This window comes from Brachybacterium sp. ACRRE, assembly GCF_022346485.1.
Taxonomy (GTDB): Bacteria; Actinomycetota; Actinomycetes; order Actinomycetales; family Dermabacteraceae; genus Brachybacterium; species Brachybacterium halotolerans.
In genome coordinates this window covers 1-42,944 of the sequence record NZ_JAKRMO010000038.1, presented here as the reverse complement: position 1 = coordinate 42,944, position 42,944 = coordinate 1, and the positions used below count along the sequence as shown (strand labels likewise).

The following is a 42,944-nucleotide window of genomic DNA, read 5'->3' as shown; positions in this document are numbered from 1 at the left end:
GCGGGGCGGGGCACGACAGGGCGGGGGCGGCGATCGCGCCCGCCCCATCGGCCCCTCAGTCGGGCTGCACGCTCGCGAGCGCCCCCTCGAGCACGGCGAGATCCTCGGGACGCATCGGCCGGGCGTGCTCGGGGCGGGGGCTCAGCAGCCGACGGGTGACGTGCACGGGCACCTGGGCGAGGCCGAGGCGCAGGGCGACGGCCACGCGATGGTTCCCGTCGAGCGTCGCGAACTGCTCGTTGAAGGCGAGGTCGAGCGGGGTGCGGATGCCCCGGACGCGCGCATCGGCCTCGATCGCATCGAGGTGCGTGGGGGTGTCCAGGTGTGGGGAGCCGACGACCTCCCGGTCCACGGCCCGATAGCGGGCGACGAGCGCGGTGGGCAGCAGCACGGCGGGGAGGGCGCGGCCCGAGCGTCGCTCCATGACGAGCTGCCCGGGGTCCTCGGGGTCCGCTCCGATCTCCCCGAAACCGCAACGCTCGTAGAGCCGTCGGGCGGCCGGGTTCTCCCGCATCACGTGCAGCCGGAGCCGGGCCCCGGGAAGGTGCTCCTCGGCCCAGTCGATGCAGGCGTCGATGAGGGCCCGGCCCGCACCGGTCCCGCGCGCCTCCGGGGCGACCCACACGGAGAAGATCATGGCCGGCTCCCCCGGCTCCGTGGCGGGGACGACCCGGGCGATGCCCCGTGGGGCCTCACTGCCCGCGGGGGTCGCCAGGATGCATGCGCCGAGCGCGAGGAAGCGGTCCCAGTAGGTCGGGTCCTCGCGCTCGCGCTCGAGGGTCCCCTCGTAGGTCGAGCCGAACGCCCCGGGATCCTCCTGCAGGGTGCGCAGGCGCAGGGTGCGGACCAGGTCGCGGTCGGCGGGCGTGGCGAGGCGGGTGAGCGGGGCCGTCATGTCGTCGCTCCTCACCGCTCCGGGTCGACGGGCCGCGTCTTCTCGTGGTCCGTCGGCGCCGCCGCGCGGTCTGCCGACGCCGCCTGGTCCGTCGGGGCCGCCGCTCCATCCGTCTGCGCCGCCGCCCGGTCCGTGCCGGTGAACCGTCCGATCCCGGCCATCAGGTGGTAGATGACGAGCGCGGCGAGGGTGCCCAGCGCGATGCCGGTGACCTGGATGCCGCCGAAGGTCCAGGTGACGTTCGCGATGCCGACCACGAGGGCGACGCCCGCCGTGATCTGGTTCTTGGGGCGGGAGAAGTCCACGTTCCCGTCGACCCACATGCGCACGCCCACTATGCCGATGAGCCCGTAGAGCACGAAGGTCACGCCGCCCAGCACGCCCGGCGGGATCGTGTTGATGAGGGCTCCCACCTTCGGGGAGAGCGAGAGCAGGATCGCGACGACGCCCGCGACCCAGTAGGCGGCGGTCGAGTACACGTGGGTCGCGGACATGACGCCGATGTTCTCGCCGTAGGTGGTGGTCGGCGAGCCGCCGAACACGGCCGAGAGCGCCGTGGCGATGCCGTCGGAGGCGAGCGTGCGCCCCACCATGTGGTCGAGGTTCCGCCCGGTCATCAGTCCCACGCTCGTCACGTGGCCGACGTTCTCCGCCAGCAGCACCACGATCACCGGCAGGAACATCGGCAGCAGCGAGAGGTCCAGGGTGGGGTGGTGGAACTGGGGCAGCCCGAGCCAATGGGCCTCGTGGACGGTCGTGAAGTCGACCTCACCGCGGGCGACGGCGACGAGGTACCCGACGATCACGCCCAGCAGCACCGAGACCCGGCCCAGCATGCCCTTGAACAGCGCCGTGCACAGCACCACCGCGAACAGCGTAATGGTCGCGGTCACCGCGGACTTCTGGAAGTTCCCGTAGGCCGTCGGCGCGAGGTTGAAGCCGATGAGGGCGACGATCGAGCCCATCACCACGGGCGGCATGAGCAGCCCGATCCAGCGCGTGCCCACGGCCTGCACGAGCAGCCCCAGCAGCGCCATCGCGATGCCGATGACGAGCACCCCGCCGAGGGCCGCGGACATCGACCCGGCCTGCGTGGAGGCGGTGATCGGGGCGATGAACGCGAAGGAGGACCCCAGGTAGCTGGGCACCCGGTTGCGGGTGATCACCAGGAACAGCAGGGTGCCGATGCCGCTGAACAGCAGCGTCGTCGAGGCCGGGAAGCCCGTCAGCAGCGGGACCAGGAAGGTCGCGCCGAACATGGCGACCACGTGCTGGGCGCCGATGCCGATGGTCAGCGGCCACGCCAGGCGCTCCTCGGGGCGCACGATCGCGTCGGGGGCGACGGAGCGGCCGTCGCCGTGCAGGGTCCAGACGGGCATGGATGCTCCAGGGGTGAGGAGGGCGGGTCGGGGCGTTCGGCCGGTCAGCGCGGTCGACGGATCAGCACGGTCAACGGATCAGCGCGACGACCGCCGGATCAGCGCCGCGCGGCCCCGGGGAAGACCTTGATCCGTGCGCGCTCCGCGGAGACGTCGGGGATCAGCTCCGGGGAGGCCGCGGTGGCGGGCTCGTTGCGGGTGCGGAAGTCGGCGAACATGCGGCTGAGGTCCGGCGCGCCGTACTCGTCGCGCACGGGCGCGGGCACGGTGAGCATGAGGGCCGCGACGACGCCGACGGCGAGCGCGACGCCGCCGGTCATCAGCCCCGCCCCGGCGCCGGTCGCCAGGGAGTTCACGATGACGTCGAGGAAGCCGACGACCAGCATGACCACGCCCGCGATGACGGCGCTCGAGCGGGCCACGTCGGCCGGGCGCTCGAGCAGCGAGCGGCGCGCGAACAGCGAGATCGCGACGAAGCACGCGGAGATCACGGCATCCATCACGTGGATGACCGGCCCGCCCATGCCCGCTCCCCCGATCGCGGCAACCGCTGCGATCAGGTTCCACACGATCGCGGCGGCGTGCATGATCGCGCCGAACTCGAAGGCGCGCACGGCGTAGACGATCCAGTCCACGCGCTGGAAGTTCAGCGGCATCGTGCGCACGAACGAGCGCGAGATCATGACGCCCCAGGCGGCGAACACGAAGGGCAGGTAGACGAAGTCCGTCGCGAACGAGGTCGGTGCGGCGAACTCGAGGCGCAGGGAGTTGTCGGCGATCGCGAGGATCACCAGGCCCGACGCGGCGCCCGCGCAGAACACGAACCAGGAGCGGTCGCGGCGCAGCGCCGCCCCGATCAGCAGCGTCAGCAGGAGCGCGGAGACGAGCGCGCTCGCGAAGGTGATGAGCGAGTACGCCCAGCCGGTGACGAAGACGCGGCCCACGAGCATGACCACGGCGAACACGAAGGATGCCGCGGCGGCCAGGGCGATGCCGGCGATCACCGTGCGCGAGCGGCGCCGCGCGAGCGCCGAGGGCAGATAGCCCTCGTGGGCGCGCGGCTCGATGCCGACCACGGCGCCCGCGAGCAGCAGGGAGACCCCGGCCCCGAGGCCGAGGGGCGGCCCCTCGGGCAGCGGGGAGAACATGACGGGGATCGAGGTCACCAGGTCGGCGACGATCGTGCCGACGGCCACCAGCAGCACGGGTGCGAGGCCGATCACGCGGACGGTCCGCACGAGCCGCAGCGGCGAGGTCTTCGGCACCCAGCGCAGCACGAGGACCACCACGAGCACGAGCAGCCCGAAGCCGACCGCGATGCGTCCGATGAGGTCCACCGGGGTGTACCCGGCGTGGGTGAAGGAGGTCGACAGGGCGGCGACCAGGCACACGAAGGCGGTGACGTCGCGCAGGGCGTCGAAGGCGCCGAGGTCGGCGAAGCGCGCGGGGATCGCCGGGGAGCGCCCCGGGGCGTCGGCGGCATTCGGCGTGGTGCCGGATCGGGCGTAGGTCGCGGCGGAGCCGTTCTCCGCGCCCGAGGAGCCGCCGACGGGCGCGGGGGCGTCCTCGCCGTGCGGGGCGAGGGTGCGGGCGTCCTCCTCGGTGCTCTCGCGGGTCCAGTCCGCGTCGTTCCCGTCGTCGGTCCCGGCATCTGTCCCGTCGTCGGTCCCCGCGCGGTTCCCAGCGGCCGCGCCGTCCTCGGGCACCTGGCCGTCCTCGTCGAGCGCGGGGAGCGCGCCGGTGCGGGTGTCGCGGAGGTCGTCGCCCGCCTGCCCGTCGTCCTGCCCGCCCGTCTGCACGGTCGGGCGCACGGGCCTGCGGTGCCGCGGGTGGCCGGCACGCTCGGCGGCGAGCAGCTCGACCTCCTCGCGGCCGGGAAGCTTCTCGGTGGGGACCGTCCCGGGATCCGCGGAGAAGATCCAGTCCTCGTCCCCGCCCCGTGAGCCACGGCGGTCGCGCGCCATCCGGTCCCTCCCTGCTCCTCGACCCTGCGGCCCCGATCCTGCCCGATCCGTCGTCGTCGGACGACGCCGGGCTCCAGGGCCTTCTGCGGGCCGATTCTAGGCGGGGAGGCGGTGCGTCCGTCCGGGGCGCGCCGTCGGCCGACGGGCCGGGAGCGTGGCCGCGGTCGCATGCCTGCTCGCGGGCGTGCTCGTGCGGGCCGTGCCTGGGTACGCTGGGAGGCATGCCAGCACCCGAGCTCGCGCTCACCGAGCGCTTCCAGTCCGCCTTCGCCCAGGCCTTCGGGGAGGAGTTCCGCGACGCGGATCCGATCATCCGCCCCTCGCAGTTCGCCGACTTCCAGTGCAACGCGGCGATGGGCCTCGCGAAGCGCGTGGGCGCGAAGCCCCGGGACGTGGCCCAGCAGATCCTGGACGCCGTCGACCTCACCGGGCTCGCCGAGACCCCCGAGATCGCCGGGCCCGGCTTCCTCAACATCCGCCTGCGCACGGACTGGATCGGCAACCAGGCGGCCGAGCTCGCCGCCCCCGAGGCGCACCTGGGCATCCCCGCGCCCGACCACGCCGACACCGTGGTCATCGACTACTCGGCGCCGAACGTCGCCAAGGAGATGCACGTCGGCCACCTGCGCACCACGGTCGTGGGCGACGCCCTCGCGCGCACCCTCGAGAAGCTCGGCCACACCGTCGTGCGCCAGAACCACATCGGCGACTGGGGCACGCCCTTCGGCATGCTCATCGAGCACCTCCTGGACGTGGGCGAGGACGGCGACGAGGCGAAGCTCCTGGAGAGCGACCCCAACGCCTTCTATCAGCACGCCCGCGCGAAGTTCGACGGGGACTCCGCCTTCGCGGACCGCGCGCGCTCCCGCGTGGTCACCCTGCAGGCCGGGGACCAGCAGACCCTGGAGATCTGGACCCGCCTGGTGGAGCTGTCCAAGCAGTACTTCCACCGCATCTACGACATGCTGGACGTGACCCTCACGGACGACGACCTCGCCGGGGAGTCCAGCTACAACGACCAGCTCGAGATCGTCGCGAAGCAGCTCGAGGCCGACGGCCTCGCCCGGATCTCCGACGGCGCGCTGTGCGTGTTCCCCGAGGGCTTCATCGGCCGCGACGAGAAGCCGCTGCCGCTGATCATCCGCAAGTCCGACGGCGGCTACGGGTACGGCACGACCGACCTCGCCGCCATCCGCCATCGCATCCAGGATCTGCGCGCCGACCGCATCGCCTACGTGATCGGCACCGCGCAGGAGCTGCACATGAACATGGTCTTCGAGACCGCGCGCGAGGCGGGCTGGCTCACGGACGCCGTCGAGGCGACGCACGTGAAGATCGGCTCGGTGCTGGGCGAGGACGGGAAGATCCTGCGCACCCGCTCGGGCACCTCGCTGCGCCTGATGTCCCTGCTCGAGGAGGCCGTGCAGACCGCCCGCGGCGTCATCGACGACCTGCGCCCCGACCTGCCCGAGGACGAGCGCGCCGAGATCGCGCACGCCGTGGGCATCGGCGGCGTGAAGTACGCGGACCTCTCCACCGCGCACGACTCCGACTACGTCTTCGACCTCGAGCGGATGCTCGCCCTCACGGGCAACACCGCCCCCTACCTGCAGTACGCGGTCGCGCGCATCCGCTCGATCTCGCGGCGCGCCGCCGAGCAGGGCGTCACCGCCGGCCCCGCCCCGCGCGTCGAGAACGACGCCGAGCGGGCGCTCGCCCTCGAGCTGCTGCAGTTCGGGCCGACGCTCGAGCAGGTCGGCGCCGCGTACGAGCCGCATCGCCTGTGCGCCTACCTGTTCTCCCTCGCACAGGCCTTCACGGCCTTCTACGACGCCTCCCCGATCCTCAAGGAGTCCGACGGCGAGGTGCGCGCGGGCCGTCTCGCGCTCGCCGAGCTCACCGAGCGGGTCCTCGTCGAGGGGCTCGACGCGCTGGGGGTGCGCGCGCCGCAGCGCATGTGACGACCGCCCCGGAATCCGGCATGTCCGGTCATGGGTGCATGTTCGTCACCACCGTGACGGAACCGTGTCCGTTCGTGACCGAACCGTGTCCTGCTGCGGTACAGAAGTCGCTGGTCATCACGCGCCGGCGCTTCGTAACCTGTGACGGTGGTGAGAAGCCGGAGGACGCATGCGGCCGCGTGGGCGGTCTACATCGTCGCGGCCGTCCTGCACATGATCGCCCTCGTGACGAACACCGGTGCCCTCGCGCTGGCCACCAAGGCCCTGCTGGCGCCCGCGCTCATCGTCGCGGTCCTCAGCGCGCTCTCGCTCACCCAGCGCATGGCCAAGCGCCTCACCTTCGCGCTCGCCCTGGCGTTCCTCGCCGACATCGCCCCGGGCTTCACCCCGTGGGCGCACGGCGCGACCTCCGTGCTGTTCCTGCTCGCGCTCATCGTCTACGCGGCCACGCTCGCCCCGTACTGGCTGCGCGAGCTCGACGGGCTGCACCTGCTGCTCGCGATCCCCTACGGCGGCGTGGTCATCGGGCTGTTCCTCGCGTGCGCGGGGGGCGCCGGGAGCCTGCTGCCGCTTCTGGTCGTCTACGCGCTGGTGCTCGCCGCCGTCGCCTTCCTCTCGGCCGGCGTGAACCCGCTGACCTGGATCGGCGGCACCCTGCTGCTGCTCTCGAGCTCCGTGCTGGGGATGTCCTGGTTCCTGCCGGGCGCCTGGATCCCCGAGTCCGACCTGTGGGTGATGGGCTCCTACATCGCGGGCAACGCCCTGCTGGTGCTGGGGCTGCTGCGCACCGTGCCGGCGCGCCGCTGGGCCCCTCAGCCCAGCAGCGGCGCCTCACTCGTCATCATCGAGGGCTGATCTGCCCGTCGGCCGCTCAGTCCGTGCCGAGCGCCTTCGAGATCGCCGCGCGCTGCTCGGTGAGCAGGCGCCCCATCTCCTCGCCCGGCCGCAGACCCGAGAGGAAGGCAAGGCGCCCGTGGATCTCCCGGTAGGAGACCTCGGGGCCGGCCTCCTCGAGCTGCAGGCGCAGCACGCGGGCGTCGGTGAGGAAGATGTCGTCCGTGCCCACGCTGAGGTGGATCGGCGGCAGGTCGTGGAGGTGGGCGTTGACCGGGGAGAGGTCCTGGTCGTCCAGGGGCGTGCGGCCCGCGTAGGACTGCGCGGCGAGGGTGAGCAGACGCCGCTCCTGCGGGAAGTCCCGCCGCCCGGTCTCGGTCATGCCTGTGTTGGCGAGCTCGAGGTCCGCCCAGGGGGACATGAGCACGACCAGCGCGGGCTCGGGGATGTCGGCCAGCGGCCCGACGCCGTCGCGGATGCGTCGTACGACGGCGAGCGCGAGCGCGGCTCCCGCGTTGTGGCACGAGAGCACCCAGGGCGCCTCGCCGAGCGCACCGGAGCCGGCGAGGCGTGCGAGGACGGCCTCGACGTCCTCGAGGGCGACGGGGTGCTGGTGGTCCGGCGCGGTGCGGTAGTCCACGAGGAGGCCCGCGCACTGCTGGGCGTCGGCCTGGCGGGAGAGCCATGCCCAGTCGCCCGGGAACGGGCCGGAGAGGAAGGCGCCGCCGTGCAGGTGGACGATCACGCCGTTCGACGCGTGGTGGCGGTCGAGCCAGACGCAGCGGGTGCGGTCGATCATCTCCACGTCCACCGCATGGCGCTTGAGGACACCGCCGCCGGGCATCGGGCGGCGCGCCTCGCGCAGCGTATGGGTGTAGAAGGCCTTCGGCAGAGGCAGCCGGCGCACGGTGCGTCCTGCCATGATCGCGGCGTCGCGGATACGACTCATCACGTCTCCTGTGCGGTGGGCTCGGTCCCCACCAGCCTAGCGACTCCGAGCCGCAGGTAGCCTGCACGTCATGACGTCCTCCACCACGCCCTCGGGCGCGCACTCCCCCGCCGCGGGCCCCGACGCCGAGCGCCATGTCCTGCCAGGGAACGGCCCCGTCCTGATCCTCGCCGCGATGGACGAGGAGGCCTCGCCGCTGGTCGAGCGCATGCTCTCGCCGCGCCGCGTCGATCTTCCGCTGTCGGCCCCGGCCCACGCCTGGGCGGGCACCCTGGGCGGGCTCGACGCCGTGGTCGCGACCAGCGGGATCGGCATCAGCGCGGCGACGGCCGCGGCGACCTGGGGCGTCCTCGCCCAGCGGCCGCGCCTGGTGATCAGCGCGGGCTCGGCGGGCGGCCTCGCCTCCGGGATCGGCGTGGGCACGCTCGTGATCGGGGAGTCCTTCACCTACTCGATCGCCGATGCGACCGCCTTCGGCTATGCGCCCGGCCAGGTGCCCGGCGGCCCCGAGCGCTTCCGCACCGATCCGCGCCTGGTCGATCTCGCGGCGCGCGCGGCCGAGGAGGCGGCGAGCGCGCACGGGGTGCGCCGCGGCCTCATGCTCTCCGGGGACGCCTTCGTGACCGCCGAGATCGCCGCTCCGATGCGCGAGCGCTTCCCCGGCGCCCTCAGCGCCGATATGGAGTCCACGGCGATCGCCCAGACCTGCTCCTCGCTGGGGGTGCCGTTCCTCGCGATGCGCGCGATCTCTGACCTCTGCGGGCCGGAGGCCGACGAGCAGTTCCATCTCGAGCTCGACGTGGTCGCCGAGACGTCGGCCCGCGCCGTCTGCCGGCTGCTCGAGGACGTGGCGGCAGGCTGAGCGGCCGGGCCCGTTCCTCCCCGCCCCGCACATGCAGGAGCCCCCGACCCGCTGCGGCGGATCGGGGGCTCCCGTGCGTCCGAGGGGATCCCTCGGGTCGAGCTCGGGCCACGGCTCAGGCGCTCAGCGCTCGTCCGTGCCCTTGTCCTTCTCGTCGGCGTCCGCCGAGGCGTCGCTCGGGGCGTCGCTCGGGGCATCGGCCGTGTCACCCGCCGGGGCGTCGGCCCGATGGGTGTTCTCCCTGTCGGCGACGGCGTCCCGCGCCGGGGTCCCGTCGGCCCGACGGCCGGTGGGCACGAGCGCGGGCTCGCTGTCGGAGTCCGAGGGCGCGGGGTGGGTGCGCAGCTGGAACACCTCGCCGTCGTGCATGTCGATGCCGGCCGAGACCGAGTCGACGAGCACGGCGCGCGCGAGGCGGTTCTGCAGCACCAGCGGGTCCTTGGACATGTCCTTCCAGATCGAGATGCACAGCAGCAGCATCACGATCACGAAGGGCAGGGCCGAGACGATGGTGATGTTCTTCAGGCCGTTCAGGGCCTCGGCAGGATCGTCGCCGCCCGCGAGCAGCATCACCGCCGCGACGGCACCGGTGGCGACGCCCCAGAAGATGACCTGGAACTTGCGGGGCTCCTCGGCGCCGTTCTCGGCGAGACCGCCCATGACGATCGAGGCGGAGTCCGCACCGGTGACGAAGAAGATCGCCACCAGGACCACCGAGAGCACGACCAGCACGATGTAGATCCAGTGCGGGACCGGCATGTGGTTCAGCAGGTCGAACAGCACGGTGTCGAAGTTGATGTCGTCACCGGTCTGGGCGAGCTTCTTCGCGGCGTCGCCCGCCTGCTCGGCGCGCTCCTGCACACCGATGGCCCCGCCGCCGAAGATCGCGAACCACAGGATCGAGATGCCCGAGGGCACCAGCAGCACGCCGGTGACGAACTGGCGCACGGTGCGGCCGCGGGAGATGCGGGCGATGAACAGGCCCACGAAGGGCGACCAGGAGATCCACCACGCCCAGTAGAAGACGGTCCAGGTGGACAGCCAGGTCTGCACGTCGCCGCCGCCGTTCGCGGAGGTGCGCGAGGCCATCTGCGGCAGGTCCTTGATGAACTCGCCGATGGTGGACGGGATGATGTTCAGGATGAACAGGGTGGGCCCGCCGATGAACACGATGATCGCCAGCAGCACCGCGAGCACCATGTTGATGTTCGAGAGCATCTGGATGCCCTTCTCGATGCCCGAGACCGCGGAGGCCACGAAGCACGCGGTGAGCACCGCGATGATGATCACGAGGATCGGGCTGGTGACCTTGTCCATGAGGCCGGAGGCGGTGATGCCGCCACCGATCTGCAGGGCGCCCAGGCCCAGGGAGCAGGCGGAGCCGAACAGGGTCGCGAGGATCGCCAGGATGTTGATGATCTTCCCGCCGACGCCGTTCACGGCGCGCTCGCCGAACAGGCCGGTGAACATCGAGGAGAACAGCTGGGAGCGGCCCAGGCGGAACGACCCGTACGCGACGCCGAGGCCGACGATCGCGTACATCGCCCACGGGTACAGGGTCCAGTGGAAGGCCGTCTGGCCCATGGCGGTGGCGGCGGCCTGCGCGGCCTCCGGCTCGACCGTGTTGGGCGGCGGGGAGAGGTAGAAGAAGAGCGGCTCGCCCACGCCGTAGAAGATGAGGCCGATGCCCATGCCGGTCGCGAACATCATCGCGATCCAGGAGCTGGTCTTGAACTCGGGCTCCTCGTCGTCCTTGCCCAGCGGGATCGAGCCGAAGCGGCTGAAGGCGACCACGATGACAAAGACGGTGAACACGGAGCCTGCGATGACGAACAGCCAGCCGAAGTTCGACATGGTGCCGTTGAGCATCGAGGTGGCGACGCCGCCGAGGCCCGTGGGGCTGATGACGCCCCAGAGGACGAAGGCGACCGCGAGGATCGCAGCGGGGAAGAAGACGAACTTGTCGAGCCCCTTGCGGCGGGGCGGTGGGTTCTCGGCAGAGGCCTTCGCGGCATCGAGCTGCTCGAGGAGCTGATGGGTATCGGTGTCGCTGCTCATACAGGGGTCTGCGGCCAGGAGGCAGGGCCGCATGTCCTTTCGTACGGTGGGGGCGAGGGACAAAAGCCCTTCACTTTAACCTGCAGAGCGTGCCGAGCGACGGGGGCGGATGCTCCGGCGGGCGACGGCGCGAGCGGCCTCGCAGCGGCGCGCCGCAGCGCCCGACTGCCCCGGCACGTCGGCTCATACGCGCAGGTGGGACGGCCGGCTCGCGGCTCGGGCAGCACGGGCGGACGGCGGGGCCCGGGTGACCAGGACCGGGACCGGGTGCGCGGAGGGGCGGCCGGGCTCAGCGCGCGGTGGTGTGCAGGATCTCCTCGCCGAGGGTGAGCGAGCGGACATTCCGCGCGATCCGCTCGTCGGCGCCGACGGGACGTCCGCCCGCGCCGTGGGGCGTGATCAGCAGTCGCGGCGCTCCCCACAGCGGGTCGTCGGCCGGGAGCGGCTCGGGATCGGTGACGTCGATGCCGGCGGCGCCCAGGCGCCCGTCCTCGAGGGCCTCGAGCAGGGCGCTCTGGTCGACGGTCGCCCCGCGTCCCACGTTCACGAGGATCGCGTGGTCCGGCAGGGCGTCCAGGACCTCTCGGCCGACGGCTCCTTCGGTCTCCGGCGCGGCCGGGAGGATGTCGATGAGGACGTCGGTCGACGGCAGGGCGGACATGACGTCGTCCGCCGCGATGACCTCGAAGCCGGAGCGCTCCCCCGCACTGCGGGCGACCCCGCGCACGTGCGCGCCGAGCGCGGCGAGGATCGGGGCGAGGGTCTGCCCGATCTCCCCGAAGCCCCAGATCAGCACGCGGGCGTCGAGCAGGGTGGTGAGGCGGCCTTCGGGGTGGAGGGGCTGCAGGCCGCCGAGCTCGCCGGACCACTCGTGGTGCTCCTGGGCGATGCGCGCCTCGGGCAGGCGGCGCACGAGCGTGAGCAGCAGGGCGAGGGCGTGCTCGCTCACGGTGCGCGAGTGCAGGCCGGCGCCGGTCGCGATCACCACGTCGTCGGCGAAGCCCGCGGCGAGGATCCCGTCGACCCCGGCGGCGAGGGACTGCACGAGGCGCAGGGAGCCCAGGCCGCGCGCGGCCGACTCGAGGTGGCGGCGCGAGGAGCCCCAGACCACGAGGACCTCGGCGTCATGGTGCTCGGCGGGGATCGGCTCGCGGGCGTCGACGACGACGGCCTCCCACCCCTCGGGCAGGTCGGGGGCGAGGTCCATCGTGTCCGGCAGCAGGATCTTCATGGCACAAGGCTAGGACGTCGGGCGCGCGGGCGCGTGCCCGACGTCGGATCCGGACACCGCACCGCGCAGCAAAGCACAGCACAGCACAGCACAGACGCAGCCGGCCGGTCGGGAGCACTAGCCTGGGTGCATGCGCATCGGTTCGGCACTCCGCCCCACGCGCGCCCCCTCCCCCTCGTCCTCGCGGCGCCTGCTGAGCGCTCTCGGCCGCCTCGCGCGCACCGTCCATGCCGATGTGGCGCCGCGGGCGACGCGCCGCATGATCCGCCGCGCCGCGGGCCGCGTGGCGACCACGACCCCGCTGAGCGCCTCGGGCTTCCTGGGCGCGAGCATGGCCGGCTGGATCGCGACCTCCCCGAGCCTGCTGCCGCGCACCTGGTGGATGTGGGCGGCGAACTACGCGCTGTCCACCACCTACGGCTACACCTCGGGCGTGGTGCTGGGCCGCGGCGGCCGGATGCTCGTGCGTCGCCTCCCCCATCCCGCGGCGCGCGAGCCCCTCAGCCCGCGGCGCCGGGAGATCCTGCGCTGGGGCGGCGCGGCGGCGCTGGTCGGGATCACCGCCTACTCGTGGACGCGGGGTGCGCTGCGGCAGCGGGAGATCAGCGTGCTCGTGGACCGCGAGCCGAAGAACCTCGCCACGCATGCCGTCGGCACCGCCGCGGGACTCGGGATCTTCGCCGGCGTGCTCATGGCGTCCCGTGCCGTGGGCGCGACGGCCCGCCTGTACCGGCTGCTGCTGCGCGCCTACCTGCCGCCGCTCGCCGTCGGCATCGGCTCCGCCCTGCTCACCTCGGCCACGCTCGCCGTCGCGATCGACCGCCTGGTGCGCGGTCAGGTGCTCGAGCGGATGATCGAGCGCGCCGAGCAGGCCAACCGGCTGCTCTCCCCCGATCTTCGGCGTCCCGCCTCCGAGCTGGTGTCCGGGTCGATGGCCTCGAACGAGAGCTGGGAGTCCCTGGGCGCCGCGGGACGGCGCATCGTCTCCTCCGCGGCGAGCGCGGAGGAGATCGCGCGGGCCACGGGCGCGACCGCGCGCACGCCGATCCGCGTCTACGCGGGCAAGCGCTCGGACCGCACTCTCGAGCAGACCGTCGCGGCCGTGGTCGCCGAGCTCGACCGCACCCGCGCCTGGGAGCGCGAGGTGCTCGTGCTGTTCACGGGGACGGGCACGGGGTGGCTGCAGGAGTGGGCGCTGTCCTCGGTCGAGTTCCTCACCGGCGGGGACTGCGCGACCGCCTCGCTGCAGTACTCGGTGTACTCGAGCGCCCTGAACTACGTGCTGGACCGGCGCACCCCGCAGCGCGCGGGGCGCCTGCTGTTCGAGGCGGTGCGCGGAAGGCTCGACGCGATGCCGCAGAGCGAGCGCCCGCGACTGTTCGTGGCCGGGGAGTCGCTCGGCTCCTTCGCCGGGCAGGCGGCCTTCGGCGACGTGACGGAGATGCTCGCGCGCATCGACGGCGCGGTGTGGACGGGCACCCCGGGCTTCACGCCGATCTGGCGCGAGCTCACCGAGGCACGGCGACCGGGGACGCCCGAGATCGCGCCGGTGGTGGGCGACGGCGAGCACGTCCGCTTCATCACGGAGCCGGCCGATCTGCAGCGCCCCTTCCACGGCCAGGGCCCCGCCTTCGGCCCCTGGCTGTCCCCTCGCGTGGCCTACGTGCAGCACGCCTCGGATCCCGTGGTCTGGTGGCAGCCGTCCCTGCTGGTGAAGAAACCCGACTGGCTGCGCGAGCGCGTGGGCAGGGACGTCACCGGCGCCGTGGGCTGGGCGCCGTGGATCACGTTCTGGCAGATCGCGGCCGACATGCCGCTCTCGGCCGAGGTCGACGGCGGCCACGGCCACAGCTACCACGAGGAGGTCGTGCTGGTCTGGGCCGCGGTCCTCGGGCTCGACCCGTCGGAGGATCGAGGGCGTGTGGTGAGGGCGATCCAGCAGCGGCTGGGCGCGGCGTGAGCTCAGGCGTCCGCGACGCCGCCCCGGTCCCTCATTCGCCGGTCCCTCATTCCCCGGTCGCGACCTCGCGGCCCTCGTCCGCGCTCCACTGCGACCACGAGCCGGGGAACAGCCGGGCGCCCGTGAAGCCGGCGCGCTCGAGGGCGAGCAGGTCGTGGGTCGCCGTGACGCCCGAGCCGCAGTAGACGATGATCTCGTCCGTCTCGCCGACGCCCGCGGAGGCGAAGCGCTCACGCAGCGCGCGCGGGTCGAGGAAGCGCCCGTCGGCCCCGACGTTGCCCGCGAACGGGACGTTGATCGCGCCGGGGACGTGGCCCGCGCGCGGATCCACGGGCTCGGTCTCGCCGCGGTACCGCTCGGGTGCGCGGGCGTCGACGACGACCGAGCCCTCGGTCCCGGCGGCCGCCTCGACCTCGTCGGCCGTCGCGGTCACGGCCGTCCCCCACGGCCTCGGGGTGAACACGGCGGCGTCCGGCGCGGGGTCCTCGGTCGAGAGCTCGCCGCCTGCTGCGGTCCAGGCACCGAGCCCGCCGTCCAGCAGGGCGGCCTCGACGCCGAGTGCGCGCAGCATCCACACCAGGCGGGAGGCCTGGGAGCCGTCGGTGTCGTCGAGGGCGAGCACGGCGGCGCCGTCCCCGATGCCCACCGCGCCGAGAGCGGCGGCGAAGTCGGCGGGGTCCGGCAGCGGGTGGCGCCCGGCCTCGGGGCGCGCGGGGGCGGCGAGATCGGCGCCGAGGTCGACATAGACGGAGCCGGGCACGTGCCCGGCGAGGAACGTCGAGCGGTCCTTGGACCCGTCGAGCGCCCAGCGCACCTCGGCGACGTGCACCCCGGGCTCCCCGCGCAGCGCGCGGAAGCGATCGACGTCGATGACCGGGGGCAGGGCGGGCGCGGAATCCATGCATGCCACTCTAGGAGCAGTGCCAGACTGTCCGGTATGAGAATCGCATTCCTGGGCACCGGACGGATGGGCACCGAGCTCGCACTGCAGCTGCTGGGCGCGGGTCACGAGCTCGTGGCATGGAACCGCACCCGCGAGCGCACACGGGTCGTGGAGAAGGGCGGGGCGCGCGTCGTCGACGCCCCCGAGGAGGCCGTCGAGGGCGCGGACGTCGTGGTCACGAGCCTCTTCGGCCCGGGCGCCGTGCGCGAGGTCGTCACCGGTCCGGGTCTGATCCCCGAGGGCGTGACCTGGGTCGACACGACGACCGTCTCCCCCGCCGACGCCGACGAGTTCGCCGGCGCGGTCGCCTCCTACGTCGCCGTGCCGGTCGTGGGCACGCTGGGCCCGGCCCGCAAGGGCATGCTCGGGGTCTACGTAGGCTCAGCCGACGCGGACCGCCGCGCGCAGGTCGCGGACCTCGTCGCCCCGTGGGCCGACCCCGATCGCCTCGTCCAGGTCGGCTCGGGCCGCGAGGCCGCGACCGGGAAGCTGCTCGCGAACCTCGCGCTCGCGGTGAGCGCGCAGGGGCTGAAGGAGGCCCTCGCCCTCGGCGCGGCGTGCGGGGTCTCCGACGCGGCGACGCTCGACATGCTGGGCTCCACGGGCCTCGCGTTCATCGCCGGCATGAAGGGGCCGTTCGTGCGCGGCGAGCGCTCGACCGAGGGCGGCGACTTCACGGTCGACGCGATCGCGAAGGACGCCCGCCTCATGCTCGACACAGCGGCGAGCGCAGGGGAGGACGAGGACCTGCCTGCGCTGCACGCGGCCCTGGACTCCCTCGAGGGCCAGCAGAAGGCGGACCGCGGCGAGCACGACTTCTCGGCGATGTTCGTGCACGACGCCTCCGGGGATCAGCCCAGTTCCTGAGCGATCCCCCGTCCGGCCTGTCGGCCCGAGAACAGGCAGCCGCCCAGGAAGGTGCCCTCGAGCGCCGAGTTCCCGTGGTAGCCGCCGCCCCCGAAGCCCGAGGCCTCACCGGCCGCGAACAGGCCGTCGAACGCCCCGCCGCCCGCTGCGGGCGCGCGCTGCACGCGGCCGTCGAGGTCGGTCTCCAGGCCCCCGAGGGTCTTGCGCAGCAGCACGTGCAGGCGCACCGCGATCAGCGGACCGGCCGCGGGATCCAGCAGGCGGTGCGGGGCCGCGGTGCGGATGAGCCGGTCGCCGACGTACCGGCGAGCGCCGCGGATCGCGGTGATCTGGGTGTCCTTCGCGAAGGGGTTCACGACCTCGGCGTCGCGGGCGCGGATCTGCGTCTCGAGGCGCTCGGCGTCCACGAGATCCTCGCCCACCAGGGCGTTCATCTTCTGCACGAGGCCGGGCACGTCGCTCGCCGTCACGAAGTCCTCGCCGCGGTCCAGGAAGGCCTGCACGGGCGGCGGCGCCCCCGGCCGCACCCTCCCCAGCACCGCGCGCAGGTCCTTGCCGGTGAGGTCGGGGTTCTGCTCGCTCCCGGAGAGCACGAACTCCTTCTCGATGATCCGGCGGGTGAGCACGAACCACGAGTGCTCGCCGCCGCGCTCGCGCAGGATCCGCAGCGTGCCCGTGGTGTCGAAGCCGGGATAGGCGGGAGCGGGCAGCCGCTCCCCGCGCGCGTCGACCCACAGCGACGAGGGGCCGGGGAGGATGCGGATCCCGTGCCCCTCCCACACGGGGTCCCAGTTCCGCAGCCCCTCGGTGTAGTGCCACATGCGGTCGGCGTTGATCCAGTGCGCGCCCGCGTCGCGCGCCATCACCATGCCGGCGCCGTCGACACTCGCGGGCACGCCGCGCACGACGTCCCGGGGCATCGTGCCCAGGCGCTGCGGCCACAGCTCCCTCACCAGGTCGGGGTTGCCGCCGATGCCTCCGCTGGCGAGCAGCACGGCGTCGGCCCGGGCCTCGAACCCGCCCGTCGGCCGACGGGTCGAGGCGACTCCGCGAGGCGTCGCGTCGGCCTCGAGGACGTGCCCGTGCACCCCGACCGCGCGCCCGTCCTCGACGATCAGCGCCTCGACGTCGTGGCGGGTGCGCAGGCGGATCCGCCCGCTCTCGCGGTGCGCGGCGAGGCGTCGCAGGAACGGCTCGAGCACGCCGGGGCCGGTGCCCCAGGTGACGTGGAAGCGGGGCACGGAGTTGCCGTGGCCCTCGGCGGTGCCGTCGCCGCGCTCGGCCCAGCCGACGACGGGGAAGAACCGCACGCCCATCCCGTGCAGCCAGGCGCGCTTCTCCCCCGCGGCGAAGCGCAGGTAGGCCTCGGCCCATGCGCGGGGCCAGTGGTCCTCGGGCCGCTCGAAGCGCGCGGAGCCCATCCAGTCCTGGTGCGCCAGCGCGAGGGAGTCGCGGATCCCCAGTCGGCGCTGCTCGGGGCTGTCGACGAGGAACAGTCCGCCGAAGCTCCAGTGCGCCTGCCCGCCGAGGTCCGCCATGCCCTCGCGCTCGAGGAGGAGCACGTCGTGCCCGGCGTCGGCGATCTCGCAGGCGGCGACGAGGCCGGCCAGGCCCGCGCCCACGACGATCGCGTCGGCCTCGAGGGGGTGCTGCGCCGCGGGGCGAGCGGCGGGAGGGGTGCTCACCGCACCTCCAGCCGTCCCACGCGCTGCAGCGGATCGTCCTGGTTCGCGCCCGACATCGTGGCGCTGCGCTGTCGGTTCTTGTCGCCGACGCGGTGGTCGAACGCCTGGAGGTTGCCGACCTGGATGTCGGTCTCGCGCTCGAAACCGAAGCGCTTGTCCTTGTTGCGGTAGTAGCGGTAGATGCCGCCGTAGATCGCGCCGAACACGGCCGGCCCCACGACGAACGGGAGCGCGAGGGCGAACAGCCCGCCCTCGGAGCTGCCGCCGTCGGCCAGCAGCACCTGCGCCGCGAGGATGGTGTCCATGGCCTGCTCCTCTCAGAATCCCTGGGTGAGGAAGACTCCCCAGCCCACGACCGCCGCGGCGGCGGTCGCGACCGCGCCGCCCGCGCAGGCCAGGCTGAAGATCCGCGGATGGGACACGGGGACGGACCCCATGGTCTTGCCGGTGCGGCCGTTGACCGCGATGTAGTGGACGTAGCTGCCCTTCGACGTCTGCTGGTAGTAGCTGTAGAGCCACACCGGGACGTACATCGTGATCCAGCGGGTGCCGCGGATCGCGACGCCCTCCCGCTCCCAGCGCACGCCGCGGTCGTACTGGGCGATCGTGGGACGTGCCTTCTCGCGCGCGATGGTGAGGAACTTGTCCTCGACCCGCTCATCGAGGTCGTCGATGTCCAGGTCGCGGCGCTCGGAGGTGAAGCGCGAGAGGTAGTTCGGGTTGAACACGAGCGCCTCGCGGGTGTCGTACGGCTGGACCGCGTCGAGGATGTAGTTGGTCGCGGCCGAGGAGTCGGTGCGGTCGTACTGCCGCGAGGAGCCCGCGGTGAGGTCGTTGACCAGCACGTCGAAGCTGCGGCCCAGCTCGTGGACGCTCGCGTCCCAGTAGCGCTCGGAGACCGTCTGGTCCTTCCCGACGCGGCGCTGGACCGTGTAGGTGCGGGTGGTGATCTCGCCGGTGCCGCGCAGGTCGGTGTGCAGATTGCCGTCCACGACCATGTAGGGCATGTAGACGCCCTTGACGTTGTCCGGCACGAACTCCTTGACGAAGGTGCGGTTGGCGAAGGTGCGTCGGGAGTCGACGAACGTCTTGATCTGCTCGACCGCCTGCTCGCGGGTGAGCGTGAAGGGCAGCACCGCGTCGGGGACGGCGCCGTTGGGGATCTGATGGTTGATCGAGAGCACCTGGCGGCACCAGTGGCAGCGGGCCTGCAGGGTCTCGTCGGACTTCACGACGATCTCTGCGCCGCAGCCCTGGCACTTGATGGTGACCATCGAGTCCCCGGCCTGGACGTCCTGGGCGCCGGAGGCGATGTGGTCGCCGCGCAGCTCCTGGATCGGGGTGTCCAGGTGGAAGGCCTTCTCGGCGTTGTCCTCGTTCCACTCGTTGCGGCAGTAGTCGCACACGAGTGCACGGGACTCGATCCGGTAGTGCACGTCGGAGGACCCGCATCGCGGGCATTTGTCCAGCCCGTGGCTCTTTCCGCGATCGGTGTCGATGATCCGATCGCCCGACGTCGCCTCGTCGATCGCGTCCTGGATCTGCTCGGCAGGGGTGGGTGGCTGAGGCTGAGCGCCGGGGGCCGACGGCGGCTGCTGCGTCGGAGTCGGAGGCTGCTGCGCCGAGGGCGGCTGCACCCCCGGCTGCTGCATCGGCGGCTGCGCTCCCGGCGCAGCGGGCGGAGGCCCCGCGGGTCCGGTCGGACGCGCGGGGTCACCGGGCTGCTGGCTCATCGCGGGTCTTCCGTGGTCTGGTTTCGAGCTGCCAGGGGGCCGACGGCCGGGTCAGAGACCCAGCGCCTTCTTCTTGGCCGCGTCGTAGTCCTCCTGCGAGATCAGCCCCTGGTCGAGCATCTGCTTGTACTGGCCGAGCTTGGCGACCGGGTCGTCCGCGGCCGGCGCGGAGCCGGAGGCGCCGTCCGCCGGAGCCCCGTCGGACGGACCTGCGGACTGGTTGTCAGCGGGCTGGGCCTGGGCGGGCTGTCCCTGCTGGCCCTGCTGGCCCTGCTGAGTCTGCTGGGTCTGCTGCTGTCCCTGCTGGTTCCCGAAGTTCAGCCCGGGAGGGGTCTGGGCCTGCGAGGGCTGCACGATCCCGCCGGTGGCGTTCATGCCCATGCCCATCATCGCGAGCCCCTGCCCGCCGCCGTTCTCGCCGGCGCCCTGGACGCCGCGGGCGACGGCCTGGTTCATGAAGGACTGCGAGCGGTTGCCGGAGAGGGCGTCGGCCTTCTGGACGTCGTTGAGCAGGGCGCGGGTGTTCTGGTCGTACTCGATCGAGGCGATCGCGACCTTGACGATCGCGAGCCCGCGATCGCTCGACCAGCGGTAGTCCTCCTCGACGACGGCCGCGAGGGACTGCGCGAAGCCGACGGCGTCGGACTGGATGCGGGTGATCCGGTTCCCCTTGTCGGGGTCGTTCGTGTAGCGGGAGAACGCGGCGGCGAGCGAGGACACCACCTCGCGGAACAGCTGGTTGCCGGCGGGATTGTCCGGGTCGGAGAAGTCGAAGACCCCTGCGTTCTCGGTGATGAACGAGGCGGGCACGTAGTTGTGCACGAACAGCAGCGGGTCGAGGATCCGCATCGTGTACGAGCCGCGGGCCAGCGCCCCGACCTGCGCGTTGAGGTAGGCGTCGTCCCAGTAGATCTCGGACTGCGTGCCGAAGCGGTTGTCGGGGATCTCCTTGAGGTTCACGAAGAACGCGAGCTGCTGGGAGGTGGGGCGGCCGCCGAACTTGAAGCGCTCCCAGCTCATGCCCACGGTCGAGGACATGACGTCGTCCCCGGCGAAGACGGACTTCGAGTCCGGCGCATCGCCCTGGAACTCGTAGCCGCCGGCCTCGGTGATGAAGCCGGTCGCCTTGCCATCGAGCACAGTCACCAGGCCGTAGCCCTCGGGCACGAGGATCCGCGAGCCGTTGGTGATGATCGACTGCGAGCCGCGCACGTTCGAGCCGCGGCCGGCGTTGGTGCCGCGCGGTACCGCGGGGAACAGGGCTGCCGTCGCCGGGAGCCCGTCGGGCACCGTGAGGAAGTCCTTCCACTGGTCGGCGAACATGCCGCCGATCGCGCCCTTGAATGCCTGGATGAAGCCCATGCTGATCTCCTTCGTCCCCCGGAGGCCGGTCGTCATGTGATGCGGACCATGCTATCGACCGCCCTGAGGAGGAGCTGTGGAGTTCCCGAACAGGAGGCTGTGCGGGGCGGCGCTGCCGGGCATCCGGCGCCCGGTGCCCGGCAGCACGCGCCCCGCATCCGGAATCCGGCCTCCGGCCCCCGTCATCCGCGGGGATCAGACCGAGAAGATCTGCCCCGTCTCCACGCCATCGACCGAGCGGACGACCGCGCGGGCAGCCTCGGCGACGGGGGTCTGCGGGAAGCCGGGGAAGCTCGAGTGGTAGCCGGTGGCCTCGGCGATGACGCTCGGGCTCACGGTGTTGATGCGGATGCCGCGGGGCAGGCCGACGGCGGCTGCGATCGCGAACGAGTCGAGGGCGCCGTTGGCGACCGACGCGGCGGCACCGGTCTCGATGGGCTCTGCGGAGAGGACTCCGCTGGTGAGGGTGAACGAGCCGCCATCGCGCACGTGCGGCGTGCCGAGCGTGACGAGGGCGATCTGACCGAGGGCCTTGTCTGCCACGCCGTCGCGGAAGTCGTCGAGCGTGAGTTCGGTGAAGGGCTTGAAGGCGACGACGCCGGTGGCCGAGACGACCGCGTCGACATCGCCGATGCGCTCGAAGAGGGCCTCGATCGAGGCGGGGTCGGTGAGGTCGACGTGCTCGCCGCTGCTGCGCGAGGCGCGGATGACCTCATGGCCCGCAGCTTCGAGGGCGGAGGCAGCCTCCGATCCGATGAGTCCATGGGCTCCGACGACGAGGATGCGCTTGGTCATGTGCTGGGGTCCTTTTCTTCCGGTCTGCTGTCTCGTCCATTCTCGCGCGCGAGCGACCGGAGCGGGTCGGGGCGCCTGGGCGGCGGGCGGAGGCGCGGTGACGACTCCCCACTGGTGACGACTCCCCCCTGGAGCCCCGTCACGAACGCAGGTCCCCCGGTTCGACGCTCCGCCTCTCGCCGACCGCTCCTCGTCACTCCGCCGGAAGGATCTGCTTCGCGGCATCCTTGATGGCGTACCCGGCGAGGCCCCAGTCGTCCGCGGCCACCACGACGACGTCGTCCCCGTCGGGCACCAGCGTCTTCGAGGGGAATCGTCCTTCGAAGGCAGGGATCGGCGTCGCGTCCCAGTGCGCACCGCCGTCGGCGGATGCCCAGACGACGCCGCTCACCATGCGACCCGGATCGTTCACCCAGCCGGTCGCGAGCATCGCCCCGCCGCCGAGATCCAGGCCCGCGTAGCGCGCACTCGTGTCGTCGAAACGGGAGGTCTCGACGGGCGTCCCGTCCTCGCCCAGCGTCCAGATGACCTCGTTCCCGTCGACCTCACCGTGGATCAGCACGTTCGAACCGGTGCGATCGACCCAGTCGACGCTGCTGCTGGTGCCGCCCCCGAAGGGCGTCGGCTTCCAGATGTCTCCCTCGAGCCGGAAGATCGCGGCGCGCGACGAGGACCCCTCATCGGCACCGCCGTCGTCACCGGCCGCATCCTCCGGCGCGGACTGCTCCCCGCCGCTCGGCGCGTCGGTCGTCCCGGTCGACCCGGTCGACTCCGCTCTCGTGCCGATCCCGATGACCTCATCGTCCACCTGCGCGACGCCCACGATCCTGTCGTCGTCGGAAGCCGCTCCCCTCTGCTCCCATGCGATGCCGTCGTCACTCGCCCAGACCTGCGCGGACCGTGGCGTGTCGTCGTCGTAGCGGAACGCGGCCCGATGCACGCCGCACAGGTACTGCGCGTCCCCGATCCCGGTGAGCGAGGCGGGTTCGAAGTCTCCGTCGTCCGGGAGTCCCGTCGGCGTCCTCCACGCATCGTCGCCCGCAGGACGCGCGAACAGGAGCGAACCCTTGACCTTGACGTCGCCCTCGGAGACCTCGATGCCGCTCAGGATCACCCCGCCGTCCGGATCCACGGCCATCGCCATGACGGGGACGTCGACGTGCTCGAGCGCCTTCTCCGTCCCTGCTCCGCCCTTCGCGATCAGGCCGTCGGCGACATGGAAGGGGACGGAGGTGGGAGCGCTGGCCCAACCGGACCACAGGAGCGCATTCCCGTCCTCCGACTCCTTGGAGTCCTTCGAGAGCCAGGTGGTGTCCTTGGTCATGAGGAGCAGTCCGTCGGGTCCGGGCAGCATGTCGGAGACCCCCAGGGTCGGGTCGGTCACCGCCAGCGCGCCCGCGTCGAAATCGACGTCCATGAGCCCCTGGGCGCCCCACACCGCCGTGGTCGTGACGATGAGCGTCTGATCCTCGCGCCCGTTGCTCAGCATCGCGAAGTCCAGGAGGTCCGTCGCGCCGTAGGTCTGGGTCTGCGTCGACCACTTCCCCGCCGTGGACCTGCTGGCGGCGGCGAAACGATTCGCCCAGCCCACGCTCATGAGCACGGGCCCGTCGGCCCCGCCGCGCAGCCCGCTGACCCAGGCGTCGATGTCCTCGAGCGGCGAATCCGGATCGATCGCCTTCCCCGTGCTCGTCTCCTCGAACCCTTCGAGAGCGAAGGTGGGCAGCGGGACCTTCTCCTCGGTGATCTTCCCGTCGGCTCCTCGCACCCAGGCGGCGGGATAGCTGTACTCGTACGTGCCCTTCACGGACTTCGGGTCCGCGTCACGGACGCCCACGATCACGATCTCCTTCCCCTGCGCGATGCACGCATCGGCGCCGGACGAGACCGCACCCCTGCTCGCGGGGATCTCCTGGGGCTCGCCCCAGGTGGCGCCGCCATCGGTCGAGACCACCGCATGGCCCGGCGCGCTGGAGACTCCCGAGTCCAGCAGGACGAGGATCGTGTCCCCGGTCCGCGCCACATCGCTGACGGTCCAGTCGCCGCTGCCGGGGAGCGCGATCGCGGTCCGCTCGGTGACGGTCGCCTCGCCGTCGATCGTCAGCACGCGCACCGTCCCCGCGCGCACCTGGAGCACGGCCACCCCGTCACGCAGCGCCTCGACCACGGCAGGGATCGAACCGCCGAGACCGCGGCTGTCCCACGCATCGCCGTCGGCGCTCGTCCAGAGCTCGGAGACGTAGGCGCCGTCGACGACGTGCTGGGTGAGCACGCGGACGCGCCCCTCGAACGTCTCGGACGCACGGTTGGACGTGCTCGGTTCGATGTCGAGCGTCGCGCCGACGCGTCCGCCCACGAACGTCCTGATCGACGCCTCCCCGGTGGAGGAGAGGGTGGACATGAGCCCGATGCCCGGGAGGTCGCCGACGGCCCCCTCCCCCCAGAAGCCCGTGCGGACGGGCGACGACGTCACGAGCCCGGGCGAGACGTCGACCTCGCTCATCTCGAGCGCGACCTTCCGTCGCGGCTCCTCCTTCTCGAGGAGATCGCACCCGGTCAGCAGCCCCGCGGAGGCCGCGGCGGTGGTCGCGAGCGCGCCGGCCAGGAGCGTCCGACGACCCAGGAGCGGTCGCCCTCCCCGACGACCGGGGTCCCGGTCCGAGCCCCGGCCCACGCTCGGGTCCCAGCCCACGCTCGGGTCCGGGCCCGACCCGGGACGACGGTTCGAGGTGGCGGATGCGCGCGACGGGCGGACAGGGATCTGAGCGGGGCCTGGCGTCATGCCGGAAGTCCAGCATCACTCCGGCGCACTGTCAGCCGCCGGTCAGCGAGTGTGGATAACTCTCGCTGCGCCGCGCCGCTGTGCACCCGGTGTCAGGCGCGGAAACCGAACCTCGCCAGGTCCTTCTTCCGTCCCGAGTCCTGCAGGGAGAGGAGCTCGGCGTAGATGCCGCCGGATGCCGCGAGGGCCTCCGGGGTGCCGATCTCGTCCACGTTGCCGTCGCGCAGGGTGACGATGCGGTCCACGCTCGCGATCGTCGAGAGGCGGTGGGCGATGATCAGCGAGGTACGCCCGGCCATGAGCTCCTCGAGCCCGGCCTGGACCTGCCGCTCGGCCTTGGTGTCCAGGGCCGACGTCGCCTCGTCGAGCACGAGGATCGGGGCGTCCTTGAGCATCGCGCGCGCCACCGCGATCCGCTGGCGCTGCCCGCCGGAGAGCCGCAGCCCGCGCTCGCCGATCACCGTGTCGTAGCCGCCGGTGAAGCGCTCGATGAAGCGATCGGCGTTCGCACGGCGGGCGGCCTCGCGGATCTCCTCGTCGGACGCATCGGGCCTGCCGTAGGCAATGTTCTCGCGGATCGTGCCGGAGAACAGGGCGGCGTCCTGGAAGACCACGCCGATCTCGCGGCGCAGCTGGCCCAGCGGCAGGTCCGTGAGGGAATGCCCGGCGATGTCGACGCTCCCCGTGCGGGTCTCGTAGAGGCCGAGCAGCAGGTTCACGATCGTGGACTTGCCGCCGCCGGACTCGCCGACCAGGGCGACCTTCTCCCCGCGCGCGACGTCGAAGGAGACCCCGTGCAGGACGTCCTCGCCGTTCTCGTAGGCGAAGCGGACGTCGTCGAAGGCGATCATCGGCGCGCCGATGACGGGGACGGGAAGAGCCTCCGCCTCGAGGCCGTCGGCGTCGGGTGCGGCCGCCACGTGCGGGGTGCGCGGATCCACGGGCGTCTCCATGACGCGGAAGTAGTCGCGGGAGCCCGCGATCGCGCGCTGGGACGAGTCGATCACCCAGCTCATGGACTGCACGGGGTCGCGGGCCATGTTCATCAGCTGGATCAGCAGCACCATCTGGCCCAGCGAGAACTGGCCACGCGCGGTGAGCACGAAGATGATCGCGTAGATCGCGAAGAAGATGAGGTTCAGGACGCCGCGGCGCAGCACGTCCATGCGGTGCCAGTGGGCGGACTGCTCGGAGGTGAGATCGTCGGTCGCCTCGAAGCGCCCCCGGAAGCCGTCGAGCTCCGAGCGCTCGCGCACGAAGGACTTCACGACCCGGATCTGGCCGATGACCTCGGCGAAGCGCCCGCCCGCGTGGTCCACCTGCTCGTTCTTCGCGCCCTCGAGCTTCTGCCACTTCTTCGAGGTCAGCGCGGTCAGCCACACGTAGACCGGGAAGATGATGAGCAGCAGCACCGCGAGCGGCCAGAAGTAGAAGGCGGAGATGCCCAGCACCGCGAAGGTCGTGATGAGCATCGTCGCGAAGGAGTTCGAGAAGGTCTTCGCGAAGTTCGAGACCTCGGCGATCGAACGGTTCAGGCGCGAGACGATCGTGCCGGTCAGCTCGGTGTCGAACCAGCGCTGAGGCAGGGCGAGCAGCTTGTCGAAGTACCGCACCGAGAGGATCGTGCGCAGGCGGTTGCTCATGCGGTCGCCGTAGTAGCCGCCGAGGTTCGACAGCAGCGTGTTCGCGAGCTCCGCGAGCAGCAGCGCGAAGGCGAGCCAGAGCACGGTGCGGGTGGCGGAGGCGGCGCCGATGCTGCCGCCCACGGCGTCGGTGACCACGTCGGTCGCGTGCCCGATGATGAAGGGGACGGCGAGGGATGTCAGCGCGGTGACGACGGAGCAGAGGACGATGAGGAGGTAGAGCGGGGACAGCTCACGGGTGAAGCGCACGATGCGCACGAGGGACGACACCGTGTCAGCCTAGGTGCCGGGCTTCCCCGGGAGCCCGTCGCTCCGCTACCAGCGAAGCCCCGGACCGGCCGACGTGTCCTCGTCCGCGCGCCTGCTCGACCGCTCTTCCGGCTAGCCCTCTCCTCCGGCTCCTAGGCTGAACGCATGAGCCGCGACCCGAAGACGCCCTCCCCCGACCCCTGGCACGTCGCCGACATCGACGTCGATCTCCACCTCGAGCTCCTCGGGCTCGAGCGCTCGGAGCCGGACCTCGCCCTGCTCTCCGAGCTCCATCGCAGGCACGTGCGCACGTTCCCCTTCGCGAACGTGGACGTGCTCCTGGGCGACCACCCCGGGGTGGCTCCCGCGACCGTGTCCCGGAGGCTGCTGGTCGAGCGCACCGGCGGGTACTGCTTCGAGCACGCCCAGCTGTTCGCCGCGACGTGCGAGTCGCTCGGGTTCAGGGTCGCCCGGCGCCTGGGGCGCGTGCACGGCCCGGACAACACCCGCACCCACATGGCCCTCGAGGTGCGGCTCGACGGCGAGAGGCTGCTCTGCGACCCCGGTTTCGGGCTCTCGATCACCGGGCCCATACCGATGTCCGACGGCGCCGTGCGGCACGAGGCGCACGGCGAGTACTCGCTGCACCGCGGAACGGCGGGAGGCGCGGAGACCTGGGAGCTGCGCCGCAGGGACAGCACCGCCCACGTGATCGACACCCTGCCCGTGGTGCCGGCCGACGTGCGCGGCGGCCACGTGATCACCTCGAGGGACCCGGAGTCGGGCCCCTTCACCCATCACCTGATCGTCTCGAGGTTCACGGAGGAGGGCCACTTCAGCCTCGCGGACACGGCGCTGACCATCCGCCGGGAGGGGGAGCCCACCGAGCGCCGCGACCTCACGCCCGCACAGTCCGTGGACACCGCACGGGACCTCGGGGCCGCCATCACGCCGGATCGGGCCGCCGCGCTGCGCCGACTCCTCGAGCAGAACGACGGCGAGGACGGCTCCGCGGACTGACGCGGGGCCGGGTTCGCAGCGTCAGGGGCGCAGCGTCAAGGCCGCAGCTTCGCAGGGTCAGGGTCGCAGCAGGGTGCGGAAGGCGCTCAGCGTGCCCTCGAGCTCGATGTCGGGCTCGAGCAGCCACTGGATCTGCAGGCCGTCCGACGCCGCGACGAGCAGGGCCGCGATCTGCGCGGGGTCGACGTCGGAGCGCAGCTCCCCCGCCTCCTGCTCGGCGCGCACCCGCGCCTCGAGCGCGACGCGCAGATGCGCGAAGCGCGAGGTGAAGAAGTCCTTGGCCTCGGTCGAGCGCGCCTCGAGCGAGGCCGCGACGAGCGTCGAGTAGAGCTGGACCAGACCGGGGACCTCGAGGTTCTGCACGGCCGCCTGCACCATGACATCGACCGCCGACGAGGGCTCGGGCAGGTCGGGGTCGTCGTCGCGCGCGGCCTCGGCGTGGGCGTAGACCGCCACCAGCAGCTGCTCGAGGGAGTCGAAGTAGTGGCGCAGCGCCGCGTGCGAGACGCCGATGGCCTCGGCGATCCGGCGCAGGGACGTGCCGTCGGCCCCGCGCTCGCGGAAGACCTCGATGGCGCGGTCAAGGATCTGGCGGCGCCGTGCCATGCCCTTGGCATAGGCGCCCGGCCGGCCGATGGTCGCCTGCTCCTCGGCCTGCTCCTCGACGTGCGCGCCGGCGTGCGCGTCGTGCGCCGCGTCGCCCTGTCGGGGAGCCGCGTCGGCCCGACCGGAGGCCGCGTCGTCCCGACCGGAGGCCGCGCCGTCCCGTCCGGGAGCTCCGTCGCTCCCCTCGCCCTGCTCGCTGCTCGTCATGGCCCGCACGATACCCCGAGAAAACCTCCACACGGTACTTTTCCGTGCTAGCGTGACGCCGTACGCACCCATCACCACTCCTGAAGGAAAGAAGGGCACCGTGGCTCTCCCCCTCGGCTCCGTGCAGCTGTACACCCTGGCCCAGCAGTTCTCCGACGACATGGGCGGCTCCCTCGACAAGCTCGCCGCGATCGGCCTGAAGAACGTCGAGGCGTTCGACTTCGTGCGCCGTCCCCGCGAGATCCGCTCCGCGCTCGATGCGAGCGGCCTCGCCTCCCCGACCGGCCACGCGCCGCTGCTCTCCGACGAGCTGTGGACCCCGGACGGCTCCATCCCGACCCCCGCCAACGAGGTCGTCTTCGAGGCCGCCGCGGAGATCGGGATGACGACCGTCATCGATCCGTTCGTGCCGGTCGAGCGCTGGCTCACGCAGGACGGCGTCAAGGACATCGCCGAGCGCCTGAACTCCGCCGCCGAGACCGCGAAGACCTTCGGGCTGAGCGTCGGCTACCACAACCACGCGCAGGAGTTCCTCGCGAGCTTCGACGGGAAGACCGCGTACGAGTACATGGTCTCCCTGCTCGATCCGAGCGTCGTCATCGAGCTCGACCTGTTCTGGGCGATCGTGGGCGGGCAGAACCCGACCGAGCTCGTGCGCTCGCTCGGCGACCGCCTCGTCGCGGTCCATGTGAAGGACGGCGTCCCGCCGCAGGGCAACCCCTTCGCGCCCGACGCCCCCGACTTCGACTCGGCGAGCCTCGACCAGCGCCACCCCGGCGAGGGCGACGTGCCCACCGAGGACGCCCTGCACGCCGCCGGCGACTCCCTGAAGTACGCCGTCATCGAGTACGACCACACCCCCGGTGACGTCTTCGAGGACGTCGCCGCCAGCTACGCCTTCCTGCGCGACGGAGGATTCATCGCATGAGCACCACCCGCAGCACCGGCGGCCCGATCGGCGTCGGCTTCATCGGCGTCGGCGTCATCTCCGACACCTACCTGGAGAACCTGAACTCGTTCCCCGACGTCGAAGTCCTCATCCTCGGCGACCTCGACGTGGAGCGCGCGAAGTCCCAGGCCGCCAAGCACGGCGTCCCGGCCGCCGGCACCGCCGAGGACGTGCTCGCCCACCCGGACGTCCAGGTCGTCGTCAACCTGACCATCCCCGCCGTGCACGCCGAGGTCTCCGCGAGCGCGATCGCCGCCGGCAAGCACGTGTGGACCGAGAAGCCGCTGGGCCTGGACCGCACGTCCACCGCACGGCTGCTCGAGGACGCGAAGGCCAAGGGCCTGCGCGTGGGCTGCGCGCCCGACACCGTGCTGGGCCCGGGCTTCCAGACCGCCAAGCGCGAGATCCTCAAGGGCACGATCGGCACGCCGCTGTTCGCCCAGACCTCCATGCAGTGGCAGGGCCCCGAGGTCTTCCACCCGAACCCCGGCTTCCTCTTCGCCAAGGGCGCGGGCCCGCTGCTGGACATCGGCCCGTACTACATCACGGCACTCGTGAGCCTCTTCGGCACCGTGGACAAGGTCGCCGCCATGGGCCTGCGCGCGCAGCTCGAGCGCACCATCCAGGTGGGCGACCGCGCCGGGGAGACCTTCCCCGTCGAGGTGCCCTCCACGCTCTCGCTGCTCACCAGCTTCGAGGCCGGCCAGCAGGCGAACTCGCTGGTCAGCTTCGACTCGCCGCTCGCCCGCCAGGGCATCGTCGAGATCCACGGCACCGAGGGCTCGATCTTCCTGCCGGACCCGAACATGTTCGAGGGCGCGATCTCCTACGTGAAGCCCTTCGAGTCCTTCGGCGAGGCCCCGCCCGCCCAGGAGCGCATCGAGATCCCGCAGGAGGGCACGGTCACCGGCCGCGGCCTGGGCCTGCTGGACATGGTCCGCGCGATCGCCGAGGACCGTCCGCATGTCGCGAGCGGCGAGCTGGGCTACCACGTCCTGGACATCATGCTCTCGGCCGAGGAGTCCGCGGCCAGCGAGGAGTTCGTGGCCGTGAAGAGCTCGGTCTCGGAGGTGCCGACGGTCCCCGTCGACTTCGACCCGTTCGCGTCCACGATCTGAGGTCGCGAAGCGGGGTCTCCGTGACCGCCGCGCACTACGCGTAGCAGGGGGTCGGGTGACGTGCACATGTGCACGTCACCCGACCCCCTGCTACGTCAACTGCACGGGGCGGCGGGAGCCCTTCGGCCCGAGGGCCGATCCCGACGTCGTTCCGGGTGTCGGAGGCTGCCACGGCCCGCGAATCGCTCCCCCAGCGTTCGCGGACCGCGGGGATCGCGCGGATCGCGCCGACCAGGCCCACCGCGCCGAGCAGACCGACCACCGAGCGCTACAGCCACCCGTTGTCGGTGGCGCGGCGCACGGCCTCGGCGCGATTGGCGACGCCCAGCTTCCCGATCGCGCTCGAGACGTGGTTGCGCACCGTGCCCTCGGAGAGGAACACCCGCGCGGCGACGTCGGCCGTCGAGCCGCCGTGCGCGCAGGCGCGCAGCACCTCGGTCTCCTTCGCCGAGAGCGGGTTCGGCCCGGCGGCCAGCGACTGCGCGGCGAGCTCGGGATCGACCACGCGCAGGCCCTGGTGGACGCGGCGGATCGCGTCGACGAGACGCTCCACGGGGGCGTCCTTGATCATGAAGCCGTCGGCCCCCGCCTCGAGGGTGCGGCGCAGGTAGCCGGCGCGCCCGAAGGTCGTCAGCACGATGATGCGGGTGCCCGATCCCCGCAGGCGCTCGGCGACCTCGAGTCCGTCGGCCGGTCCCGCCCCGCCGTCCGCGTCGGTCCCGGCGGGCATCTGCACGTCCAGCAGCAGCACGTCTGGATGCTGCGCGGAGACGGCGGCGAGGGTCCCGGCGCAGTCCGCTGCCTCCGCCACCACCTCGATGTCGGCCTCGAGGCGCAGCAGGGCCGCGAGACCGGAGCGCAGCAGGGCCTGGTCGTCGGCCAGGGCGATGCGGATCGGCGCGGTCGGCGTGCCGGGGGCGGCAGGGCCGCCGGGGGTGGCGGGCGCATCAGGCATGGTGGACTCCTTCGTCGAGCGGTCTCCCGGAGTGCGCGAGGTGCGCGGTGAGCACGGTCCCCGCGCCGTCGTCGCCCGGGGCGACCACGAGCTCTCCCCCGCCCTCCTCGACGCGGCGCGCGAGGCCGTCCAGTCCCGAGCGGGTGCGATCGCGCGGGATGCCCACGCCGTCGTCGGCGACGCTCGCGCCGCCCTCGTCCACGCGGATCGTGCAGTGCGTCGCGCGGGAGTGGCGCACCACGTTGGTGACGCCCTCGCGGATCACGTACCCGAAGAGCTCGGCGCGGGCGTCATCGAGCTCGGGCAGGGCGGCGGGGACGTCGGCCTCGATCCCGGCGGCGGTGAGGACGCTGCGGGCCGAGGCGATCTCGGTGGCCGCGCGCACCTCCTGCATGCCGCTCACGGTCGCGCGGACATCGGCCAGGGACTGCCGGGAGATCCGCTCGACCTCGGAGATCTGGGCGCGCGCCGCCTCGGGGTCCGACTCCAGCAGCCGCTGGGCGAGCTGGGCGGAGACGGTGATGGTGGTGAGCGAATGACCCAGGGTGTCGTGGAGGTCCCGGCCGATGCGCTCGCGCTCGGCGGCGACGGCGAGGACCGCGTTGCGCTCTTCGGCGCGGGCGAGGCGCTCGGTGAGGATCTCCCGCTCGATCCCGTACCCCACGCCCAGGGAGATCATGAGGCCGACGAGCGCGAGGATGATCGCGATGTACTGGCCGGTGAGCACCGCGAGCAGGCAGTCCACGAGAGTGAGCGGGAGGATCACCACCCGAGCGGTGCGCCAGGGCAGCGCGATCGTGTGCGCGATCTGCACGAACATCACCATGTAGAGGACGTTCGAGCCGATCGCAGGGACGAACAGGGCGATCAGCAGCCACACCACGGCGATGAAGCCGTACCCGAAGCTCGGGCTGAAGGCCTTGACCCCGGGCAGGAGGAGGAAGGCCGCGCTTAAGGCGAGGGACAGCACGATGATCGCCGTGGTGCGCACCGGGGTCGGGTGGTCGAACGCCGGGATGATCACGAACAGCATGAACAGCAGCGAGGGCGCCGTGTAGAACATCGCGCCCGACGCGACCGCCGCCCGGTACAGCCCGCGCAGGGTGCGCGGATGCTGCTCGTCGCAGCGTGCGAGGGGCGGCGCGGTCGCGGCGAGATCGGGCCCGCGGCGCGCGAATCCGGTCAGTCGTGCTGGCGCCATGGGGTCTCCTCCTCGCGGGCTGGCATCGATTCTTCCAGCATTCCCACGCCGCGGGGCTCAGCGGCGCGAGGCGGAGCGCGCGGCCCGCCCCAGCAGCAGGGCCGCGATCAGCGCGAGCCCGAGGGTCCAGACGGCGAGGGTCACGAGGCCGCGCACCGGGAAGTCCTCGCCGATGATGCCCCAGGTGCCCAGCTCCCCCACCCAGTACGTCGGGGTGAAGCGGGAGATGGACTGCAGCCAGCTCGGGAACATCTCGTAGGGGAACCAGAGCCCGCCCGCGACGGCGAGCAGCATCATGCCGATGGTGGTCGCGGCGCCGACGGCGCTGGGCTTCAGGGCGAGGCCGACGACGAGGCCCAGCAGCACGAGCGGCAGCATGCCGATCCACAGGGCCAGCAGCGAGCGCACGGCCTCGAGGGCGTCGAGGTGGATGCCGGCCACGAGCGCCCCGGCGAGATAGACGCCGATGAGCGCGGGCAGCACCACGGCCATGGCGGCGACCATCTTCCCCACGACGAAGCTGCGCGGGGTGAGGCCCGCGACCATGAGCTGGCGCAGCCAGCCGTTGGTGCGCTCGAGCTGGATGATCGCGCCCGCGTTGACCGCGGCGCCCAGTCCGCCGTAGGCGGCCATGCGCACCATGATGAAGGTGCCCACGGTCTCGCCGCCCTCGCCCATGGCCTCCTTCCCGAAGATCTCGTTGAACATGAGGAACATGAGGATCGGCAGGGCGACCGTGAAGAACAGGAACATGCCCTTGCGCAGGGTGGTCGTGGTGGAGGCGAGAGCGAAGCGCGCGGTGCGCCGCAGCTGGCTCGCCGGGGCGCCGCGACTCGCGGTGGCGGCGGACGACGGAGCGTGGATGGTCACGGGTGCGGTGGTCATGGCGTCTCCTGGGAGATGGGTCGGGCGGGGAGGTCAGTGGGGTGCGTTCGGTGGCGTGCGCTCAGTGGGTGGTGAGCGCGAGGAAGGCGTCCTCGAGGCTCGGGGTGGTGACCTCGACGTCGCTGACGGCGGGCAGGCCGGCACCGGTGAAGAGCCCGCGCAGGGTGGCGTCGGAGTCCGCGGTGGCGAGTCGGAGTCGGCCGTCCTCGAGCACGTCGACGCTGGTCACGCCGTCGAGGTGGGCGAGGGGGCCGGCGGCGGCGCGGTCCGGCACACGCAGGGTGATCGCGCGTCCACCGATCCGGGCCTTGATCTGCGCGCCGGTGCCGTCGGCGACGATGCGTCCCTGGTCCATGACGACCACCCGGCCGGCCTGCTGGTCGGCCTCCTCGAGGTAGTGGGTCGCGAAGACGATGGTGCGGCCGTCGGCGGCGACGTGGCGCATGCGCTCCCAGAAGCGCCGGCGGGTCTCGACGTCCATCGCGACGGTGGGCTCGTCCAGCAGGATGACCTCGGGATCGGGCAGGAGCGCGAGGGCGAAGCGGACGCGCTGCGCCTCCCCGCCCGAGAGCTTCGAGGTGCTGCGGCGCAGCAGGGAGGAGATGTCGGCGCGCTCGATGACCTCGTCGAGCGGGAGCGGGTGCGCGCAGACCCCGGCGACGAGGTTCAGCATCACCCGCACCGGGGTGTCCTCGAGGAGCGCGCCGTTCTGGAGCATCGCGCCGACGAGGCCGCGGCGCGCGGCGTCGGTGGGGGTGGTGCCGCAGATGCGCACCTCTCCGGCGTCCGGGGTCGCGAGCCCGAGCATCATCTCGGTGGTCGTGGACTTGCCGGCGCCGTTGGGGCCGAGCAGCGCGAGGATCTGGCCGCGCGGGACGGCGAGGTCGAGGTCGTCGACGGCGGTGAGGGAGCCGAAGGTCTTGGTCAGCGCCCGGCAGTCGATCGCGGGGCGGGGATCCTGGGACGGGGCCGGGGTCGTCTCGTTCATGGCTCCAGCCTCCGCCGCGCGGGGGCCGCGGGCCCATCGGGCGCCGTCACGTCCCTCCCATGACAGCTGTCATGGGAGAGGCGCGGGCGTCATGGGAGGGGCGCGGGCGTCATGGCGCGGGCGCTCAGTCCGCGGCGGGCAGGCTCCGCACGGCCGCGGAGACGGTGCGCACGAAGAGGATGAGCCAGGCCATGACGGTCGCGGCCGCGCCCATCTCGAAGGCCGTGAGGTTCAGGTACCCCACGCCCTTCCACAGCATCAGCAGGGCCAGCAGCGCGATGATCACGCCCACCGTGACGGCGAGGAAGCTGCCGGGCAGGCGTCGGAAGAGCATCGGGAATCCCACGAGCGCCGCGGCGAAGACGAGCACGATGCTCTGCGCGGCGGCATCGTGCCAGACCCGCTCCGCGTCGACCGGGATCAGCGCCACGGCGATCACGAGCAGCCCGAGGACGATCAGCGCGAGGCGCACGAGCGTGGCCCGGGAGCGGGTCTGGCCGGTCGCGCGGCACCAGAGGGCGACGTCGTGGCCCACGAAGTCGCCGATCGCGGCGAGCGCGAGTCCCGCCAGCAGCAGGGTGAGGTTGAAGGTGAGCCCGCCACTTCCCGATCCGAGCGCGGAGAAGTGGTGGTGCCACCACTGCGGATCGCTCGCGCTCAGCGCGGCGGCGAGCGCACCGGTGACCAGGAACGCGGCCAGCAGCACGGACAGCGACTCGCTGGTGAGCGCGAGAGCGCTCTCCACACAGGCGTACGCGCAGGCCGCGGCGGTGATGGCGACCCACACGGCACCGGTCCAGCGGTCCAGGGCGAGCCCCAGGAACGCCGAGGCGAACACCCCGTACAGCGCGCTGCACAGCAGGAAGGCGAACACCGCGTGGAGCGCACCCAGGGCGAGGATGTTGGCCGCGCTGCGGACCCGGGAGATCTCCCGCAGCCAGGGCTGGCGGCGCGGGGTCATCGTGAGACCGGCCAGGACGAAGCCGAGCAGGCCGGCGACCATCCCCGCGTACGCCGCGACCTCGCCGATCGAGCCGCGGCCGAACAGCGGGAGCGTCGTGCGCAGCGAGACCAGCCCCAGGCCGAGCCCGAGCACGGCGGCGCCCGCGGCGCACCACAGGGCCGCGGTCTCGTCGCGGGAGGCGTGCGGGGAGTGCGCGGTGGTGGGGTCGACGGCCAGGCCGGTGGTGGGGTCGGCAGTGGGATCGGTGGTCGGGTCGACGGTCGGGCCTGTGGTGGGGTCGATGGTCGGGTCGGCGGACAGCTCGGGGGACGGCTCGCGCATGCCTCGATTCTCCCCCGTGCAGGGGCGGATAGGCTCGCCGGGTGCTCGTCCGTGATCTGCGCCTGCTCGCATCCTCGCCCGCATCGCCCGTGTCGGTCCGTCTGCGCGACGGGGTGATCGCGGAGATCGGCGCGGATCTCGCGCCGTCCCCGGGCGAGGACGTGCTCGATGCAGGCGGGGCCCTCGCGATCCCCGGTCTCTGGGACCACCACGTGCACGTGGGCCAGACAGCCCAGGGATACGCGCGGCTGGACACCGCCGGGCTCGCCTCGGTCGACGAGGTGCTGCGGGAGGTCGCCTCAGCCATCGCCGCCCGCCCCGCGGTGTCAGGACTCAGCGGGGGATCTGCAGGCGCCGAGGCGCTGATCGGCTTCGGCCACCGCCTCGTGGACATGGCGGGCGATCCCACGGTGGCCGGGCTCGATGCCGTCGCCGGGGAGCTGCCCGTGGTGCTGATCGGCGGCGACGCGCATCATGCCTGGATGAGCTCGGCCGCTCTGCGCGCGCTGGGCCTGCCGCCGCGGCGCGGGATCGTGGCCGAGGACGAGTGGTTCGACGCCGTCGCCCATCTCGACGACCTGCCGGGCGTCGCGGCGCACCTCGAGGCCGGGGTCAGGCGCCTCCAGGAGGACGCGCTCGCGCGCGGGGTCGTCGGCCTGACGGACATGGAGTGGGCCGACAACGCGTCGCTGTGGGCCCGGCGCGAGGCCCGGATCCGCGTGCGGACGGCCACCTACGCCTCCGGGCTCGATGGAGTGCCGGGGCCCACCGGCACACCGATCGGCAGCTCGGGGCTCGTGACCATGGGCCCGCTCAAGGTGATCGCCGACGGCTCGCTGGGCTCGCGCTCGGCGTACTGCCGCCACCCCTACGCATTCTCCGGGGAGGCGGGGGCGCACCCGCTCGGCGGCGGCTTCGGGGTGCTCAGCCACATGGCCGACGACCTCGCGGCGCTGCTCGCGCGGGCCGAGGCGCGCGGGCTCGCGGTCGCCGTGCACGCGATCGGCGACGCTGCCGCAGGGGTGGTCCTGGATGCGCTCGCGGAGGCCGGCGCGGGTCGCGGACGCGGCGGCGCGGGCGGGCGCGGGGGCGGACCTCGGATCGAGCACGCCCAGCTGCTGGCCGACGAGGACGTGGCGCGGATGGCGGCGCTCGGGGTCCGTGCCTCGGTGCAGCCCGCCCATCTGCTCGACGACCGCGACCCCACCGAGGAGGTCTGGCCGGACGACGCGCAGCGCTCCTACCGCTTCCGCGACCTGCTCGACGCGGGCGTCGATCTGCTGATGGGCTCGGACTCCCCCGTCGCGCCCGTGGATCCCTGGCTCGCCATGTCGGCGGCCGTCCACCGCAGCGCCGACGGACGCGAGGCCTGGTTCCCCGCCCAGCAGCTGCAGCCCCTCGAGGCGCTCGCCGCCTCGACCGACGGGGCCGGGGTCCGGCCCGCGGTGGGAGCGCGCGCGGACCTGGTGCTGCTCGAGGAGCCGGCCGATGCGGCGGGCGCCGGACTCTTCGCCGACGTGCCGCGCGGCGCCGACGAGGCCTTCGTGGAGTCCGCGGCACGGGAGTCCGCCGCGCGTCTGCGGGAGGCGCGGCCGCTCGCGACGCTCGTGGACGGGCGGCTCGGCTTCTCGCGCTGAGCGCGGGATGATCAGCGCCGGACGATCAGCGCGCGGCCCCTCCGTCGCCCCGTTCGAGCAGCGCCGCGAGACGGTCCACCGAGGCCTGCAGGCTCGCCTCGGTGGTGCGCCGGGCGCGCTCCTGGCGCACGGGGTCGTGCAGGTCGGTCCAGTCGTAGGTGTGGATGACGCGGGTGCGGCCCTCGCCCAGGGGTTCGAGGTCCCAGCGCCAGAGGTGGCCGGGCGGCTGCTCGCCCTCGGGCGCGGGGAGCCAGGCGATGCGCAGGCCCTCGTCGAAGTCGACCACGTGGTTCTCGCGCACGGCGCCCGTGGTCAGCGTCGTCGCGAAGACATCCCCGACGCCGCGCACGCGCTGGCCGGAGGCGGCCTCGGCGAGGTTGTCGTTGCCGTCCCACGCGGTCTGGAGCGCCGGGTCGGCGATGTGCTCGAAGATCTCTCCGGGAGCGGCCGCGATCACACGGCTCGCGCTCACCACGCGCGGGGCCGCGTCGGCGGCATCGTTCTGGGTCTCGTCCATGGCGCTCATTCTGCCCTCCGGTTCTGCCCTCCGGGCGACTCTCCGTCCCGTCGTGGTCTCCCCCGGAGGGACTCTGCGTGTCCACTGTGCACACCATGTCGGCATCTTCCGGGCAAGGGGTCTACAGTGCCGCACTGTGACCCGGGTCGCCCTCCGCGGCGGCCCGCCCGCACCACAGCCACGACCGGAAGGAGTGTGCCCCATGGACACCACGACGGACGCCAGCACATCGACGCAGCCCCGCACCCTCCAGCTGTCGAGGCTCCGGGGCTACCGGGTGCGCGAGATCGGGTTCGTGCTGGGGCGCCTGCGGATCCGCTTCGAGTCCCCCACGGGCTCGAGCGAGCAGCCGCTCCTGGAGTGCCTGGTGATGCCCACCGTGCTGAAGGAGCACTCGATCGTCTCCTCCGACGACGAGCGCTGGGCGGGCGCCCTGCGCGAACTGATCGGACAGGACGTCACCGAGACCTATGAGGAGCAGGGCATCGGGCTGCGGCTCGAGTTCACCTACGGCTCCCTGCGCATCCACCCACGCCCCTCCCAGCGCGACGGCACCGCGGTCGCCCGGCTGGGCGACTTCGGGGACGGCGCGCAGAGGGAGTGGACCTCGGGCGTCGACTGCTTCGCGGATCTGCACCGCGAGCTGCGCTGACGTCAGCGGCCCTGGGCCCCGGGGCCGAACCCCGGGGCTAGGTCGCCGGGGCTCATTCGCCGCGCGCCGTGGTCCTGCCGAGCGTCCTGTCGGCCACCGAGAGCACGAGCAGGAGCACGGCCGCCGCGAGCATCACCAGTCCGAGGTCGTGCATGCCCCCGGTGTCGGCCCGTCGACCGAAGAGCACACCGCTCGCCGAGGACGAGCCGATCGCACCGAGGTACATGAAGGTGCGCAGCAGTCCCGCCGCCGCCCCCATCTGCTCGCTGCGCGCCTGGCGGTAGACGGCGTTCTGGTTGGCGAGGTTCAGCAGCCCCTGCGGGATGCCGAGCACGACGGCGATCCCGAGCAGCAGCACGAGGGGCGAGCGGTCCCCGAGCGCGAGCACCATAGCGCACGCGAGGATCTGGGCGAGCGAGCCGACGATCAGCTTCCCGCGCAGCGCCTCGCGCCGTCCCGTGAGCGCGACGACCGCGATGCCCACGGCGAAGGTGGGCAGCAGCACGAGTCCGGAGAGCGAAGGACTGAGTCCGCGCGCCTCCTGCATCCACTGGGTGAAGCCGTAGATGTAGCCGTAGCTGACGAGCGCCGCGAGCACCGAGCGCAGATAGCTGCGCACCAGCGCTGGGCTCGCCCGCAGCATCCGGACGTCGATGAAGGGGTCGGCCCGACGCAGCTCGCAGATCCAGAAGCCGGCGCCCGCCGCGAGGACGGGCGCGAGCAGCCAGAGCCGACCGACGGACGGGTCCATGACCAGGAGCAGAAGGCTCACCAGGGCGATCGTGAAGAGCACGATCCCGACCACGTCGATGCGCGCGCGGCCGACGGGCCGGCGGCTGGGCGGCAGATAGAGGCGGCCCAGCACGAGGCCCGCGGCGCCCAGCAGCACATTGATCGCGAGCGTGCTGCGCCATCCGCCCACATCGATGAGCACTCCCCCGAGCACCGGCCCGATCACCGAAATGGTCTGCGTGGTGATGCTGAGCGCGCTCAGCACGGCGGCGGGGCTGTCCACGCCGGTGCGCTCGCCCTCATCGCTGATCAGGCGCATCGCCGAGGGATAGCCCGCACAGGTCCCGAACCCGAGCACCACGCGCGCGGCAACGAGCACCCAGATGTTCGGGGCGAGCGTCCCGATGATGCCGGCGAGCAGGGTGAGCGCGGAGCCGACGAGGAACATGCGGCGCGCGCCGTAGGCGTCGACGAGGCGCCCCATCAGCGGCTGGCCGACGGCGGTCGCGAGATACAGGCCCGTGATCAGCCAGGTCGTCTCCCGCGCGGGGGCACCGAGCGCGACGCCGATGGGCACCAGCGCGACGGCGATGATCGAGGAGTTGATCGGGTTCAGGATCGACCCGAGCATCATCGGGGAGAGCAGCCGGCGGTCGAAGCGATCCGGGGGCGAGGGGCGGCGGGCGATCGCCGTCATCGCTGCAGCAGGCGCTCGAGGAGGGCGGCCGCGGCGATCAGCTGCGCGCGCTCGTCCTCCGTGAACTCCTCGGTGAGGCCCTGCTCGAGCCAAGCCTGACGCATCCCGCGAGCCCCCTGCACGTAGTCGAGGCCCGACTCGGTGACGGCGATGATCTGGCGACGGCCGTCGGCGGGATCGGCCGTGCGCTCGATGAGACCGGCCTTCGCGAGAGCCGCCACCGTGACCGCCGCAGCCTGGGGCGAGATCCGCTCGGCCTGGGCGAGGGAGGCGCCGGAATCGGCATCGCCGCGCACGAAGAGAGTGAGGGCGGAGGCCTGCGCGGGCGTGAGGACATCGCTGCCGGAGACCGCGAGGAGGCGACGCCGCAGTCGGCCGACGACCCCGCGCAGGGCGTGCGCGGCCTCCGCCGAGGAGGCCGGACGATTTGCTGGATCCATACCGTCAACGTACATTGATCAATATTTGTTGAGCAAACGTGGGTCGCGCCCGTCACGACCACCGTGCCCGCCACGACCGCAACGACCGCTGATCGCACAGACCGAGGAGCACTCCCCCATGACCGCACCCGCCACCGACTCCCGCAAGACCACGGGCCCCGCATCGCGCACCGTCCTGCTCGCCATGGACTTCCAGCACGGCATCGCCGACCGCTTCACCAGCACCGGCGTCCTCGAGCGCGCCCGCGCGGCCGTCGAGGTGGCGCGGGACTCCGGCATCCCCGTGGTGTGGGTGCGCGTGGCCTTCCGGCCCGGCTACCCCGAGATCGCGCCGACCTCGGGCTTCGCCGGCATCTCGGCCCGCGCGGGCGAGACGGGCATGACCGAGGACTCCCCCGCCACGGCGCTCCACGAGGCGCTCGACCCGGGCCCGGAGGAGCCGGTCGTGATCAAGCGCCGGATCAGCGCGTTCACCGGCAGCGATCTCGAGGTGCTGCTGCGGGGCCTGCAGGCAGAGTCCCTCGTGCTCGCGGGGATCTCCACGAGCGGCGTCGTGCTCTCGACGCTGCGCCAGGCCGCGGATCTGGACTTCCGCCTCACCGTGCTCGCCGACGCCTGCGCCGACCCCGACGAGGAGGTGCACCGCGTGCTCACGCAGAAGGTGTTCCCGCGTCAGGCGACGGTGACCACCGTCGACGAGTGGGCCGAGGGGCTCGCCGGGGCCTGAGCTCGCGCGCTCACACCTCGCCCAGGAGCGTCTCGGCGTTGCGTGCGGTCAGGCGGCGCCAGCTGGTCGCGCCGAGGGGAGGCTCCGCGCGGTCGATGCTCTCGATCTGCGCGTCGACCGCGGGCGCCGGGGTCCAGCAGGAGTCGCTGCCGTAGAGGACGTGATGGGATCCGGCGACGTCCACCAGCAGCGGCGCGGCGTGCGGGAAGGGCGTCCCCGCGAGGTCGAACCAGAGGCCCTGCAGCGCGTCGGCGAAGGGCGTGCCGCCCAGTCCGAAACCGTCCTGGAAGAGCGCGACCCGGTCGGACAGCAGGGCCAGGGAGGCCCCGGAGTGCGGGACGATCACGCGCAGTCCGGGATGACGGTCCAGGGCGCCCGCGAGCACGAGGTCGACGATGCTGCGCGTCGAATCGGCCATGAACTCGAGCATCGGGCGCGGCCGGCCGAGGTCCGTCCCGTCGGCCCCGACGGGCGAGGTCGGATGCACGAACATGATCGCGCTCGCCGCCTCGAGCTCCGCCCAGAGGGGCTCGAGCGCCTGGTCGCCGAGGTACTGGCCCCGCGCGTTCGACTCGAGGATCACGCCGCGCGCTCCGGGCAGCGCGAGGGCCCGGCGGGCCTCGACGCGCGCCGCGTCGACATCGGGCAGCGGCAGGGAGGCGAAGAAGGTGAGGCGCTGCGGGTGCTCGGCGACGAACGCGGCCGCGGCGTCGTTCACCGCGCGGGCGAGCGAGGCTGCGGACGCGTCGTCGCCGAAGTGGACGCCGGGCGAGGAGATCGAGAGCACCGCGTGCTCGATGCCGCGGCGGTCCATGTCCTCGATCTGCGAAGCGAGGTCCCACTGCGGCCATCCGGGCATGCCGTCGGGGTGCTCGATCCCCGCGGCGCGCGCAGCGGCGACGTAGTCGTCGGTGACGAAGTGGGCGTGGACGTCGATGAGGCGGTCTGCGGCAGTGGTCATGGCGGGCAGGGTACGCCCGCCCTGGCCACGGTCGTCGGGCGCCTCAGGCGGTGCGCGCGAAGAGGTCGAAGAACTCGTCGGCGAGCACGACCTCGACGTCCTCGGGCAGGCTCTCGACGAGCTCCTTCACGTCCGACGGGGTCCAGCTCCAGGCGTTGATGAGCCCCGCGATGAACAGCGGTCCGCCCTTCTCGTCGGCCTCGCCCGCGCCGTGCTCCTCCTCGATCTTCGCGAGCAGCTGCTCGCGGTACGTGTCGACGCCGCCGGCGGGATAGAAGGTGCCCAGCAGCGGGACGGCGGCACCGGGGGCGCTGATCGCGCCCTTCTCGTCGGTCTGCATGATGCCGCGCAGCTCGACGTTCTTGGCATAGGACTCGAGGACCCAGTCGGGCAGGGTCGGCGAGGGCTTCCCGGACTCGGGCGTCGAGTACGCGTAGACCACGTCGAGCCCGGTGCGGGACTGGTAGCGGCCGGAGGCCTTCGTGAAGACGTCCAGCTGGTCCTTCGGCCAGGAGTCTCCGTAGGTGTAGCCCGCGCCGGAGGGGCCGCACACCAGGAAGTCGTTCTCGGTGGCAGTGCGCTGGAAGTGGTGGAGCAGAGCAGGGCCGATGTCCTCGAGGAGAGGGGTGATGGTCCAGTTCATGGGCACGGAGCCGCGGGCGGGATCGTCCCAGAGCTCGCGCATGTGCCGCTCGCAGAACTGGATGTTGTCGCCCTCTCCGAAGGTGAGCGTGAGGTAGGTGCGGTCCTTCACGCGGCCGCGCGAGGGCTTGGTGGGCCGGGCCCGGGTCACGGCGGGGATGCCGGAGAGGACGCTCGCGTTCATGTAGTAGTCGGCGGCGACGACGATGACGCCGTGGGTGCTGCACAGCTCCACACCCGACCATTCGCCGTCCACGTCGTTCGCGAACCAGCCGGCGTAGACCGTTCCCGGGTCGACCTTCGCGAGCAGCTCGGAGAACTGGCTGCCGCTGTCGCCCGAGGGCGGGAGCCAGGTGATCAGCGCGCTCGTGGCGATCGCGAAGTCCCGGAAGGAGGAGAACGGCTCGACGCGGGTGGGCGCGGTCCCGGTCGCGGAGACCAGGTACTCGTTCTCGAGCTCGAGCTCGACGCTCACAGCGCCTGCCCCGTCCGGCACCTCGAAGCGGTAGATGAAGGAGGAGCCGCCGTCGGCGAAGCGCAGGCCGTCCTTGGTCTGGGAGCCGCTGCCGTCGA

At 72.6% G+C, this 42,944-nt stretch carries 35 protein-coding genes and 1 pseudogene; 11 read left to right on the top strand and 25 right to left on the bottom strand.

What is annotated here, in order from left to right; translation table 11 throughout:
- Positions 1-55: 55 nt before the first annotated feature.
- From MHY49_RS12005 to MHY49_RS11995, 3 genes are all read right to left on the bottom strand, one after another.
- Positions 56-895 carry a GNAT family N-acetyltransferase gene (locus MHY49_RS12005; RefSeq protein ID WP_239204406.1) on the bottom strand — a complete coding sequence of 280 codons (840 nt, stop codon included), beginning with the start codon at positions 893-895 and terminating at the stop codon, positions 56-58.
- Positions 896-906: 11 nt separating this feature from the next.
- On the bottom strand, positions 907-2,274 hold the full coding sequence (locus MHY49_RS12000) for a uracil-xanthine permease family protein (RefSeq protein WP_239204404.1): 1,368 nt from the start codon (positions 2,272-2,274) through the stop codon (positions 907-909).
- Between the two features lie 98 nt (positions 2,275-2,372).
- Complete coding sequence (locus tag MHY49_RS11995) at positions 2,373-4,238, bottom strand: hypothetical protein (RefSeq protein WP_239204402.1); 1,866 nt, start codon at positions 4,236-4,238, stop codon at positions 2,373-2,375.
- 221 nt (positions 4,239-4,459) lie between these two features.
- Here MHY49_RS11995 and argS point away from each other — a divergent pair, with 221 nt between their 5' ends.
- Both argS and MHY49_RS11985 read left to right on the top strand, forming a co-directional pair.
- Complete coding sequence (argS, locus tag MHY49_RS11990; RefSeq protein ID WP_239204400.1) at positions 4,460-6,199, top strand: arginine--tRNA ligase; 1,740 nt, start codon at positions 4,460-4,462, stop codon at positions 6,197-6,199.
- A gap of 147 nt (positions 6,200-6,346) precedes the next feature.
- On the top strand, positions 6,347-7,054 hold the full coding sequence (locus MHY49_RS11985) for a lysoplasmalogenase family protein (protein ID WP_239204398.1): 708 nt from the start codon (positions 6,347-6,349) through the stop codon (positions 7,052-7,054).
- A 16-nt stretch (positions 7,055-7,070) separates the two neighbouring features.
- On the opposite strand, the gene MHY49_RS11980 is transcribed toward MHY49_RS11985, so the two are convergent.
- Positions 7,071-7,982, bottom strand: a complete 912-nt coding sequence (locus tag MHY49_RS11980) for an alpha/beta hydrolase fold domain-containing protein (protein WP_239204396.1) — start codon at positions 7,980-7,982, stop codon at positions 7,071-7,073.
- 70 nt (positions 7,983-8,052) lie between these two features.
- On the opposite strand from MHY49_RS11980, the gene mtnN reads away from it, so the two are divergent.
- Positions 8,053-8,844, top strand: coding sequence for a 5'-methylthioadenosine/S-adenosylhomocysteine nucleosidase (gene mtnN, locus MHY49_RS11975; protein WP_239204394.1), 792 nt, complete (start codon positions 8,053-8,055; stop codon positions 8,842-8,844).
- 123 nt (positions 8,845-8,967) lie between these two features.
- Here mtnN and MHY49_RS11970 read toward each other — a convergent pair whose 3' ends face one another.
- Together MHY49_RS11970 and MHY49_RS11965 are read right to left on the bottom strand one after the other, a co-directional pair.
- Complete coding sequence (locus MHY49_RS11970) at positions 8,968-10,902, bottom strand: BCCT family transporter (RefSeq protein ID WP_239204392.1); 1,935 nt, start codon at positions 10,900-10,902, stop codon at positions 8,968-8,970.
- A 289-nt stretch (positions 10,903-11,191) separates the two neighbouring features.
- Positions 11,192-12,133, bottom strand: a complete 942-nt coding sequence (locus MHY49_RS11965; RefSeq protein ID WP_239204390.1) for a phosphoglycerate dehydrogenase — start codon at positions 12,131-12,133, stop codon at positions 11,192-11,194.
- 130 nt (positions 12,134-12,263) lie between these two features.
- Here MHY49_RS11965 and MHY49_RS11960 point away from each other — a divergent pair, with 130 nt between their 5' ends.
- The gene (locus MHY49_RS11960; RefSeq protein ID WP_239204388.1) at positions 12,264-14,093 is read left to right on the top strand and encodes an alpha/beta-hydrolase family protein; all 1,830 of its coding nucleotides are present in this window, start codon (positions 12,264-12,266) and stop codon (positions 14,091-14,093) included.
- A 46-nt stretch (positions 14,094-14,139) separates the two neighbouring features.
- On the opposite strand, the gene MHY49_RS11955 is transcribed toward MHY49_RS11960, so the two are convergent.
- Positions 14,140-14,994, bottom strand: a complete 855-nt coding sequence (locus MHY49_RS11955; protein ID WP_239204386.1) for a sulfurtransferase — start codon at positions 14,992-14,994, stop codon at positions 14,140-14,142.
- A 36-nt stretch (positions 14,995-15,030) separates the two neighbouring features.
- Between MHY49_RS11955 and MHY49_RS19375 the strand changes: the two genes are divergently transcribed.
- A complete protein-coding gene (locus MHY49_RS19375; protein WP_239204384.1) occupies positions 15,031-15,903 on the top strand; it encodes an NAD(P)-dependent oxidoreductase in 873 nt (290 codons plus the stop codon).
- On the opposite strand, the gene MHY49_RS11945 is transcribed toward MHY49_RS19375, so the two are convergent.
- The 7 genes from MHY49_RS11945 to MHY49_RS11915 form a co-directional block, all read right to left on the bottom strand.
- Positions 15,888-17,588 carry an FAD-binding dehydrogenase gene (locus MHY49_RS11945; RefSeq protein ID WP_239204382.1) on the bottom strand — a complete coding sequence of 567 codons (1,701 nt, stop codon included), beginning with the start codon at positions 17,586-17,588 and terminating at the stop codon, positions 15,888-15,890. The two genes, MHY49_RS19375 and MHY49_RS11945, sit on opposite strands and share 16 nt — an antisense overlap.
- On the bottom strand, positions 17,585-17,893 hold the full coding sequence (locus MHY49_RS11940) for a hypothetical protein (RefSeq protein ID WP_239204380.1): 309 nt from the start codon (positions 17,891-17,893) through the stop codon (positions 17,585-17,587). The genes MHY49_RS11945 and MHY49_RS11940 overlap by 4 nt, the downstream gene beginning before the upstream one ends.
- A 12-nt stretch (positions 17,894-17,905) precedes the next feature.
- Entirely contained in the window at positions 17,906-19,240 is a 1,335-nt protein-coding gene (locus MHY49_RS11935) for a TFIIB-type zinc ribbon-containing protein (protein WP_239204378.1), read from the bottom strand.
- Positions 19,241-19,372: 132 nt separating this feature from the next.
- Positions 19,373-20,683, bottom strand: a complete 1,311-nt coding sequence (locus tag MHY49_RS11930; RefSeq protein WP_239204410.1) for an SPFH domain-containing protein — start codon at positions 20,681-20,683, stop codon at positions 19,373-19,375.
- Positions 20,684-20,878: 195 nt separating this feature from the next.
- Positions 20,879-21,478 (bottom strand): short chain dehydrogenase, encoded by a 600-nt coding sequence (locus MHY49_RS11925; protein ID WP_239204376.1) that lies wholly within the window; start codon positions 21,476-21,478, stop codon positions 20,879-20,881.
- Between the two features lie 193 nt (positions 21,479-21,671).
- Complete coding sequence (locus MHY49_RS11920) at positions 21,672-24,260, bottom strand: hypothetical protein (protein WP_239204374.1); 2,589 nt, start codon at positions 24,258-24,260, stop codon at positions 21,672-21,674.
- A gap of 92 nt (positions 24,261-24,352) precedes the next feature.
- Positions 24,353-26,173: an ABC transporter ATP-binding protein gene (locus MHY49_RS11915; protein ID WP_239204372.1), complete on the bottom strand. Its 1,821-nt coding sequence runs from the start codon at positions 26,171-26,173 to the stop codon at positions 24,353-24,355.
- A 144-nt stretch (positions 26,174-26,317) separates the two neighbouring features.
- Here MHY49_RS11915 and MHY49_RS11910 point away from each other — a divergent pair, with 144 nt between their 5' ends.
- Complete coding sequence (locus MHY49_RS11910) at positions 26,318-27,172, top strand: arylamine N-acetyltransferase (RefSeq protein ID WP_239204370.1); 855 nt, start codon at positions 26,318-26,320, stop codon at positions 27,170-27,172.
- Positions 27,173-27,229: 57 nt separating this feature from the next.
- Here the strand turns inward: MHY49_RS11910 and MHY49_RS11905 are convergent, their stop codons facing one another.
- The gene (locus tag MHY49_RS11905; RefSeq protein ID WP_370646122.1) at positions 27,230-27,985 is read right to left on the bottom strand and encodes a TetR/AcrR family transcriptional regulator; all 756 of its coding nucleotides are present in this window, start codon (positions 27,983-27,985) and stop codon (positions 27,230-27,232) included.
- 100 nt (positions 27,986-28,085) lie between these two features.
- Here MHY49_RS11905 and MHY49_RS11900 point away from each other — a divergent pair, with 100 nt between their 5' ends.
- Together MHY49_RS11900 and MHY49_RS11895 are read left to right on the top strand one after the other, a co-directional pair.
- A complete protein-coding gene (locus MHY49_RS11900; RefSeq protein WP_239204368.1) occupies positions 28,086-28,913 on the top strand; it encodes a sugar phosphate isomerase/epimerase in 828 nt (275 codons plus the stop codon).
- Entirely contained in the window at positions 28,910-30,052 is a 1,143-nt protein-coding gene (locus MHY49_RS11895) for a Gfo/Idh/MocA family protein (RefSeq protein WP_239204366.1), read from the top strand. The genes MHY49_RS11900 and MHY49_RS11895 overlap by 4 nt, the downstream gene beginning before the upstream one ends.
- Before the next feature lie 268 nt (positions 30,053-30,320).
- On the opposite strand, the gene MHY49_RS11890 is transcribed toward MHY49_RS11895, so the two are convergent.
- The 5 genes from MHY49_RS11890 to MHY49_RS11870 all read right to left on the bottom strand — a co-directional run bounded on the left by MHY49_RS11890 (position 30,321) and on the right by MHY49_RS11870 (position 35,366).
- The gene (locus tag MHY49_RS11890) at positions 30,321-31,007 is read right to left on the bottom strand and encodes a response regulator transcription factor (RefSeq protein ID WP_239204364.1); all 687 of its coding nucleotides are present in this window, start codon (positions 31,005-31,007) and stop codon (positions 30,321-30,323) included.
- On the bottom strand, positions 31,000-32,208 hold the full coding sequence (locus tag MHY49_RS11885) for a sensor histidine kinase (protein ID WP_239204362.1): 1,209 nt from the start codon (positions 32,206-32,208) through the stop codon (positions 31,000-31,002). The genes MHY49_RS11890 and MHY49_RS11885 overlap by 8 nt, the downstream gene beginning before the upstream one ends.
- A 57-nt stretch (positions 32,209-32,265) precedes the next feature.
- Positions 32,266-33,093, bottom strand: coding sequence for an ABC transporter permease (locus MHY49_RS11880; RefSeq protein WP_239204360.1), 828 nt, complete (start codon positions 33,091-33,093; stop codon positions 32,266-32,268).
- A 61-nt stretch (positions 33,094-33,154) separates the two neighbouring features.
- Positions 33,155-34,081, bottom strand: a complete 927-nt coding sequence (locus MHY49_RS11875; RefSeq protein ID WP_239204358.1) for an ABC transporter ATP-binding protein — start codon at positions 34,079-34,081, stop codon at positions 33,155-33,157.
- 124 nt (positions 34,082-34,205) lie between these two features.
- A complete protein-coding gene (locus MHY49_RS11870) occupies positions 34,206-35,366 on the bottom strand; it encodes a DUF998 domain-containing protein (RefSeq protein WP_239204356.1) in 1,161 nt (386 codons plus the stop codon).
- A gap of 41 nt (positions 35,367-35,407) precedes the next feature.
- Between MHY49_RS11870 and MHY49_RS11865 the strand changes: the two genes are divergently transcribed.
- Positions 35,408-37,003 carry an amidohydrolase family protein gene (locus MHY49_RS11865; protein WP_239204354.1) on the top strand — a complete coding sequence of 532 codons (1,596 nt, stop codon included), beginning with the start codon at positions 35,408-35,410 and terminating at the stop codon, positions 37,001-37,003.
- A gap of 25 nt (positions 37,004-37,028) precedes the next feature.
- Here MHY49_RS11865 and MHY49_RS11860 read toward each other — a convergent pair whose 3' ends face one another.
- Positions 37,029-37,520: an SRPBCC family protein gene (locus tag MHY49_RS11860; protein WP_239204352.1), complete on the bottom strand. Its 492-nt coding sequence runs from the start codon at positions 37,518-37,520 to the stop codon at positions 37,029-37,031.
- A gap of 202 nt (positions 37,521-37,722) precedes the next feature.
- On the opposite strand from MHY49_RS11860, the gene MHY49_RS11855 reads away from it, so the two are divergent.
- On the top strand, positions 37,723-38,172 hold the full coding sequence (locus MHY49_RS11855) for a hypothetical protein (RefSeq protein ID WP_239204350.1): 450 nt from the start codon (positions 37,723-37,725) through the stop codon (positions 38,170-38,172).
- A 52-nt stretch (positions 38,173-38,224) separates the two neighbouring features.
- On the opposite strand, the gene MHY49_RS11850 is transcribed toward MHY49_RS11855, so the two are convergent.
- Positions 38,225-39,601, bottom strand: coding sequence for an MFS transporter (locus tag MHY49_RS11850; RefSeq protein WP_239204348.1), 1,377 nt, complete (start codon positions 39,599-39,601; stop codon positions 38,225-38,227).
- Positions 39,598-40,041, bottom strand: a complete 444-nt coding sequence (locus MHY49_RS11845; RefSeq protein WP_239204346.1) for a MarR family winged helix-turn-helix transcriptional regulator — start codon at positions 40,039-40,041, stop codon at positions 39,598-39,600. The genes MHY49_RS11850 and MHY49_RS11845 overlap by 4 nt, the downstream gene beginning before the upstream one ends.
- Positions 40,042-40,159: 118 nt before the next feature.
- On the opposite strand from MHY49_RS11845, the gene MHY49_RS11840 reads away from it, so the two are divergent.
- Positions 40,160-40,768 carry a cysteine hydrolase family protein gene (locus tag MHY49_RS11840; protein WP_239204344.1) on the top strand — a complete coding sequence of 203 codons (609 nt, stop codon included), beginning with the start codon at positions 40,160-40,162 and terminating at the stop codon, positions 40,766-40,768.
- A gap of 10 nt (positions 40,769-40,778) precedes the next feature.
- On the opposite strand, the gene MHY49_RS11835 is transcribed toward MHY49_RS11840, so the two are convergent.
- Positions 40,779-41,729: an amidohydrolase family protein gene (locus MHY49_RS11835; protein ID WP_239204342.1), complete on the bottom strand. Its 951-nt coding sequence runs from the start codon at positions 41,727-41,729 to the stop codon at positions 40,779-40,781.
- Positions 41,730-41,772: 43 nt separating this feature from the next.
- A pseudogene (locus tag MHY49_RS11830) lies at positions 41,773-42,944 on the bottom strand (GxGYxYP domain-containing protein); the annotation flags it as partial.

What these genes read in the sequence shown, in the direction of transcription:
- MHY49_RS12005 (WP_239204406.1), bottom strand. Translation starts at nt 895, where the DNA reads ATGACGGCCCCGCTCACCCGCCTCGCCACGCCCGCCGACCGCGACCTG.
- MHY49_RS12000 (WP_239204404.1), bottom strand. Translation starts at nt 2,274, where the DNA reads ATGCCCGTCTGGACCCTGCACGGCGACGGCCGCTCCGTCGCCCCCGAC.
- MHY49_RS11995 (WP_239204402.1), bottom strand. Translation starts at nt 4,238, where the DNA reads ATGGCGCGCGACCGCCGTGGCTCACGGGGCGGGGACGAGGACTGGATC.
- argS (WP_239204400.1), top strand. Translation starts at nt 4,460, where the DNA reads ATGCCAGCACCCGAGCTCGCGCTCACCGAGCGCTTCCAGTCCGCCTTC.
- MHY49_RS11980 (WP_239204396.1), bottom strand. Translation starts at nt 7,982, where the DNA reads ATGAGTCGTATCCGCGACGCCGCGATCATGGCAGGACGCACCGTGCGC.
- mtnN (WP_239204394.1), top strand. Translation starts at nt 8,053, where the DNA reads ATGACGTCCTCCACCACGCCCTCGGGCGCGCACTCCCCCGCCGCGGGC.
- MHY49_RS11970 (WP_239204392.1), bottom strand. Translation starts at nt 10,902, where the DNA reads ATGAGCAGCGACACCGATACCCATCAGCTCCTCGAGCAGCTCGATGCC.
- MHY49_RS11965 (WP_239204390.1), bottom strand. Translation starts at nt 12,133, where the DNA reads ATGAAGATCCTGCTGCCGGACACGATGGACCTCGCCCCCGACCTGCCC.
- MHY49_RS11960 (WP_239204388.1), top strand. Translation starts at nt 12,264, where the DNA reads ATGCGCATCGGTTCGGCACTCCGCCCCACGCGCGCCCCCTCCCCCTCG.
- MHY49_RS11955 (WP_239204386.1), bottom strand. Translation starts at nt 14,994, where the DNA reads ATGGATTCCGCGCCCGCCCTGCCCCCGGTCATCGACGTCGATCGCTTC.
- MHY49_RS19375 (WP_239204384.1), top strand. Translation starts at nt 15,031, where the DNA reads ATGAGAATCGCATTCCTGGGCACCGGACGGATGGGCACCGAGCTCGCA.
- MHY49_RS11940 (WP_239204380.1), bottom strand. Translation starts at nt 17,893, where the DNA reads ATGGACACCATCCTCGCGGCGCAGGTGCTGCTGGCCGACGGCGGCAGC.
- MHY49_RS11935 (WP_239204378.1), bottom strand. Translation starts at nt 19,240, where the DNA reads ATGCAGCAGCCGGGGGTGCAGCCGCCCTCGGCGCAGCAGCCTCCGACT.
- MHY49_RS11930 (WP_239204410.1), bottom strand. Translation starts at nt 20,683, where the DNA reads ATGGGCTTCATCCAGGCATTCAAGGGCGCGATCGGCGGCATGTTCGCC.
- MHY49_RS11925 (WP_239204376.1), bottom strand. Translation starts at nt 21,478, where the DNA reads ATGACCAAGCGCATCCTCGTCGTCGGAGCCCATGGACTCATCGGATCG.
- MHY49_RS11920 (WP_239204374.1), bottom strand. Translation starts at nt 24,260, where the DNA reads ATGACGCCAGGCCCCGCTCAGATCCCTGTCCGCCCGTCGCGCGCATCC.
- MHY49_RS11910 (WP_239204370.1), top strand. Translation starts at nt 26,318, where the DNA reads ATGAGCCGCGACCCGAAGACGCCCTCCCCCGACCCCTGGCACGTCGCC.
- MHY49_RS11905 (WP_370646122.1), bottom strand. Translation starts at nt 27,985, where the DNA reads ATGACGAGCAGCGAGCAGGGCGAGGGGAGCGACGGAGCTCCCGGACGG.
- MHY49_RS11895 (WP_239204366.1), top strand. Translation starts at nt 28,910, where the DNA reads ATGAGCACCACCCGCAGCACCGGCGGCCCGATCGGCGTCGGCTTCATC.
- MHY49_RS11890 (WP_239204364.1), bottom strand. Translation starts at nt 31,007, where the DNA reads ATGCCTGATGCGCCCGCCACCCCCGGCGGCCCTGCCGCCCCCGGCACG.
- MHY49_RS11885 (WP_239204362.1), bottom strand. Translation starts at nt 32,208, where the DNA reads ATGGCGCCAGCACGACTGACCGGATTCGCGCGCCGCGGGCCCGATCTC.
- MHY49_RS11880 (WP_239204360.1), bottom strand. Translation starts at nt 33,093, where the DNA reads ATGACCACCGCACCCGTGACCATCCACGCTCCGTCGTCCGCCGCCACC.
- MHY49_RS11875 (WP_239204358.1), bottom strand. Translation starts at nt 34,081, where the DNA reads ATGAACGAGACGACCCCGGCCCCGTCCCAGGATCCCCGCCCCGCGATC.
- MHY49_RS11870 (WP_239204356.1), bottom strand. Translation starts at nt 35,366, where the DNA reads ATGCGCGAGCCGTCCCCCGAGCTGTCCGCCGACCCGACCATCGACCCC.
- MHY49_RS11860 (WP_239204352.1), bottom strand. Translation starts at nt 37,520, where the DNA reads ATGGACGAGACCCAGAACGATGCCGCCGACGCGGCCCCGCGCGTGGTG.
- MHY49_RS11855 (WP_239204350.1), top strand. Translation starts at nt 37,723, where the DNA reads ATGGACACCACGACGGACGCCAGCACATCGACGCAGCCCCGCACCCTC.
- MHY49_RS11850 (WP_239204348.1), bottom strand. Translation starts at nt 39,601, where the DNA reads ATGACGGCGATCGCCCGCCGCCCCTCGCCCCCGGATCGCTTCGACCGC.
- MHY49_RS11845 (WP_239204346.1), bottom strand. Translation starts at nt 40,041, where the DNA reads ATGGATCCAGCAAATCGTCCGGCCTCCTCGGCGGAGGCCGCGCACGCC.
- MHY49_RS11840 (WP_239204344.1), top strand. Translation starts at nt 40,160, where the DNA reads ATGACCGCACCCGCCACCGACTCCCGCAAGACCACGGGCCCCGCATCG.
- MHY49_RS11835 (WP_239204342.1), bottom strand. Translation starts at nt 41,729, where the DNA reads ATGACCACTGCCGCAGACCGCCTCATCGACGTCCACGCCCACTTCGTC.